We start from the raw sequence: 57,671 nt of genomic DNA, 5'->3' as shown, positions 1-57,671 counted from the left end.
TAATCAAGTGCCTGAATACAGCGCCCGGATGGCGTATAGTAACGAGAAATCGTAACTTTTAGCTGTGTTCCATAAGTCAAATCAACAGAACGCTGTACCAAACCTTTTCCAAAACTGCGGCTTCCTAAAATAACGGCACGATCTAAATCCTGTAAAGCCCCCGAAACAATTTCAGATGCCGATGCGCTTCTTCCATTCACCAAAATAGCCAGCGGAATCTGAGTGTCAATTGGTTCTTTGGTCGTTTTATACGTATTGTTGTGTTTTTCAATTCTTGATTTAGTGGTAACAATAACTTCGTTTTTCGGAACAAATAAATTACAGATATCTATTGCTTCATTCAATAATCCGCCTGGGTTTCCTCTTAAATCCAATACAATCTGCGTTGCACCGTCGGCCTTTAACTTTTCTAAAGCTTCTTTAACTTCAGCGGAAGCTTTTCGGCTAAAATGCGCCAGAACGATATAACCGGTTTTCTCATCAATTTTTCCATAAAACGGAACCGATTTAATATCGACTTCATCCAAAACCAGTTCAGTTGTAAAGGTTTTTCCCTGACGAAGGTATTTTATGGCAATTTTGGTGTTTTTGGTTCCCTTTAATAATTGCGATGCATCATCTTTAAAATCAGCAATTAAAACATCGCCAATTTGAATAATTTCGTCACCTGCTTTTAATCCGGCTTTGTCTGCAGGATAATTTTTATAAGGTTCGCGAACAATCAAACGGTCTTTTTTGCGCGCGATCATTGCACCAATTCCGGTATATTCTCCCGTATTGTTGATTTTAAAATTAACAACATCCTGTTCGTTAAAGTAAACCGTGTACGGATCTAAACTTGCCAACATGCTTTTAATGGCTTTGTCCATTAAATCACCCGGATTTGTTTCGTCTACATAATTGGTGTTTACTGCTTTAAATAATGTTGTAAAGATTTCGATTTGTTTGGCGATTTCAAAAAAGTCCTCTTTGAAACTGGTTCCAATAAATAAAAATCCTGCTGCAACAGCTGGTATGATGAATTTCTTCTTGAAATAAGGATACATGACTACGATTTTTTCTTTTAATTCTTTCTAATAAAATAGGCTAATACACAAAAGCTAAAACTACGATTTTTTTATCTAATCTGATTAATAATCTTACCTTTTGAGATTTAGGTCTTAATTTTCTTTCTCAGAATCTTGGGATTTGTTGATTTGCTGCAAAAATTTCTCAAACAACTGAATCGTTTTGGTATTGATTTCTTCGTATGATAATCTGTCTTTTGTTTGGTAAAAAAGCATAAAAGAATACGGCTGGTCGAGAGAATCTAAAAGTAAATGCTTGTTTAGTCGGTACGTTTCTCTTAAAACCCTTTTGAAATAATTTCTGTCAACTGCTTTTTTAAAATATTTCTTAGAGACCGAAACGCCAACTTTAGTATTGCCCTGATATGCAGCTTCCGCTTGACGGTAAACCAAACGAAGCGGATATTTTGAAACCGATTTTCCTTCAGAAAACAGTAATCCAATCGTTGTTTTGCTCTTTAAGCGTTCATTTTTAGGGTATGTGAAGTTCATTTAATTCAGAAAAAATTTGCAATTTCTTTGACAAAGGTACAATTAAACCATAAAAACAGTTATTGTTTTCAATTTTTATACCGCTAAAAATATATTTACTACTTTTGACCTCAAATTTTTTCAAGCATGCAAAAGATAATTTCATATCCAATCTCCGTAATTTATTATTTATGTTTTGGTTTGTGTTTGGCGGTTTTCCACCCAATACAATGGATCTGCCTTAATCTTTTTGGTTATCAGGCTCACAAAGTAAGTGTTGATTATTTAAATTTTTTCCTTTTAAGATGTACAAATCTGGTAGGAACAACGTATAAAATAGAAGGAAGGGAAACGATTCCAACAGGAGTTCCCATTATTTTTGTCTCTAATCACCAAAGTATGTACGATATCGTGGCAATGATTTGGTATTTTAGACGTTTTCATTGTAAATTTGTAAGTAAGAAAGAGTTAGGAAGCGGAATCCCAAGCGTATCTTTTAATTTACGCCACGGAGGATCTGTTTTAATTGACCGTAAAGACCCTAAACAAGCGATTCCAGTAATCAAAGGCTTGTCTGAATATATAGAAAAAAACACTAGATCTGCTGTAATTTTCCCGGAAGGAACCCGTAGTAAAACAGGAGTTCCTAAAGAATTTGCCCAAAGTGGTTTAAAAATTCTATGCAAATATGCACCATCTGCATATGTTGTTCCGGTAAGCATTAACAATTCATGGAAAATGGTTCGTTACGGAATGTTTCCTGTTGGTTTAGGAAACCGTCTGACTTTTACTGCACACAAAGCAATGGCAGTAAAAGATTATAATTTTGCCGAGTTAATGGCATTAACAGAAAAAGCGGTTGTAGAAGGAGTAAACGAGTATAAACAGGTTTAAGTTTTAGTCCGAGCTAAAATGTAAAACCCAAATTTAAAATAAGTAATGTCTATAAAAAACATTAGATTAGAAGTGATGCAGTTTTTGGAAAAAAACGTTGACAGCTTCGTTGAACAGTATTTAATTCCGGTGGAAAAAATTTGGCAGCCGTCAGATTTCCTGCCTAATTCTGAAGGAGAAAACTTCTTTGAGGAGGTAAAGGAACTGCGCGAAATTGCGAAAGAATTACCATACGATTTCTGGGTAACGCTTGTAGGTGACACCATTACCGAAGAAGCGCTTCCAACATACGAGTCCTGGTTAATGGATGTAGAAGGAGTAGATCAGGTGGAGAATGGCGGTAATGGATGGTCTAAATGGATCAGACAATGGACCGGGGAAGAAAATCGCCACGGAGATCTTTTAAATAAATACTTGTATTTGTCTGGTCGTGTTAACATGCGTGAAATCGAAATGACAACGCAGCATTTAATCAACGACGGTTTTGATATTGGAACTGGAACTGACCCATACAAAAACTTTGTATATACTAGTTTTCAGGAATTAGCAACTTATGTGTCTCACAACAGAGTAGCACAGATCGCAAAGAAATTTGGTGATAACAAGTTGTCTAAAATGTGTAAAATGATTGCTGGAGACGAAATGCGTCATCATCATGCTTACAGCGAGTTTGTAACCAGAATTTTTCAGGTTGATCCTAGCGAAATGATGTTAGCTTTTCAGTACATGATGAAACAAAAAATCGTTATGCCGGCACATTTCTTAAGAGAATCAGGGCAAAAAATCAGCACTGCTTTCGAACAGTTTTCTGATTCTGCACAACGTATAGGAGTTTACACAGCAAATGACTATGTTGATATTTTACAGAAATTAATCACCAAATGGGAAATTGATAAAATCACGAACTTAACAGATGAAGCTGAAAAAGCACGTGATTACTTAATGAAACTTCCGGCACGTATGGCTAGAATTTCTGAAAGATTAGTTATTCCAGCTGAAGGTCATATCTTTAAATGGGTTGAGCCAGCACGATTGTAGATTTTAGATCTTAGAATGTAGATTTTAGATTGATATTGTAATTGCAATTGATTTTTGATATTGACCATTTAAAACATACTGTTGATTGTTGAAGTTTCAAAGCTTTAACAATCAACATTTTTTATTTAAAATATAAGAAACTCCAGTGAAATCCGTTTAATCTGCGTTATCTGTGAGCTATTTTTATCACAAACCGACTTATACACTTATGAATAATTCTGAACTTATCATTAAAACAATCGCTTTTGTAAAAGAGAAATTAAATGATGCCGAGGGCGGACACGATTGGTTTCATATCGAGCGTGTGTATAAAAACGCACTTTTAATTGCAAAAAATACAGATTGCGATCTTACCATTGTACAATTAGGAGCTTTGCTTCATGATATTGCCGATAGTAAATTTCATAACGGAGATGAAACGATTGGTCCAAGAACAGCACGTTTGTTTTTAGAGTCAGAAAATGTTTCAGAAGACATCATAGAGCATGTAGTTAAAATCATTGAAAATATCTCATATAAAGGCGGAAATTTCGAAAAGAAGTTTACATCGGTCGAATTAGATATCGTTCAGGATGCAGATCGTTTAGACGCAATTGGGGCAATTGGAATTGCAAGAGCTTTTAATTATGGCGGATTTAAAAATAGAGCCCTGCACAATCCCGAAATTGCACCTATTACAAATATGACGAAAGAGGAGTATAAGAAAAATAACGCTCCTACAATCAATCATTTTTATGAAAAGCTTTTGCTTTTAAAAGATAAAATGAATACCGAAAAAGGAAAACAAATCGCCGCCGAAAGACATCAGTTTATGGAGCTGTTCCTGGCTCAGTTTTATGCTGAATGGGAAGGGGTTAAGTAAAGTATTCAGTGTTCAGTCTCAGTATTCAGTATTCAGTCGCAGTTTTTAGTGTTCAGTGTTTTTTGATTATCTTGAAGTTGTTTTTTCAACAAAAGCTTGTACGGTATTTTTAAACTCTTTGTTTTTTTCGTAATACAGGATATGACCTCCTTTGATAATTTTAATTTCCGGCTCTGGAAACTGAAACAAACGATAATGATCCGGGCCAACGCTGTTATCGTTTGATCCTGTAATGACTAAAACAGGAACTTTGACAGCAGGTGTATCTTTGGTAAAATCACTTAGGTAAACTGGAGTCGTAAATGCCTGTTGTGCAAACGAAGAGTTTCTTTTAAAGCTGTTATCGATATGATCCAGTTTTTCAATATTGGCTTTTTTGTCGGATAATATTTTATAGTCAAGATCTTTCTTTTTGATTAGTTTCTTGGCTTCTATAAAGGTGCTGAACAGGGATTCGTTATCTTTTGGGGTTATTTTTTCTCCAATGGTTTGACCAATAAAAGCAATTTGATAACGAAGGGAATCATTAATATCCAATGTCGAATTAAGAAGAATTAATCCTTTTACATGATCAGGAAATTTCTCGGCATATTTAGTGGCTAAGATTCCTCCAAAAGAATGCCCCATTACAAAAACTTTGGGAACATTTAGATAAATGCGGATATCTTCAATATCCTGTATCATTCTGTCTATGCTGTAATCGTTGTTTGGCGATGATGCAGAACGGCCGCATCCTCTTTGGTCATAATAACACATCGTTAGTTTGTCTTCAAGCACATTACCGCCCAATGTCTCAAATGATTTGCTCCATGCGCCCGGACCGCCATGCACAAAAATACAGACTTCTCCTTTTCCGGAAACCTTTAAAAATAAAGGAACTCCATCTGAAGTTACAATCGTACTGTCGTTTACTTTTTTAATATCAGTTTTGTTTTGGCAGAATACAATTTGCCCTAAACACAAGAATAAAAGGAAAAGAAAAGGAATTTTCTGTGTCATTTTAGAAGTTGTTTTCAATGTTTTACAATTTTTACTAGATTTTGATTAGTCTTTGTAAAATTAGAATTAAAAACAACAAATTAAAAGCAGAAGTATAGCCTAACTTGTCCTTTATGGCAGCAAAATGGGATGCTATTTTCGCAGTACAAAATAGTTAATAATAAGAGCAAATACGAATCCTAACGTAAACCACAACAACCTTGCAACTCTATTGTCTCTTATAATTTCATCTTTATCTTCTTCTGACATTTCTTTTGGATTTAAATTTTCCAAATTTAAGAATTGAAGAATTGATAACGAGGAAATAAAAGTCTTTTAAATAGCACGATAAGACATTTTTTCTTTATCATAAACTCATTAAAAAAAGAAAAGCTTCATAAAAGATTTTAATCCTTTATGAAGCTTTTCTTTAAATTAATAATCTTAGCTGCTTAGTATCTCAGAAACTCAGCAGCTACACTATGAACAGCCGCAATTGCCGTCGCCGCAGTCTTTTTTCTTTTTTGATTTCCAGAAAAACTTTCTAATCAAAAAACCAACGGCTATAAATAATATGACAAAAGCTATAATTTCTTGTATCATGACTTTTTATTTTAAAAATTGATAAGCAATAAGTGCCGAAACATAAGCCAGACCACTCATAAAGAAAAGCTGCATAACAGGCCATTTCCATGAATTGGTTTCTTTTTTAGTAATCGCTAATGTACTGGCGCACTGCATTGCAAAGGCGTAGAATAATAATAAAGATATTCCTGAAGCAAAGTTAAAGATCTTTTCTCCCGTTTCAGGATTTACTTCTTTTTGCATTTTGCTCTTAATGGTAGATTCGTTGTCGCTGTCTCCAACGCTGTAGATAGTTGCTAATGTTCCCACTAAAACCTCACGCGCAGCAAATGAACTGATAATTGCGATTCCTATTTTCCAGTCGTAACCCAAAGGAGAAATAACCGGTTCGATCGCTTTACCCATAATCCCAATGTAAGAGTTCTCTATTTTTTGAGAAGCTACTTCGTTTTCAAATTGGGTTTCATCTAATGGCGTATTTACAAATCTTTCTTTTACGATAGTTTCGGCATCGTTAAATTCTTTTCCGGGCCCAAAAGAGGCCAAAAACCATAAAATAACAGATATGGCCAAGATGATTTTACCGGCACCCAAAACAAAAGCTTTGGTTTTTTCGACAACGTTAATTCCAACATTCTTTAAAAGAGGCAGTTTGTAACTTGGCATTTCGACTACGAAATACGATTTTGAATTTAGTTTTAAAATCTTATTTAAAATATAAGCCGAGATTATAGCCGCAACAAATCCTAGTAAATACAAAAGCATCAACGTTAATCCCTGCAGATTTAAAAATCCAAGAACACGTTTATTCGGGATAACTAATGAAATCATAATAGCATAAACCGGAAGCCTTGCAGAACAAGTTGTAAACGGCGTAACCAAAATGGTAATCAAACGTTCTTTCCAGTTTTCTATATTTCTCGTGGCCATAATCGCCGGAATAGCACAAGCAGTTCCTGAAATTAAAGGGACAACACTTTTGCCCGAAAGCCCAAATTTTCGCATTACTTTATCCATTAAGAAAACCACACGGCTCATATAACCGCTTTCTTCTAAAATAGAAATAAACAAAAACAAAAACGCAATTTGTGGAATAAAGATAATAACACCGCCAATTCCCGGAATAATTCCCTGCGAAAGTAAATCGGTTAAGATACCGCTTGGTAATTCATCGGCAACCCAGCTGCTTAATGAAGCAAAAGTGCCGTCGATAAAATCCATTGGAATAGTCGACCAGCTGAAAATAGATTGGAAAATAACGAATAAAATTCCGAGGAAAATAGCGTAGCCCCAAAACTTGTGCGTTAAAACGCGATCTAGTTTAGCTCTGAAATCAGTTGCTGCTTCAGCATCGATTTTTAAACCTTCTTTTAAAACATCATTTATAAACTGATATCTTTTGATGGTTTCTTTTTGTTGTAAACGCTTTAACTCTGAATGTGATTTGGTAAAAGTGCTTCGGATTTCATTTCGGTCTAAATTAGAGAAATTAACATCCTGCGTAATTACAAGCCACAATTTATACATTAATTGATTTGGAAAAGCATGTTTTAACTTATCAAAATATTCAGGATCAATTACAGAAGCATTTAAACAAGGTTCATGCGGAATCGTTTTATAGGAAACGATCAGCTCTTTTAATTCTTCAATTCCTAAACCTTTGCGTGAACTTACTAAAGCAATTTTGGTTTTTAGATTTTCTTCTAAATACGGAATATCCAAAGTAATTCCTTTGCTTTTCATACGATCTGACATATTGATAACCAGAATTGTTGGAATTTCAAGGTCTTTTATCTGCGTATAAATCAGTAAATTTCTTTTTAGATTTTCAACATCAGTTACTACAACGGCAACATCCGGATATAATTTGTCATTTTTGTTCAGTAAAAGTTCAATTACCACACTTTCGTCCATTGAACTGGCGTTCAGACTATACGTTCCCGGTAAATCCAGAATGTTTGCTTTTATGTTTTGCGGTAATTTGCAAAAACCAATTTTTTTCTCAACCGTAATTCCGGGATAATTCCCAACTTGTTGATTTAAACCTGTTAACTGATTAAAAACAGAAGTCTTTCCTGTATTTGGATTCCCAATAAGGGCAACATTGATATTCTGTATGCTCATTATAAATTGTTTTTGATAAGTTCAACTTCAATTTCACGAGCAGTTTCAACACGAATAGCAACATGCGAACCGTTAATGTCTAGATATAGAGGATCTCCAAAAGGAGCAATTTGAAGTAGTTCGACTAAGCTGCCCGGCAAACAACCCATCTCTAATAGTTTTAAAGGAATCAAATCGATATCAAAATCTTTGATAATGGCTTTTTCGCCTTTTTTCAGGGTATGAATTGTATTCTGCAAAGCTTATTTAGATTGAATTTAGATTGCAAAAATAGGCATTAATTATTTATTTCAAGGCAATAATCGGACTTGAAAATGCTAAAACTTTCTAAAAATAAGGGCTTTTACTCTTTTGACAAGAAATCGATGTCTTCTAAAAGACGATTAATTTCTTCTTTTTTGGTTCCGTCATAAAAACCGCGAACACGTCTTTTTTGGTCTACCAAAACAAAATTCTCGGTATGAACCATATCATACAACTGATCCGGGCGGCCTAATTTTACAGCCAGATATGATTTTCTGGCCATCGTGTAAATTTCTTTTTTATCTCCGGTAACCAAATTCCATTTGCTGTCTACAACTCCATATTTTACTGCATAAGCTTTTAAAACCGAAACACTGTCGACTTCCGGGAAAACCGTATGAGAAAGCAGCATTACTTTTGGGTTGTTTAAAACTGCTTTTTGAACATCGGCCAGATTGGTTGACATTTTTGGGCAGATAGAACCACAGGTTGTAAAGAAGAAATCGGCAACATAAATCTTGCCTTCGTAATCTTTTTGAGTAATCGTATCTCCGTTCTGATTTACAAATGAAAAATCAGCAATGGTGTGGTATTTACTTTTGTATTGAACCGTACTGTCTACCAACTCCGGATTTACATCGGCAGGATTATAAATTGGAAGTGTTTTTTGAGGCTTTAATGCCGAATAAAATAAAGATATAGTGACTACAGAAAATACAATTAAGACAATGAAGAATTTGCGGTATTTATAAAGAAACGATTTCATAAAAATAATTTGGCGCAAAAATACGAAAAGAGCATTTCAAAAGCCGCAGTTATAACACTTTTTAACAGAGAAGCTGCAATGTAAAAGAGCTTTTCTACAACAGGATTGTGAAATGGCACGCGGATGATACGGATTCGCTTTGCGAAAATTACGGAATGACACAGATTTTATAGATTATGTATGTACGTTGTGAGTCTTCTCCCGAAGCCTCGGGATCGCTCAGACTGACAATAAAACTTAAAAAACTTTGCGCCTCTGCGTCTTTGCGAGATTAAAAATCCGCGTAAATCTGCGTTTTCGCAAAGCGAATCCTTATCATCCGTGGGCTATGTTCTTACTAGGATCTTAATTCTTAGGTTTTCGGATCGATTTGTTTACCATATACAAGCCAGTTAAAGTCACGGCAGAACCAATTGCAATTGCCTGCGTAAGGACTTCACCAAAAATGAAGGAACCTAAAATCATGGCAACAATTGGGTTTATGTAAACATAAATACTGCTGATTTCTGTTGGAAGATGCTGCAACGTATATATAAAAGCTATAAAAGTTAACACAGAACCCACAATTACCAAATAAATAATCGACCACCAGGATTGTGAAGGAATTTCGCTCAGCGGAATATTAACTCCCGCAGCTTCTGTAATTCCGAAAAGAAATATGCTGGAAATCAACATCTGTAATCCCAAACTAAAATACGGATTGAAACTTGCTGCTTTTTTCTTGGTTTCTAAAATTCCGAAAGCCCACGTAATAGTCGAAGCCGTCATTAAAACAATCCCGAATTGAAAATCAGGTCGTAAAAAATCACCGATATAATCAATAAAAATAACGCAGATTCCGCCAAAACTAATCAGAATTCCAAACAAAGCCATTTTAGCAATTCGCTCGCCATTAAAAAAATTGATGATAATAATCCATATAGGAAAAAGCGCACTGATGATGGCGCCCAATCCGCTTGTAATATATTTTACTCCCCAAGTACTTAGACCATTACTTAGCGCAAAATTCAAAATACTCAAAACTTAAATCGTTCTCCATTGTTTTCCTTTTGGCCACGGCTGCTTTTTCAGCATAAAATAAACAACATAAATAAGCCCGCCCACAAACTGTCGGATAGTAGCCAATTGCAAAGCCGGCATGTGTTTTACACCTTCTTTTGAAGCCAGCCAAGTTGTTCCCCAAAAAAAACTTACCCAGCATAAAGCCATAATTGGCAGACCAATGGTATCTATTTTTCCGGAAACGGCATTCTGAATTTTTGCTCTCATTTTAACTTTAGTTCGTTGAACAAATATTCCAAAAACAATTTCAATATTCCGCCAAAAACAAAAGATATATGCATGAAAAGAATTGATGATTTCTATTAAAATCGTAGTATGAGAAGCCAGATAAAGATTATTGCAAAAAAATTAACATGAAATTCCAAATATTAACAATATGTTTGCATATACACTAAAAACTTAAATATAAATGAAAAAACAACTTAGTAAACCTTTGTTTTGCGCTTTTTCTGTAATGTTTTCTTTTACAGCAATTCAGGCTCAAACCACAGCTCCAAAGGAACCAGGTATTAATGTATCCTACATGAATACCAAAATTAGCCCAAGTCAGGATTTCTTCCAGTACGTAAACGGAACTTGGTTAAACCAAACGGAGATTCCAAGCGACAGAACTTCGTGGGGAAGTTTTAATGAATTGATCAAAAAAACAGATAAAGATGTGATGGCTATTTTGAAGGAAGCTTCAAGTAATCCAAAATATAAATCAAATACAGATCAAGGCAAAGCAATAAACTTATTTGCAACAGTTTTAGATACTGTAGGCAGAAACAAAAGAGGAATTGAGCCTCTAAAACCATACTTAAAAAAAATCGATGCTATTAAAAATGTAGCAGATCTTCAAAAGTTTCTAGTTGAAATGGAACCAGAAGGAGGATCAGGATTTTTTGGAATTTATATTGGAGCAGATGAAAAAAACAGCTCTAAAAATTCAGTAAGCCTTGGTGTAAGTTCATTAGGATTGCCAGATAAGGATTATTATACATCAGACGATAAGGATTCTAAAGAAAAACGCGCAAAATACGAACTTCACGTTGCAAGGATGATGCAGTTTATTGGCGAGTCTCCGGCAAAAGCAAAACAAAGCGCTGCTGAGATCTTAGCTTTAGAAACTGAATTATCTAAACCTAGACTAAACCGTGTAGAAAGCAGAGACAGCCGTTTACAATACAATCCAATGACGATTGCTGAACTTCAAAAATTAACTCCGGCCATTAAATGGGATACTTATTTTGCTGGTCTTGGTTTAACAAAACTAGATACAGTAGTAGTAACGGAGCCTAAATACATGAAAGCATTGCAAACTGTATTTACCGAAAATAAAGTGGCACAATGGAAAGAGTATTTAAAATGGGATTTACTAAATGCAGCAGGTTCTAAATTATCTACAGATATCGAAACAGCAACTTTTGATTTTTACAGCAAAACATTAAGAGGAGCAATAAAACAATTGCCTCGTGAAGAAAAAGCTTTATTGGTTGTAAATAGAGGAATTGGTGAAGCACTTGGAAAACTATATGTAGAAAAAGTATTTCCTGCTGAAGCAAAAACCAAAGCGCTTGATATGATTCATAATGTTATTACGGCTTACCAAAACCGTATTAATAACCTAACATGGATGTCTGCAGCGACTAAAGTTAAAGCAATCGAAAAACTGAATAAGATTACCATAAAAGTAGGTTATCCTGATAAATGGAAAGATTACTCAGCACTTGAAATTAAAAGTGTTACCGAAGGCGGAAGCTATTTTGAAAATTCAAAAAATATCTCAAAATGGAATTTCAAAAAAGGAATTGAAAAGTTAAATAAACCAGTTGATAAAACAGAGTGGGGAATGTCGCCGCAAACGGTAAATGCTTATTACAACCCGTCTTATAACGAAATTGTATTTCCAGCAGCAATTTTGCAGCCGCCTTTCTACAATTACCAAGCTGACGAAGCTGTAAATTATGGTGGAATTGGTGCTGTAATTGGCCACGAAATCTCTCATGGTTTTGACGATTCAGGAGCACGTTACAATGCTGATGGAAATCTTGTTGACTGGTGGACTCCAGAAGATTTAAAACAATTTACACAACTAGGAAAAGAATTGGCAGATCAATACAGCGCTTTAGAGCCGTTACCTGGAATTCACGTTGATGGAAACTTCACACTTGGTGAAAACATTGGTGACTTAGGTGGTATTAATGCTGCTTACGATGGTTTACAATTGTATTTAAAAGCACACGGAAATCCTGGTTTAATTGACGGATTTACTCCAGAGCAGCGTTTCTTTATTTCTTGGGCTACGGTTTGGAGAACAAAATCTAGAGACGAAGCGATTAAAAACCAAGTAAAAACAGATCCGCATTCACCGGGAATGTACAGAGCTTATGTTCCAATTCAAAACGTAGATGCTTTTTATGATGCATTTGGTATTAAACAAGGAGATAAAATGTATGTAAGCCCAGAAAAACGAGTTAAAATCTGGTAATCTTATAAATACAAAACGGCGCTGATTTCAGCGCCGTTTTTTTGTTTGAATACAAATCAATTATTTTAATTGACTGTACATATAGGTTTCAATTGCTTTTAATTCCTCGTCAGACATTGCTTTTGTTATAGGTAAATTAGTCTGCATTACCGAAAACTGGCTTGGGTCTACAATTGGATCTGAATTTCCTTTTAAGAAAGCTACAAGATCAGCATTTTTGTCTTTGTAGATTTTGGCGATTTCTTTAATGCTTGGCCCAATAACTTTTTGATCCGGCTGATGACAGCTGGCACAATTTCCCGGTCCTTCAAAAATCTCTTTTCCTAAAGCTTCAGGAGTTTTGGCTTCCGCCGAATGACCTTCTGAATAGTTTTCTGTAGCATCCTGAACTGGATCTTCGGTCTTCTCTTTTTTACACGATGCAAATGCTAAAACGGCAGATAAGAATAATACTTTTTTCATGATTATTTATTTAATAGTATTGACGCTTCTTTTGCGAAGTAAGTTGAGATAATACTAGCACCTGCACGCTTAATGCAATAAAGCTGCTCTATCATGATTTTGTCATGATCCAGCCATCCTCTTTCGGCTGCGGCCTTTACCATAGCGTACTCACCAGATACTTGGTAAACCGCAACTGGCACATGAACGGCATTTTTTACCTCACGAACAATATCTAAATACGCAATTCCTGGTTTTACCATTACAATATCTGCGCCTTCTTCAACATCTAATAATGCTTCACGAATTCCTTCAATTCGGTTGGCATAATCCATTTGATAAGTCTTTTTATCCTTAGGAATATTTTGAGAATCTACCGGAGCAGAATCTAATGCATCACGAAACGGTCCGTAAAATGCCGAAGCATACTTGGCACTGTAACTCATGATTCCCACATTATGATGTCCGTTTTCTTCTAATGCTTTTCTAATTGCTAAAACACGTCCGTCCATCATATCACTTGGCGCAACAAAATCGGCTCCGGCTTCAGCATGGCTTAAACTCATTCTCGTTAAAGCATCAACAGTTGGGTCGTTTAATAACTGGCCGTTTTCAATAATTCCGTCATGACCGTAAATAGAATACGGATCAAGCGCTACATCAGGCATTACAATCATTTCCGGAACAGCATCTTTTATTGCACGAATAGTTTGCTGCATTAAACCGTCTTTGTTCCAGGCTTCAGTTCCTTTATTGTCTTTTAGGTTGTCGCTTACTTTTACATAGATGTTTACCGCTTTGATTCCTAAGTTCCAGGCTTCTTTTACTTCTTTAATTGTATTATCCAATGAATGACGGTAGATTCCCGGCATAGAAGGAATAGCAGATTTTATATCTTTTCCTTCGGCAACAAACATTGGAAGCATAAAATCCTGTGGACTTAAACTGGTTTCACGAACTAAAGAACGAATAGATTCATTGGTTCTCAAACGACGATTTCTTTGTAATGGGAACATATAGTTTTAGATTTTTAGATTTTAGATTTCAGATTTTAACCTTAATTTCTTTGAAAGCAGATTGATTAATCCTTGTTCTAAAAACTGGAGTTGTTTTTTATTTTTTTTTGAAGATTTTTTTACTTTTTGAGAAGCAGTGCAAAGTTAAAGAAAAATCAACAGAATAAGGCATTTAGCAATAGTAGAATCCGTTAATATTATCTAAAAATTTAGAGTTTTGGACTATTTAATTTTAAGAAATTTACTGAGCTTTGGTTTTTCAAATATTTTCGGTCTAAATTTGTCTAATGAAGAAATTTCTCGCTTTCTGCTGCTGTTTGCTCTTAACAAGTTGTTTTGAAATAACAGAAAGAATCAAACATCACGACGACCAAAGTGGTGAATATACTTTGATGATTGACTTTTCGAAGTCATGGTTCAAAACAAAATCCGCAATTTTCCTCGAAGAAGTCGATGGCGTAAAAATTCCAAACGAACAGGAAATCTCCCAAAAGCTGGAAGACTTTAAAACGAAAGCATTAAAAATTGACGGGATTTCCGGCGTAACCACCAAAGCTGATTTTGATAATTATGTGTTTATCATCAAACTTAATTATGCCAATTTAAAAGCACTCAACGCGGTTGTGAATACGATAAACAATCAGCGCGATCAGATTCACTTTAGCGGAAGCGTAAAAAACTTTGAAAGAATTGCCTCTTATCCCGTTCCTGAAAAAGTAGTAAACGATCCGAAAAAGAAGAAAGACCTTGAAGAGGCCAGCATTATCGCCATTTATAGTTTTGATAAAGATGTTCAGTCTGTAGAGAATGTCAATAGCAAGATTTCGAAAAACAAAAAAACGGTCTTTTTAAAACAAAGCATGTACAGTGTTTTAAAAAAATCGACTTTAATGAATAACAGAATCCAATTAACGCCTTGATTTATGAAGCAATTTTATACTTTACTTTTATTACTTGCCACGTATTTGACTTTTGGTCAGATCAATAAAAACGAATACGATTATTTTGTACAATTTAACGGAAGCCAGCTTTCTAAAAAAGTGAGTGTGCCCGAAATTTTGAATCATCCAATCGTAACCCAATACAGTGCTAAAAAACCAGATTTAGATTTTACTAAGTATACTTCGCTTATTCAGTTAGATCAAAAAATAACCATTCACGGAAAATTCTCAGACAGTATTCCATATTATCAGGTTACGATTCCTGTAAAAAGCAGAGAAGCGGTTAAACAATTTATATTAAAAGAATTTGGTAATGGAGCAGAAAACTTAGAAATTAAGGATTTGGGTAAATATGCTGTTTTTAATCCGAAAGGGAAAAACAAAACATTAGCGTGGAACGATAACTATTTAGTTATTTTGGAATTAACCCAAAGACTTCCTTCAAGTTTTTATACTAGCGAAAGCCAGCCCGTTTTACAAGATTCTATTGCTATTGATGAGGTTTACGAAGAAACGAAATCAGATGAAAATTCAATTATGATTGAAGCTCCTGCAAACGATGCTACAATTGCTGTTGAAGAAGCTCCGGTAGAATATACTCCAAATGCCGAATATACGATTCAGGAAGCGACTTTTAATTTGGAACAAACTGAAAAGTTGAATCAGATTATAAAATTGTTATTCGAAAATGGATTTACAGCACCAATTTCAGAAAAGATAAATGCGAATGCTGATATTTCGTCGTGGATCAATTACAGTTCTGCCATGACAAGTTTATATTCTGCATACAATTATCCAATGGCGATTTTTGGCGGTTATGATAAGTTTTTGCCGATGCAGAAAAACTTCGGGAATTTTATAAAAGGCATTAATCTTGATTTTTATTTTGATAACAATAATGCACGTGTAGAAGAAGTTGTCGAGTATTCACCGCAGCTTGCTGAGGTTGTGAGTAAAATCACGAACAGAAAAATAAATAAGAATGTGTTTAATTATTTCCCTGCGCAAAAGCCTTTGGGTTATATATCTTATCATCTAAATACAAAAGCGGCGCTGGAAAATTTTCCAAGCTTAATGACAGATATATTTCAAAGTCCAAAACTGCTAAAAGAAGATATTGCCGTTATTACTGATTTAGTTTCGACAATTGTTGACGAAGAAGCCACCGCTACACTTTTTGATGGTGATTTAAGCGCATTTCTATACGGTTTCAAAGAAGTTGAGGTTATGACCAAATCATACGAATACGATGAAAACTACGAAGAAAAAATAACCGATAAGAAGACTAAAAAATCAGTTCCTTTATTCTCTGTGATTTTTACTTCAACGCATCCTACTTTTGCTGATAAATTGATTCAGTTAGGTGTTCGTAAAAAAGTGCTGGTACAAAAAGACAATTGTTATGTTGTTACCGGAACCAAAGAATACGGAGATATCTTCATCAAAAAAGACAAAGATGTTATTGTAATAGCCAATACCCTGGATTATTTTAGTGCCGGAAACGGCACATTCTCTGGCGAAGCCAAAAAAGATTTAAAGAAAAATTATATGTTCGGAAAACTGAATATCGCTGAACTAATAAATGCATTTGGTAAATCAGGTGAGGTTAAGCCTTCGGAATTAGGGAAATTCAGTAAATTTTCGGAACAATTTTCAGACATCACATTTGAATCTCCTAAAAAGATAATCAAAAATAAAGTGGTTTTCGGGTTTAAGCTAAACTCTTTGAAATCAGATAAAAATATCATTCTGCAAACTTTAGATTTAGCACAGGAATTAACTTCTAAATAATTTTAAAGCTATAAAATACAAATCCCCGAAAATTGAAACTTTCGGGGATTTTTTTATGCAATAAACCTGATTCGGTTATGTAATCGATGCTTTATAAATGGCTGTAATTGTTGTACCAAGTACAGTGTTGAAATCATCATCAGACTGGCCTGCGGTAAGTCCTTCAGATAATGCTCTTGAGAAACTGGCGATTAATCCGTGGTTTTGAGACAATTTATCATTGGCTTCTTCTCTTGAATAACCACCTGATAAAGCCACAACACGTACCACATGAGGGTCTGACATTAGTTCTTTGTAAAAATCATTTACAGTTGGAATAGACAATTTCAGCATTACTTTTACCTCTTTGTCTAAAACTTTAAGCTGTTTTAAGATTTCTTCTTTTAATATTTCCTCTGATTTCTCTTTGTCGGCACTGTAAATATCAACTTCTGGTTCAATAATCGGCACAAGTCCTTTTTCAAAGATTTGTTTACCTACTTCAAACTGCTGTTCAACAACTTTGCGAATACCTGCTGCATTAGCTTCTTTAATTACAGAACGCATTTTGGTTCCAAAAATATTTCGTTCTACAGCCCGAGTTAGTAATTCATCTAAATTAGAAATGGGTTTCATCAGCTGTACACCATTTGCAAGATCAGCAAGTCCTTTGTCAACTTTTAAAAAAGGCACGATGTTTTTCTTTTCCCATAAAAAATCGGCTGTCCATTGTCCGTCAATTTTGCGGTCCATCGTATTCTCAAACAAAATAGCGCCAAGGATATATTCGCTGTCAAACGCAGGACTTTTAATAATTCGGGTTCTCATTTCATGCACAAGCGTGTACATTTCTTCATCATTGGAGAAACTGCTTTCCTGAACGCCATATTGCGATAATGCCTTTGGAGTACTGCCGCCACTTTGATCTAATGCTGCAATAAAACCTTTTCCGGTCTGCATGCGATTTAATTGTTCTTTATTCACATTTGCCATACTATTTTATTTTAGATTTTAGCCCTGATCCCGAAATTTCGGGACGGGATAGATTTTAGATTTATTACAAACCTATTTTCTGATTTACTTTATCATAAACTTCTTTTACTTTTTTTGGCGGATCAAATCTATAACCGGCAGAAAGTTTTAAAGTGGCAATATTATCATTCAATCGCGGATTGACTTTATCGTCCTGAGCAAAACTTACGGTATTGATACTTGCGAAAGCAAAGAAACGGTCATTATTATAGGCCAGTTTTAAATTAAAATCGGCTTGATATAGAGCCGATGAATCTCCGTCAATATCATTAATTCCTACTCCTAAAGCAAGTCCGGCACCAATTAAAACCCTATCGCTGATTACACAGTTATAGAAATAGGAGGGAGCTAAAGTAAATACATAAATATCTCCAGGTGTTGCACCAGGAGTGTTTAAATCTATATTGGTATAGTAAAATGAGAAAGTGGGAATAAAACTTCCGGAACTTTTGGTCTGCCATTCGTTTTGGCTTACCAATGTTTTAAAAGAGAATTTATCATTAAAAACGTAAGCTGTAGATCCGCCAATTTTCGTGGTGCGCATATCTGGCAATTGTGCCGTTATATTATCATCACTGATATAAAATCCCTTTTGATTGATGAAAGTAAAGGACTGCATCCATTTTTTATAGTAAAAACGGGTATTGAAATTAAAATGCTTGGAATGGGAATCGCCTTTATTTTGGCTCAGAAATTTTGGCGCAAAACCAACAGAAACATCAATGATTTTATAATTCAGATTAAAACCAATTTGTTCTCTTCTATTCGGAATAAGATTAAGAAATGTTTCCGAATCCTGAGGCCCCGAAGCAATCTGAAAACTATTGGAAGTGTCTAAATAATAAACACTGCCTGTAATTTTATCGTTATAGGATTTAAAATAGGGATTCTGCAGTGAATCATTTTGGGCAAAACACCCAAAAATGCTGATAAAAAGGAATATGTAAATCAGTTTTAGATTCATCTATAATTTGTTTAACACATAGAAACATAAGTTTTTAAAACTGTCTCTAAATTACAATTAAAATCTATGATTTTATGTGTTAAATAAATATATTAAACCCAATCAATAGGATTTTCTAAAACCTTTATCAATTTTTCTTCTTCACTTCCGGTTTCTGGATGATGATCGTAAACCCATTGCACATGCGGAGGTAAACTCATTAGGATACTCTCGATTCTTCCGTTGGTTTTTAAACCGAATAATGTTCCTTTGTCATGAACTAGATTAAACTCAACATAACGGCCACGGCGGATTTCCTGCCAGGTTCTGTTTTCTGGATTATATTCAAGGTTTTTTCTTCTTTCTACAATCGGAACGTAAGCTTCAAGGAAACTATTGCCGACTTCGGTTACGAAATCATACCAGTTTTCCATCGACATTGATTCATTTGCTTTGCAATAATCAAAGAATAAACCGCCCAGACCACGCGCTTCATTTCGGTGTGCATTCCAGAAATAAGAATCACATTGTTTTTTGTATTTTGGATAAAACTCGGGATTATGTTTGTCACAGGCTGTTTTACAAGTTTGGTGAAAGTGTTTTGCATCTTCTTCAAACAAATAATAAGGCGTTAAATCTTGTCCGCCGCCAAACCACTGTTCGATTACTTTTCCAGATTCGTCATACATTTCAAAATATCGCCAATTAGCGTGGACAGTAGGAACCATTGGGTTTTTCGGGTGAATAACCAGACTTAATCCACAGGCAAAGAAATCAGCTTCGCCAACGCCAAACATCTTTTGCATGGCTTCAGGAAGTTTTCCATGAACAGCCGAAATGTTTACACCGCCTTTTTCAAAAACAGCACCATTTTCAATAACGCGGGTTCTTCCGCCGCCGCCTTCAGGACGTTTCCATAAGTCTTCGCGGAATTTTGTAGTTCCGTCAACAGCTTCTAATCCGGCACAAATTTGGTCTTGTAACTTTTGTATGTATGCGTAGAATTTATCTTTCATCGTAATTATTTTTGGCTTTCGCCGAAGCAATTTTGGTGTTTATTCCAAACGAAAAAACCTTGCTTTCCTGCTGAATATATTGGTAAATCGCTAAAGCTTTTCCTAAAAAATCAAATTGGTTTTCTTGAGATAATCCAACTAAAATATCGGCAAACTGCTCTTGCTGATTCCAGTCTAAATGACATCGCTGTAAAAGAAGAATAAGTTCTTCTTCAGGAATTTCAATGGTTCTTTCTAAACTTAAACCAAAGCTTTTCAATTGTTCATCTATTAAGCTGGTATCTTCTACATTCCAGAACTTCGGAACAAAAATTAAGGCATGCAAAGTTCTTAGCGTATTTTCTATTCTGATACTTTCTTCGTCTCTTAAACCTTTGTTTAGCATGTTTTTTTTAGTTTAAAGTTATCAGTCGCAGTTTACAGTCTCAGAGTAAAACTGAATACTGCGACTGAAAACTGAACACCTAATTCCCGTATTCCTTAACAGCGTCGATAAATGCTTTAGCGTGATCTACCGGGATATTTGGTAAAATTCCGTGACCTAAATTTACGATATATTTATCTTTTCCGAATTCGTCGATCATTTCATGTACCATTTTCTTGATTGTTGGAATTGGAGAAAGCAATCTTGACGGATCAAAATTTCCTTGTAAAGTAATGTTACCGCCAGACAAATAACGAGCATTTCTAGCGGAACAAGTCCAGTCTACACCAAGTGCAGATGCGCGGCTTTTTCCCATTTCACCAAGAGCGAACCAGCATCCTTTTCCAAAAACAATAACCGGAGTAACATCTGCCAAAGCTTCAACGATTTGGTTGATGTATTTCCACGAAAATTCTTGATAATCAACAGGAGAAAGCATTCCTCCCCAAGAATCAAAAATCTGAACGGCATTAACTCCCGCTTTTACTTTTTCTTTTAAGTATAAAATTGTAGTGTCGGTAATTTTTTGAAGCAATGTATGTGCTGCAGCCGGATTAGAAAAACAAAATCCTTTTGCCATATCAAAACTTTTAGATCCTCTTCCTTCAACTGCATAACATAAAATAGTCCAAGGCGAACCAGCGAAACCAATTAAAGGCACTTCGTCATCAAGCATTTCTTTAGTCAATTTAATGGCATCCATTACATAACCAAGACTTTCCTGAATATCCGGAACGTAAACTCTATGAACATCTGCCATAGAACGAATAGGATTTGGAACAAACGGTCCTATATTTTCTTTCATTAAAACTTCGATTCCCATTGCCTGCGGTATAACTAAAATATCCGAGAATAAAATAGCCGCATCTGGAGCAATTCTGCGAATTGGCTGCACCGTGATTTCGGCAGCTAATTCCGGAGTTTGACAACGTGTGAAGAAATCGTATTTATCACGCAAAGCGATAAATTCTGGTAAATATCTTCCAGCTTGGCGCATCATCCATACCGGCGGGCGCTGAACAGTTTCTCCTTTTAATGCTTTTAAAAATAGGTCGTTTTTTAACATTTTTTTCTTGCTTTAGGCTTTAAGCTTTAGGCTTTAAGCGTTATTTATTTTTATTTTTTAGCTTACGGCTTATAGCTTAAAGCCTACAGCGTAATTAATTGCTTAAGGCTTACTGCCTAAAGCTTATTGATTTAATTTATTTATACTCTTGAATTACATCTTCAATAACGTCTTCAACCGTTGGCTGATCTGCGATGATGATGTTTTTTGTAATTTTATGCAAAGCTTCGGCAGTGGTTTCTCCAATACAGAAACAGGTTTCTTTTTTGATTGTATTTTCTTTTAAATAGCTCTCAACTCCAGACGGACTAAAAAATAATAAGGCATCAACGGCTGTTTTTATTTTCTGCGGCTGTAATGAAGTGTCATAAACCTGAATTTCGTTTAGTTTTATTCCGGCTTCATTTAAAGCGTTTGGAAGTGTATCTCTTCTAAGATTGCCGCTAAAAAAAGTATAGCTTTCATTGCGGTAAATTAGAGTTATAATTTCGGCTAAATCAGATGCATAGCCAGTATAGGCAACAACATTAAATCCGTTTTCAGATAAAAGGATTTTTGTTTTTAAGCCAACGCAGTACACGTTTTTATTTTTAAGTTCTTCCGATTTTGGATTTGATAAAACACTGTGAACGGCATTTTGACTGGTAAAAATCAAACTTTCGTTGAGGTTTTTAAGTTCGAAAGGTTTGTTTTCGGTTTTAATGAAATCGGCTTCGATTAGTTCGATGCCAGCTTTTGTCAACTCTTGTTTTTGAAGAGGAGATAATATTTTAGTAGATAATATCTGAATTGGTTTACTCATTTAATATGTTTTTAAATTCTTCAGATGTTGGCAGCTTTCCTTCTAACTCTTTTGGTAATTCTTTACTCAAAATGTATTCTGAAACCCCAATAGGTTTGTGTACACTTCTTAAAGTATATTCTACTTCTAAATGATTTTTTTCAGGAACTAATAATATACCAATTGAAGGTTTGTCATCTTCTTGTTTAAGTTGATCATCTATTAATTGAAGATAAAAATCTAATTTTCCAACAAATTCAGGCTCAAATTCAACTACTTTTAATTCGACAGCTACTAAACATTTTAAAATTCGGTGATAAAAAAGCAAATCTATATAATAATCTTTGTTTCCTAATGAAAGTCTATATTGATTTCCTATAAAGCAGAAACCATACCCAAGTTCCAATATTAGTCGTTTAACCTTTTCTACCATAGAATTCTCTAACTCTCTTTCGGTAACTGGTTTATTAATGTCTAGAAAGTCTAATGTATAAACACTTTTTATGCTTTCTTGTGCCTGTTCTAATAAATTAGTGGTTAATGTATTTTTAAAGTTATGCTGAGTCGGATTTTGTAAATACTTCTCATAAGCGTTCGCTTTTATTTGATGCAGTAAAACAGATCGGCTGTATTTGTTTTTGATAGTATTTTTTATATAAAAAATCCTGGCGTTTAGATCTTTAACTTTCTGGATAATTAGAATATTGTGCTGCCAAGGAATATTCGAAACTAATTCTTTTATAGTTTTTAATTCTGAATCAAGCTGATTCAGTTTTAGATATTCTGAATCAGCTTGATTCAGAATTGAATATTCGCTTACTAATTGTCTCATAAACCACAAATTACGTGGCGACCAGCTTATTCCTTGTCCTATTAAATGAGTTAAATCTTTACTTAAAACTTCAACAATAGATTTGCCCCAACCAAATTCTGTTTGTTTTTTTATAATTAATTCTCCAATATTCCAATATAAATGGTTTGAAATAAATTGAACAGATTGCACAGCTTGAATTCGGTGATTTTGCACCAAATCAGTTACTTCAACTAAAAATTGTTGATATTGCTGAGGAATAATTTGTTCGTTATGTTTCATTAAAAATATAGGATATTATTTTTTCAGGGATTCTTTAATCTTTTGCATTAATTCTGTTCCGCCATTATTCAAAATCTCCTGAGCTGAATGAAAACCTAATTTTTTCCATTCTGAAATATCAACGGTTTTGTCTATTTCTAATTTTTGTTTTCCGTCAATAGAAAGTAAAACACCTTGAAAGTGCAGCGTGTCTTCTTCTTCATTATACGTTACCAAAGCTCCAATTGGGGCAGTACAACCGCCTTCAAGCGTTCTTAAAAACTGACGTTCGATATAAGTACAGATTTCTGTTTCGATATCATTTAACTGCGAAAGTGCATCAAGTGTATAATTGTCATTTTCCATTGCTACAACTAGCATTGCTCCTTGAGCGGGCGCAGGAATCATCCAATCTAAATTAATATAATTTTCAGGCTTTAAGTTAATTCGCTCTAAACCTGCAGCAGCAAAAACAGCCCCATCCCAATCATTGTCTTTTAGTTTTTGCATGCGCGTATTTACGTTTCCGCGTAAATCAACTACAGTATGATTTGGGTATTTATTAAACCATTGTGCCTGGCGACGTAAACTTCCTGTCGCAATAGTACTTGGGTTTGTAAAATCAGGATTTCCTTTATGAACGAGAATATCAAAGACATTGGCTCTTGGCAAAACGGCTGCCTGAACAATTCCTTTAGGCAAAGCGGTTGGAACATCTTTCATGGAATGCACCGCGATATCAATATCACCATTGATCATGGCAATGTCCAGCGTTTTGGTAAAAATTCCTGTAATTCCCAGTTCGTAAAGTGGTTTGTCCAGAATAATATCACCTTGAGATTTAACCGCAACAATTGAGGTTTTATAACCTAAGTCGTTTAGTTTTTTCTCGACAGTATGTGCCTGCCAAAGTGCTAATTCGCTGTCACGAGTTCCAATTCTGATTGTTTTTTCAGCCATGTTTTGTTTCTTGAACCATATAAGTTATATAAGTAAATTTAAGCAGTTTGGGTAAAACACAGTTTTTAAATGAACTTATATAACTTATATGGTTTAAAATTTGATTTTATTTAAGATGCTTTTATTTTGAAGACTTTTTCGATCCATTCGATGCTTTCATCCACCATGGTGTCGTCGTCTTTTAAATGATTTGCGAAATGTGTAGTAATTTTTTGGATGATTCTATTGCTAATGATTTCAGCTTGAGCTTCATTGAAATCTGCAATTTTTCTGCTTTGAAAATCTAATTCCGAAACCTTAATTTCATTTAGTTTCTCTTTTAAAGCATTTATGGTAGGTGCAAATTTGCGCCCTTTTGTCCAGGTAACAAATTCTTCTTTAATTTCTTCAATGATTGCTTCAGCTGCTGGAATGTGTAATTTTCTGTTTTCCAAAGTTTCATCTGTCAGTTGAGACAAATAATCCATGTGAATTAAAGTTACGCCTTCTAAATCCTCAACGTTTTCATGAACGTTTTTCGGAATAGACAAATCCAGAATCAATAAAGGTTTTTTTAGATTCAAAATTGCTTTGTCAACCGTTGGGTTTTGTGCGCCTGTTGCAACAACGACAACATCGGCCTTTTGAAGTTCTAAGTGTAATTCAGAATAATCTTTAACAATGAGATTTAATTTTCCAGCCAATTTCTCAGCCTTGTCTTTCGTTCTGTTGATTAAAGTAATATGTTCGTTTTTAGTATGTTTTACTAAATTCTCGCACGTATTTCTACCAATTTTTCCAGTTCCAAAAAGTAAAATATTTTTGTTGCCGATATCTTCAACGTTTTTAAGAATGTATTGTACAGATGCAAAAGAAACTGAAGTAGCACCAGAGCTGATCTCCGTTTCATTTTTAATTCTTTTACTCGCCTGAATTACCGCATTTACCAATCTCTCCATAAAGTTATTGGTTAAACCCATTGATTTTGAGTGGGCAAAACTGGTTTTAATTTGAGATATAATTTCAAAATCGCCCAGAATCTGACTATCTAAACCAGTTCCTACGCGAAACATATGATTAATTGCTTCTTGATTTTTATATACAAAGCCAACTTTTTGAAAAGCATCAACAGAACCGTTGCTGTTATCACAAATAAGTTTGATTAATTGAAAAGGATGTTCTGCAAAACCATAGATCTCGGTTCTGTTGCAGGTTGAAGTAACTAGTAAACTTTCTATTCCGTCATTTTTAGCTTGTTCCAGTAAACGAGTTTTCGCAACGGCATCCAAACTAAATTGACCTCTGACCTCAGCATCAGCTTTTTTATAACTCAGACCAACTGAGTAAAAATAAAGGTGTTTCGGTACGTTATTGTTTTCCATAAATTCACTTTCATAAAAGTGCAACAAAATTATCACTATACTGTTTATAAAAGTAACGCTAAAAGTACTTTTTGTATCGCTGCATGTTTTTTTGATTCTAATCGTCTGTTTTTATGCAAAAAGGAGTACTTTTGTAGCAAAATCAAGTCGTTAGAAATGATTTGTTTAGAGTCATTCTAAATAACATTTTGCAATTGCTCTGATTTTTGTTTCAAAAAAATATCGCTATGAGTTCTCAGGAAATTATAAAAATTGAAGACGACTTTACGCTGATCCGTTTTCAAAACGACAGTTTGGAACCTTTTTTCGGACAGCATGAAGTTGGTAGTGGTCTGATACAGTTTCACTTCGGGATAAAAGGCAATGCCAAATTCTTGTTCAATCAGGGCACTTACGCTTTAGATTTAAAAGAAGAAAAATCGCTGCTTTTGTACAATCCGCAGAAAGAATTGCCATTAAATTTAGAACTGGCTCCAAATTCTTGGGTGATTTCGGTAATTGTCTCCATTAAAAAATTTCACGCGTTGTTTTCTGCCGAAGCAGATTATATTACTTTTTTAAGTCCTGATAATAAGGACAAAAAGTATTATAACGAAGGAAATATCAGTCCTTCTATGGCTATTGTGCTGAGTCAGCTGTTTCATTACAACCTGCATCCATCTATAAAAAACCTTTATTATAAAGGAAAAGGATACGAATTGCTGAGTTTGTATTTTAACAGAACCGAAGATCCAAATGCAGAACAATGTCCGTTTTTAATTGATGAAGATAACGTTCTGAAAATCCGAAAAGCCAAAGAAATCATCATCGCCAATATGGCTGAACCGCCGGGACTGCAAGAACTGGCAGATGAAATTGGTCTGAATTTGAAAAAACTGAAAATGGGTTTCAAACAAATTTACGGCGACACGGTTTACGGTTTTCTATTTGATTACAAAATGGATTTCGCCCGAAAACTTCTTGACAGTGGCTCTTATAATGTAAACGAAGTAGGACTCAAAATTGGTTACAGCACCGGAAGTCATTTTATAGCGGCATTCAAGAAAAAGTTTGCCACAACTCCAAAAAAATATTTAATGTCGATTAATGCGAATGTTTAGATTTTGTTCGCCACTCCCGATAGCTATCGGGATCACGAATAAACACGAATTAAAATCTGTTGAATCTGCGAAATCTGTGGGCCAATAAAAGACAATCAATTTTCGATATTCTACAATAATTAAAAAGTAATAATTATCATATTTCTAAAAAGCAGCAAATTCTACTTTTGACGAAATTTTTAAAAACAAATAAAAAGCTTAAAGCCCAGAGCTTAAAGCCTAAAGCAAAAATATAATGAAAGGCGTATTATTAGTAAACTTAGGATCTCCAGAAAGTCCAACAACAAAAGATGTAAAACCATATTTAGACGAATTTTTAATGGATAAATACGTAATCGACGTTCCGTATTTATTGAGAGCATTATTAGTTCGCGGTATTATTTTAAGAAAAAGACCGGAAGAATCTGCGCACGCTTACGCAAAAATTTGGTGGGAAGAAGGTTCTCCTTTAGTGGTTCTTTCAGAAAGAATGCAGAAAAAAGTACAGCCTCTTGTAAATGTTCCTGTTTCGCTGGCAATGCGTTACGGAAGCATGACGATTGAAAAAGGCCTTCAGGAATTAAGTGATAAAGGAGTTACAGATGTAATGCTTTTTCCTTTATATCCGCAATATGCAATGGCTTCGACTTTGACTATTTTAGTAAAGGCAGAAGAAATTCGCAAGAAGAAATTTCCTCACATGACTTTTACAGATGTTCCGGCATTTTACAATAAACCGGATTACATCAAAAATTTAGCCGATTCAATCCAAAAACATTTGGTTGGGTTTGATTACGATCATTTATTGTTTTCGTATCACGGAATTCCAGAACGCCATATTCGCAAAACCGATATCACTAAATCGCATTGTAAAATCGACGGATCTTGCTGCAACACACCATCTCCAGCACACGATTTCTGTTACCGTCACCAATGTTACGAAACTACAAGACAAGTTGTAAAATTATTAGGACTTCCTGCAGATAAATATAGTTTAACATTTCAATCGCGTTTAGCAGGAGATAAATGGTTAGAACCTTATACCGATGTTGAAATTGATAATATGCCGGCAAAAGGAATCAAGAAATTAGCGGTTGTAACACCAGCTTTCGTATCTGATTGTTTAGAAACTTTAGAGGAAATCGCAATGCGTGCCAAAGAAGATTTTGAAGCAAACGGAGGCGAGGAATTCCTTGCGATTCCATGTTTAAACGATGACGACGAATGGTGTCAAACAGTTAGTAACTGGATTAATGATTGGGCAAAATAATAATAAGTTGTATAAATGAATAAAGTAAAAAATTTTTCGGTTTTGTTTCTTGCTCTGATTGTTTTAATTGGATGCAAAAAAAGAGACACTTTTGTAAATAACAGTTTTTTTGATAAAACATTCAACTGGGCCATTGCAATTCCGGATGATTATGAAAAAAAGGAAATAAAAGAAGAAATTAATCAAGATCCGGATTCAGCTAATAAGAAACATTCTATTGTTGCTTTTAAAAGAGATAAGGCCAATTATTTTGAAGCCAACTACGAAGATTATGCGGCAGATGCTCGATCAGCAGGTTTAAGTATGAGGTTAAAAGATTTTCTTTTTTTGAAAGATATAGGCCAGATTTATCCAAAAGGACAAATGGGAGATTACTCTGTAACTAATGAAAGTGTTTCTGGTTTAGAATTTAGAAAATCCAAAACGGTATTAACTGAAAATGGAAAACCTGTTGTGACGATAGTAATTTTCTCAAGAACATTTAAGGAAAAACTCTTTATCGCTAAAATAGTGTATGAAAATGAAGCGTATGGTAACGCTATGATTGATCTGTTTAAAAAATCTACATTTAAAGAATAAGGATAAATGGAATATTACAACTATTTAAAATCACTGCATCTTATTTTTGTGATTACTTGGTTTGCAGGGTTGTTTTATATTGTGCGTTTGTTTGTTTATCAAATAGAAGCCAATGAAAAACTATCTCCAGAAAAAGAAATTTTACAGGCGCAATACAAAATTATGGCCTACCGTTTGTGGTACATCATCACATGGCCGTCGGCAGTTTTGGCAAGTATTTTTGCTTTTTGGATGTTGTTTTTTACAGACGCAGGAAGTGTATGGTTGAAAATGCCCTGGATGCACGTAAAATTGTTTTTCGTTTTTCTGTTATATTTATATCACGGAAAATGTCATCAGATTTTTAAACAACTACAAAACGATGAGGTAAAATATACCAATAATTTTATGCGCTTATGGAATGAAGGCGCAACGATTATATTATTTGCTGTTGTTTTTTTAGTAGTTTTAAAAAGTGCCATTAACTGGATCTACGGCGTAATCGGAATTATTTTATTCTCCGTTTTAATTATGCTGGGATTCCGTTTTTATAAAAGAATACGCGAAAGAAAATAGTTGTAAATTGTTAATTATGAATTGTTAATGGTGAATTTAAGACATGAACCAATAATTCATAATTAACAATTTATAATTTATAATTAAAAAAACTATGCTAGACTTCAAAATGACAATGCTATCCCTTCGTACCAGGATTTTCCTGTCGATGATTGTATTGATTGTTGTAGCATCTTTTTTATTGGCTTCCATTTCCATTATTCAGTTTAAAACTGAGGCCAAAGAATATCATCAGGAACGATTAGAACGCAAAGAAAATGCGGTAAAAGAACATATCAATTATGTTCTTTCTACTACAACTTATCCGCTGAAAACAGGGAATTTAGATTTAATTTTTAAAGATAAAATCCACGAATTAGCGCAGATTCACAAAATCGAAATCAACATTTACAGTCTGGACGGAAAACTGCTCAAATCTTCAAAAGAGTCTTTTGCCGTTGATAAAGCGCCGCCACCAATCCCTGAATATATTCTGAAACTGGTTCGATCTTCTATCGAAAAACGCTTTGTAGACATTAAAACCATCGATGGAGTTAAAAACAGATCATCATACAGTTTAATTAAAGATGAAAAATTCAAACCACTCGGAATTTTAAATCTTCCATATTTAGAAGACGACGGTTATTACGATAACGAATTAAATACATTCCTGATCCGTTTAAGTCAGGTATATTCTTTTATGCTTATTGTAGCTTTTGCTTTGGCGTATTTCCTTTCAACTTATATTACAAAATCACTAAAAACGATTTCCGACAGGCTGGAAGAAACTAATCTGGATCAGAAAAATGAGAAAATTGTTTTAGAAGCCAACAGCAAAGAAGTCAATTTCCTTATAAAGGCTTATAACGGAATGGTTGATAAACTGGAAACCAGTGCGATTAAATTAGCGCAAAGCGAGCGTGAAGAAGCTTGGCGCGAAATGGCAAAACAAGTAGCGCACGAGATTAAAAATCCGCTTACGCCGATGCGATTGACGGTGCAGAGTTTCCAGCGAAAGTTCGACCCGAATGATCCTGATGTAAAACAGAAGATGAATGATTATTCTGAAACCTTAATTCAACAGATTGATACGATGACAGCGGTGGCTTCGGCATTTTCGAACTTTGCTTCGATGCCGGCCCAGCAAAACGAGACTTTAAATGTAGTCGAGGTTGTAGAATTGGCTTTGGATATTTTCAACGAAGATTATATTGTTTTTGAAAGTGAAGAAGGGGAAATCATCTCAAAAATGGACCGTACACAATTAATTCGTATTATTACCAATCTGGTCAAAAACGCAACGCAGGCAATTCCGGAAAATCAGTTTCAAAAATCGATTGTGGTTACTGTTAAAAGACGAAATAACAATGTTGAAATTGCGGTAAAAGACAACGGAATTGGAATCCAGAAACAAGATACAGGCCGAATCTTCGAACCAAAATTTACCACTAAAACCAGTGGTATGGGACTTGGACTCGGAATTATCAAAAACATTATAGAAAATTACAAAGGAACAATTACCTTTGAATCAACATACGGTAAAGGAACTACATTTAGAGTTTCCCTGCCTATTACAAACTCTTAAATTCAGCGTCATGAACTACGAAAATATCTTAATTTCTATTGAGGACAAAGTTGCTACAATAACGATAAACAGACCTACAAAACTGAATGCATTAAACAAATCGACAATAAGCGATTTGAGTAATGCCATTAAGCTATTGGGTAAAAGTGACGATGTTCGCGTTATCATTTTAACCGGAAGCGGTGAAAAAGCTTTTGTAGCTGGAGCTGATATTTCAGAATTTGCAAATTATACTGTTATCGAAGGTGCACAATTAGCAGCCGAAGGTCAGGAATCATTATTTGATTTTATCGAAAATCTTAAAAAACCAGTTATTGCAGCCGTTAATGGTTTTGCATTAGGCGGCGGATTAGAATTAGCAATGGCATGTCATTTTAGAGTGGCTTCAGACAATGCAAAAATGGGATTGCCGGAAGTAACTTTAGGATTGATTCCAGGTTACGGAGGAACACAGCGTTTACCACAATTAGTTGGAAAAGGCCGTGCAATGGAAATGATTATGACTGCAGCAATGATTTCTGCCGAAGAAGCAAAACAATACGGATTAGTAAATCATGTAGTGCCGCAATCTGAACTTTTATCGTTTACAAATGTAATCGCTCAAAAAATCATTAAAAATGCTCCTTTTGCAATTAGTAAAGCGATAAAAGCAATCAACGCAAACTTTACTGATGGTAAAAACGGATTTGATACTGAAATAAAATCTTTCGGAAAATGTTTCGGAACTCAGGATTTTAAAGAAGGAACAACAGCTTTCTTAGAAAAACGTAAAGCTGAATTTACAGGAAAATAATTTTTTCTTAATCGCAATCCCGATAGCTATCGGGAGCAAAGATTTACGCAAGGTTCGCAAAGTTTTAAATTTCCTTGTGTTCTTTGCGAAAAAACTTTGCGACATTTGCGGTTAAAATAATAGACAAAGGTTTTAAAAACTTAGAACCTCAGTATCTCAGAACCTTAGAATCTTAAAAAAAATGTACGAACCAATATTTGCCCTTTTTTGTGAACGAGTTAAAGAAAGCATCCAGGCTGGAACTTTTGCAAAATTAACTTTGGCAAAAACAATGGGGGATACCGAGATTAAGAATATCTATTTTCGTTTAGTTTTAAATGAAGATAATACATTCTCTATTTCATTAACGACTCGTTATAAAACAGAAGAAATTGAAAGCATTCATACTTTGGATGAAGCTTTATTGGTTTTAGGTTCTTATATCAAAAAACCGTTTCTGACTGCGCTTTTGTTTACGACAGACAACGATGTTACTTTCAAAGTAAATAAAAAAAATGCCGGAAGTATTGTCGAGCAGCCGCCAACATTTAAAAATGCTTCGCCGGTTATGCTGGAAATGATTGAGAAAGGAATTGTTTAAAAGCTAACTATGGAGGAACTTAAGGGAATATTATGGAGACAATTCGGAGCTGTAATAGACATGCTCGAAAGTTCAATATTGGTTTGTCCTAAAAGTTTTTGGGATCAAAAAGATTTTTGGTATTCTGTTTATCACACTATTTTTTGGCTGGATTATTATTCCTCTACAGAACCTGATACATTTTCTCCGCCTAAACCATTTTCTTTTTCCGAATTTGATCCAAAGGGAATCTTACCGGAAAGAATCTACCTAAAAGAAGAATTACTTGAATATCTTGAGTATTCGCGTAAAAAGGTTTTCTATTTAATTGAAGGATTAAACGAAGAAACTTCAAAAGAAAGATTCATTACACAAAAGAAAAATTACAATCGAATAGAGATGATTTTATACAATATGAGGCATGTGCAGCATCATGTTGGCCAGTTAAATATATTGTTGAGGCAAAATGTAGATACCGCAGGAAAATGGGTTTCGCAAACAGATAAAAGATATTGATATTATGAATATGTTCCGTTCCTACGGAACTTCCGTATATTGTAAATATTTGACCAACGGATTGAAATCCGTTGCTACAATTCGTTTCGTTCCTTCGGAACTTTTTCCAAAGCTTTTCAAAAATATTTAGAATAAAAAAGAGCCATTGGCTCGATCTATTTTGTAGGGACGGATTTTAATCCGTCTAAAATTAATTTGCGTTATATAAAAAACCGTAGGTTCGGCCCATAATATTCTAAACGTCTTCTTCACGTATTGCTGCGAAACACCCCTCTAAACGAGCTTTACAAACAAATTAGAGGCAATTTTATTTGAAATAGACAATTCCCTTCCATCAACCTTAATTTTGACCGATAAATCGAATGATTCTTTAGAAAGAAATTCAATTTTAGAACCCAAGGCGATTCCCTGCTTATCCAAGTATTTTAAAAACTCAGATGAGGTGTCTTTTACGCCCACACAAACACCGGATTGATTGTCTAACAACTCCGAAAGAAGCTGTTTCTCGATTTTAATAATTCGGCCGTTCGCATCCGGAATTGGATCACCGTGCGGGTCTTCAGTAGGGTTCCCAAGAAAATCATCCAAACGATTAATTAACTGTTCGGATTTGATGTGTTCCAACTGCTCGGCAATATCGTGAACTTCATCCCAGCTGAAATTTAGTTTCTCCACCAGAAAAACTTCCCATAAACGATGTTTTCTAACAATCATTTTAGCAGCTAGTTTTCCGTTTTCAGTTAACGAAACACCTTGGTATTTTTTATAATTGACTAAATCTTTATCGGCCAGTTTTTTAAGCATGTCAGTTACAGAAGAAGCTTTGGTCTCCATTATTTCTGCAATGGCGTTAGTGCTGACTTCAGTTTCTAAAGCCGCTGTTAAATGGTATATAGATTTTAGATAATTTTCTTCTGAGAAAGTCATTTTTTTGAGGTTCTAAGGTTCTGAGTTGCTAAGGTTCTAAGTTAAAAGCCTCGAAAGAAAAACCTCAGAAACTTAGCAACTCAGAACCTCAGCAACTATTTTTTAACAATCAACAAAGGTATTGAAATTTTATGTCTCAATTTATCTACTGTGGTGCCAAAAAGAATATCTTTCAATCCAGTGTGGCCGTGGGTTCCCATAACGAGGATGTCAAAATTTCCTTCGTTTATGATTTTCGAAATTACTTTGTTTGGTTTTCCAAAACCAAGTTCAGTTTCGATTTTGAATCCCTTCTGCGAAAGCATATCTTTATATTCCAGCAATAATTTTTCGTCTATTGTAGTTTCATGATCGTGAACGTGAACGCCATACATTAAGGCGCCGACAGTTTCGACTATATGAATCAAAGTATATTGCGTGTCGATGCCGCCCAATTCAAAGGCTCTGTTCAGCGCTGCTTCATCTGCATTTGAAAAATCTACCGAAATGGCAATGTGTTTAAGACTTTGACTTTCTTTTGGCGAAAACTGTAATTTTAAATTATGCGGAGAATGATTGGCGATATTCGATTTGGCTTTTGCGATAAAAGGTTTAAAAACGATATAAAGTAATAATGCCGAAAATGCAAATGCAAGCGGTACAACCGTAAGCCATAAAACTATTGGGTGATTTGATTTTTCGAGCCACGATGAGATTTCATCATAAACCAATTTCGCATTTAGCGAAACTATGATCAAAGCGATAATCCAGGAAATAACCTGAGTTGTTTTAGAAATATGAAAACCATTCATTTTTGATTTATCGCTTACAAAATGAATCAGCGGAATAATAGCAAATCCCAATTGTAAACTCAATATAACCTGACTTAAAATCAAAAGTTTTCCTGTTACACTTTCGCCATAAATCCAAATCACGATTAAAGCCGGAACAATGGCAATTAAACGCGTTATGATTCGGCGTACCCAAGGCTGAATGCGTAAGTGTAAGTAACCTTCCATAACGATTTGTCCTGCAAGCGTTCCCGTCACGGTCGAACTTTGTCCTGCGGCGATTAAAGCCACAGCAAATAATATGGGTGCCCATTTTGTTCCTAATAAAGGTTCCAGAAATTGATGTGCATCCTGAATCTCGGCAACTTCAAACATTCCGTTTTTATGGAAAGTGGCGGCAGCTAAAATTAAAATGGCGGCATTTACAAAGAAGGCCAGATTCAATGCGATGGTTGAATCGATTAAATTATATTTTAAAGCTTGTTTGATCCCGGCTGGACTTCGGTCGAATTTTCTGGTCTGAACCAAAGATGAGTGTAAGTAAAGGTTGTGAGGCATTACAGTCGCTCCAATAATTCCGATTGCAATGTATAAAGCGGCTGAATTTGGAATAGAAGGAACAAGTCCTGCAATTATTTTAGAAACTTCCGGTTCTGCAAAAATCATTTCAAAAATGAAAGAAAAACCAATAATTGCTACCAAAGCAATAATAAAGGCTTCCATTTTGCGAATTCCCTTATTGATTAAGAATAATAAAATAAAAGTATCTAAAACGGTAATCAGAACGCCTTCAAAAAGCGGAATTCCGAATAACAAATTGATACCAATCGCCATTCCGAGAACTTCGGCTAAATCGCAGGCCGCAATGGCAATTTCGGCCAGAAAGTATAAAATGTAATTAATGTATTTGGAATACGTTTCTCTTGAAGCCTGTGCCAGATCTCGCTGTGTCACAATTCCGAGTCTTGCGCTTAAGCTCTGCAAAAGCAAAGCCATTAAGTTACTCATTAGTAAAACCCAGACTAAAGTGTAGCCAAACTGGCTTCCGCCGGCAATATCCGTGGCCCAGTTTCCGGGATCCATGTATCCAACGCTTACTAAATATGCCGGACCTAAAAAGGCTAATATTTTTCTGAAACCTGTTTTTTTATGTTCTGTAGCAACCGATTGGTTTACCTCTTCTAAAGATTTGGTCATTTTAAAAGTATTGTTTTAACAAATATATGTAAAAATTATATTCGCAGAACAATTTTTTTAGGCGAGTCTAAAACTTAAATGTTAGAATTCAAACATTTTGGGCATAAACCTGATAAGGTAAAATTTATCTCGTTTACTTTATAATTATGAGGCATAATATAACTTGGCTTTACCGTTTCCAGACAAGTAATCTCGTGACAGTTTTCACAACTAAAATGAGCATGATTATGTATGTGTACTTTTTGATGGGAATGATTGCATTTTGCATATTTAACAGTGCCGTCAAGATTCGAAATTTTGTGAATGATATCGTCGTTAACAAGACGATCTAAAATTCTATATATGGTAACGCGATCGCAGACATCGTTCAATTGTTTTTGAATTTCGGTATGAGACAGTGCGGTTTTAGATTTCTCAAAAACCTCTAAAACGGCCGTCTTTGCTGTGGTGTTACGTGTAGTTTTCATTTTATTTTGAATTAAAAATATTTAACGCAACAATGTTGCAATTGAATTTAATGTGTATATTTGCAACAAAATTGCATTAAGCAAAAGTACAAGAAATGAAGAAAACGACCTCATCCTTTTACGATATTTTAGGAATTTCAAGTGCGACGATCTGCCTGGTTCATTGTTTGATTTTTCCACTTTTAACAATACTTCCTTTGGGCATAAGTCACAATCCAATTATCGATTTAGTATTTGCTTCGATAGGTTTATTTGCAATCTTCAAAATTACGAAAAAATCAAGTCTTTTGGTTTCCTCAATTTTGATTGTTTCCATGAGCTTAATTTGGATCAGTATTTTGACTGATTTGTTTTTAGAGATTCATTTGGATCTGATTTATTTTGGAGGAACAGGAATGATCATTGGGCATTTAATTAATTATAAAAACCACAAAAAACAAAATCATTAAAAGACATTATTATGGAACAGAAGAATTTTGACGTGATTATCATTGGCGGAAGCTACAGCGGATTATCGGCGGCAATGAGTTTAGGGCGTGCGCTCCGTCAAGTTTTGGTTATTGACAGTGGTTTGCCTTGTAACCGACAAACGCCGCATTCACATAATTTTATTACGCAGGATGGTGAAAAGCCTGCCGCGATTTCGGCGAAAGCCAAATTACAAGTCGATCTTTATAAAACAGTTCATTTTTATAACGGACTTGCCATAAAAGCTGTAAAAAATGAAAACGGATTTGAAGTTTCAACTGAATCTGGTGAAACTTTCAATTCAAGAAAAATTCTGTTTGCAACGGGAGTTAAAGATCTGCTTCCTGAGATTAAAGGTTTTGCAGACTGTTGGGGAATTTCGGTTTTGCATTGTCCGTATTGTCATGGTTATGAAGTTAAAAACGAAAAAACAGCTATTATCTCTAACGGCGAAATTGCATTTGACTTTGCTAAACTGATTTCGAATTGGACAAAAGATTTGAGATTATGCACCAATGGAAAATCGACATTGACTTTGGAACAAACGGAAATACTCAAACAACATGGCGTTCAAATTTTTGAAGAAGAAATAGATTCTCTCGAGCACAAAGAAGGATACATCCAAAACATCATCTTTAAAAACAAGGAAAAAGTTGAGGTTAAAGCGATTTATGCAAGACCGCCTTTTGAACAGCATTGTTCATTGCCGACAGTTTTAGGCTGTGAGAATAACGAACAAGGTCTGATAAAAGTCGATACTATGCAAAAAACAAACATCAACGGTGTTTATGCAAGCGGCGATTGTACCACTCAAATGCGATCTGTAGCGATTGCAGTTTCTACGGGATCTTTTGCCGGGGCTGTAATTAATAAAGAACTTATTGACGAAGATTTTTGATTTTAAAAAATGGTCGAGTTTTGTTAGGTTTTTTGAATAGCCCCTAGCTTGAGCTAGGGGAATTAAATTTGAATCGAAAGGGCTTTAGCCAAATTGTAACGGTTTGGCTAAAGCCTTTTTTGGTTTCGTTCATTTTTCATCCAGCTAAAGCTGGACGCTATTCATTTTTGTTTACAACATCAGAAATTAGAAATATAACATATTGACATAATAAAAGTTATAAAATTCTAAATTTAAAGTTATTGTTTGTCAAATTTAATTTTTAGCTTTGTCTAAATTTAATTTTACCACGATGAAAAATTCAATTTGGATATTGATACTATTTAATTTACACTTTTCCTTTGCGCAAGAAACAAGCAAAATCTCCGGTTTTATATCTGGAAATGGAAGAAAATTACAAGCCGCGAATGTTCAATTATTAGGAACCGACCTAAAAACAGTTTCAGATAGTGTAGGCTATTACACTTTTGAAAATGTTAGTATTGAAAACGGAAGAATTCAGGTAACCTCGACTGGATTCAAACCCGTAACCCAAAGATTTTTGGTTATAAAAGGACAAAATCTAAATCTCGATTTTGATTTAGAAGACAACGAAAACCAACTTAATGAAGTAGTGGTTTCAGGAACTTTAAAACCTGTGAAACGTTTAGAAAGTGCTGTTCCGGTTGAGGTTTACTCTCCAACTTTCTTCAAAAAGAATCCAACGGCCAGTATTTACGATGCGCTTCAAAACATAAACGGCGTTCGGCCTCAGCTTAATTGCGGCGTTTGTAATACGGGCGACATTCATATAAATGGTCTCGAAGGCCCGTATACTTTGGTTTTGATTGACGGAATGCCCATTGTAAGCAGTCTTTCTACAGTTTATGGTTTATCCGGAATTCCGAATTCTTTGGTAGAACGAATAGAGATTGTAAAAGGTCCGGCTTCTTCTCTTTACGGAAGTGAAGCGGTTGGTGGTTTAATCAACATTATCACCAAAAACCCAACGAATGCCCCGGTTTTTTCTGCCGATTATTTTACAACAACCTATTTTGAAAGTAATCTCGATTTGGGAATGAAATTTAATGTTGGAAAAAAAGCAACTTCTCTTGTAGGGATCAACTACTTTAACTACGATCAGGTAATTGATAAAGACAAAGACAATTTTACCGATGTCACGCTTTCTGAAAGGATTTCATTATTTAATAAATGGAGTTTTCATCGAAACAATAATCGCCTTTTTACGATTGCAGCGCGCGGTATGTACGAAGATCGCTGGGGCGGAGACGTTCGCTGGGAAAAAAAGTACCGAGGCGGCGACGAAATTTATGGTGAAAGTATTTATACCAAAAGAGGAGAATTAATTGGAAGTTACCAATTGCCATTTGAAGAAAAATTAATGCTTTCTTTCTCCGGAAATGTACATTATCAGGACAGCCGCTACGGAACGACATCGTATATCGCGAATCAAAAAATAGGTTTCCTGCAATTAACCTGGGATAAAAAAATAGGCCGAAATGATTTCCTTGCCGGAATTGCAAATCGATATTCGTATTATGACGATAATACCCCGGCAACAAAGGATGCCGAAAGTACTTGGTTACCGGGAGCTTTTGTTCAGGACGAGATTACGTTTTCACCAAAGAGTCAGGTTTTGCTGGGAGCGCGTTATGATTATAACTCGATTCATGGTTCTATTTTTACGCCAAGATTTGCCTATCGTTTCAAAGCAAATGATAATACGATTTTTAGGTTAAACGCCGGAACCGGATTTCGGGTTGTGAATTTATTTACCGAAGATCATGCTGCGCTCACAGGTTCGAGAGATGTTGTGATTAAAAGTGATTTAAAACCGGAGAAATCGGTTAACGTAAATTTGAATTATATTCAGAAAATAAATCTTGACAACGGCACTTTTATTGGGATTGAAACCACAGCTTTTTATACTCGTTTCAGCAATAAAATCATTTCAGATTATGAAACTGATCCTAATAAAATCATTTATGATAATATCGATGGTTATGCTATCAGTCAGGGGATCAGTACCAATGTTGATGTTAATTTTACTAATGGTTTAAAGTTTATTCTGGGTGCAACGGTTTTAGACAATAAAAATGTTCAGGACGGAATTTCACAAAGACCTTTTTTAACCGAAAAATTTACCGGAACCTGGAGCATATCATATAAAATTGAGCCTTGGCATTTATTACTGGATTATACCGGAAATGTTTACAGTCCGATGAAATTGCCTTTGTTAAACGAATACGATCCGAGAGATCCAAATTCGCCTTGGTACAGCATTCAAAACATTCAATTTACTTATACAGGCTGGAAGAATTTCGAAGTTTACGGGGGCATTAAGAATTTGCTGAACTTTACTCCAAAACGAAATAATCCGTTTTTGATTTCGAGAACGAATGATCCTTTCGATAAAAATGTGCAATACGATTCGGCTGGAAAAGTTATGGTTACACCAGATAATCCATACGGATTGACTTTTGACACGACTTATGTTTATGGACAAAACCAGACGATTCGTGGTTTTTTCGGATTGCGATATAATTTTAGGTAAATTTATTGAACGTAGAGTTTTTAAAATGGCACTCAGATTTTACAGATTGAACGGGTTTTATTTGTTCTCTATAAACTTATAACTATCGTTGTCACCCTGAGCGAAGTCGAAGGGCTTTTTAACTAGACTTGGGCTTCGACTTCGCTCAGCCTGACAATCAGTTTAAAATATAAAAAAGATTAAATAAAAACCCGTTTAATCTGTAAAATCGGTGGGCCAAAAACAACAACAATAATGAAAAAGCTTTTTATACTATTCTTTTTCTTCGGAATAACTTCAACAGTATTCTGCCAGCTGAAAGCCAGAACTTTTGAAGAAGTAGACAGCTTGCAGCAAATTCAAAAACGGAAAATTATTGTTTTCATTCATACCAATTGGTGTCAGTATTGCCAGCGGATGAAAACGACGACTTTCAAGAATCAGGAAATTATAGAGAAACTAAACTCCAATTTCTATTTCATTGATTTTAATGCCGAAGAAAAACGAGATATTGCATTTAATAATCAGATATTCAGATACAAACCTTCGGGAAATAATGTAGGCGTTAACGAACTGGCTTTACAACTCGGAACAATTAACAATCAAATTGTATATCCGGTTTTGTGTGTTTTAAATGAGAAGAATGAAATTATAGTGCAGTATAGTAATTATTTAAGCCCAAAGGATTTTAAACTTTTTTTAGAAAAGCTGGAAGAATAATTGTTTATTTAATAACGTGTAAGAGTATTTATATAAAAAAAAGTTTTTTTCGTTTCTTTACCGGTCAAAATAAACTAATTAAAATATAAAGATGAAAAAAACAATACTCGCATTATTTATGGTTGCTGGAGTTAATTCTTTCGCACAAACGAATGTTTTTAGTGATGCAACGAATGAAGGAGGTAATGTAATTTTAGAAAATCCACTAAAAACAGGTGCTGATTCATATCGTTGGACCTTATACAATATGACAGGCGCATATGGTAATTCTCTGCAATTCTGGAATTATAATCAAGACTGGACTCATTACGGGGCAAAATTAATAATATCAGACAATGGAAATGTTGAAATAGGAAGTAGAAGAAATCCACCTGCAAAATTAACATTAGATATGTCTGCAGCGGATAGTAATGGAGGGATTAAAATGTATGGATACACTTATCCATCTGATATAAGTTATTGGTCAGAGAATCAACTTGCAATGCAGTATAACGGTGTGTTTAAAAATGTAATAAGCAGTATTGGGGATAGTTATTTTAATGGAGGAAACGTTGGAATTGGAAACCCAACGCCAAAGTATAAACTAGATGTAAATGGAACGCTAAGATGGGGTGGAATAACAAATTTTATCTATACAGGACAAGATAATGCAGGAACTTATTTTGAACAATACAGTAAAGTAGCTAATCAGGATAAATTACGCTTTCAGACTTCTAAAAACGGAGATGAAACAAATTACGCTCAGTTATATATAGACCCAATAAATGGTTTTTCTTTTAATACAATAGGAAGTGCAAATGGTAATGTTGGAATTGGTGTTCTTAAGCCTACGGATAAACTCTCTGTAAACGGAAACATTCGTTCAAAAGAAGTTAAGGTAGAAATTACAGATTGGCCCGATTATGTTTTTGAAGAAGATTATAAAATTAAATCATTAGACAATTTAGAGAAATATATAAAAGAAAATAAACATCTTCCTGAAGTTCCAAGTGCTAAAGAAGTTAGTGATAATGGATTGGAATTGGGAGAAATGAATAAAGTTTTGATGAAAAAAATCGAAGAACTTACTTTGTATTTAATTGATCAGAACAAAACTTTGATGGATCAAAAAAATCAAATTCTTAATCAGCAAAAACTACTGGAAAAGCAACAGCAAGATATTGATATGCTGAAGAAAAGCAAATAATAAAGGAATTAACCTATAAATCCTTTGGCAGCGAGATTTTTATCTTCTCCAAAGGATTTTAGGCTTTTTTTAAGAAAAGTTGAAGAATAAATTTTCTTATTTTTGAAAATGAACTCCTCACAAATTAAACACTTCGATTACATTTTTACCGGAACAGGCCTTGCGTCTTTAATGACAATTTATAAAATGGTTTTGTCAGGAAAATTTGCTGGCAAGTCTATCTTATTGCTGGATCAGGATTTGAAGAAAGCCAATGACAGAACCTGGTGTTTTTGGGAAAAAGAAGATTCAATTTGGAATCCCATTATTTCTAAAAAATGGGATTTGGCTTTGTTTGCGAATGAGGATTTTAAACGAGATCTTGAATTAAAACCTTATACGTATAATAAAATCAACGGATTAGATTTTTACAATTTCGTTTTCGAGGCCATTTCAATTCAGCTAAATATTACTTTTTTAAACGAAAAAGTAACCGATATCAACGAACTCGAAACCCATGTTTTTGTGGGTACAGAAGAAAACAGGTATACCTGCAATTATTTATTCAACAGCATTTATACAAAGGCTTTCGCCGAAGGGCAAAAAAAGTATCCTGTTTTGCAACAGCATTTTGCGGGCTGGTTTATAAAATCAGAATCAGAAGTTTTCAATCCAGATCAAGTCACTTTCATGGATTTTTCGGTAGAACAAAAAGAGAACACACGATTTATGTATGTTTTACCCACTTCTAAAACTGAAGCTTTGGTCGAATATACTTTGTTTTCAGAAAAACTGCTTCCTTTGGCAGAATATGAGAATGAGATTCAAATCTATTTGCAAAAACTCGGAATTCAACAATTTGAAATTACAGAAAAGGAGCAGGGAAGCATCCCGATGACGTGTTATCCTTTTTGGAAGAAAAACACAAAACGTGTTTTAAACATAGGAACTGCCGGCGGCTGGACAAAAGCCAGTACAGGATATACTTTTAAAAATTCGGATAAAAAATCTTCAGAGTTGGTTGAATTTATTACGCATAAAAGTGCTTCTCCCGAAACCTCGGCATCGTTGAGCATGAAAGAAGAATCGATGAACATGACCACTTTTTATAAAAAAAGAAGATTTTGGTTTTATGATTTATTGCTTCTGGATATTCTGTATCGCCATAACGAATTGGGAAGTTCGATTTTTTCTTCTTTATTTAAAAAAGGAAATCCACAATTGATTTTTAAGTTTTTAGATGAAGAAACTACTTTTTTAGAAGATGTTAAAGTTATTTTAAAGTGCCCAAAACTTTCATTTATTAAAGCTTTATTTAGGGCGATTTTTCTCTCAAACAAATCATAACGCTAAAATTTAAACTATTGAAAAAAATTACGCTGGGTTTCTGTTTTTTTATCTCCATTTTTTCTTTCGGACAAGTATCGACTAATAAAGCTCATGATGCTATTGTCGAAGAATTTTTAACCAATTGCGCTGAAAATCATAATTATATCATTGCAATGAGCGAATGGCAGGCTTGCTTGGATCAAGGTTTGCAAAAAGACAGCACGGTGGCTTATTTATGGCAGCAGAAAGCAATGCCGTATTTCAAATGTAAAAAGTATGAGGTTGGAATGCCATTTTTAAATAAAGCCGTTTTTTATGATAAAGAACGATGGCTTTCGTATCGAGCTTTTATGAAATGCATTTTTTCACGCGATTACAAAGACGCTATTATTGATTTTGATGAAGCCATTAAACTGTACGGAAATAGTTATGTTATGGATCATTCTTTCAATTTTTATAAAGCACTCTGCTATCTTCAGTTAAACGAATACGAAAAAGCAGAGAAACTTTTGGACGATTATGTGAATGATATTTATAAAAACAGACAGCAATTAGAACATCCAACGGCTTATTTTTATCAAGGAATTGCTAAGTATGAACTTAAAAAATGGGAGGAAGCCATTGTAATTTTCGATAAAGCTTTAAAAATCTATCCTGAATTTTCGGATGCAAAATTCTATAAAGCAATTTGCTGGCTCAAACAAGGAAAACCAAAAGAAGAAATTACGGCTTTAATTGGTTCGGCTAGAGAAGATGCAAAAAAAGGTTTTTCGATTAATGAAGATAATACGATTTACGAAACCTACCCGTATCAAATGAAGTTAAGCAGATAAGCACCTTTAGTTTTATGATTTCATAATTCCCGACCAGTTTTCGGGACGTTTTTTTATATTTTATCCAAATCAAGACAGGCATTATCGTTATTCTGCGATTGACCAGCATTTTAAAATAAAAATGCCTTATTTTCTTGTTTTAATATTTTATTGGGGTCTTTTAAAAAACAGCTTGCAGCTAGTTTTGCCAATTAGAAATAATAACCTTTTAAATAATTCAGGGCTATTATAATCGATTATTTACGATAATGAATTAATTGGCACTTATGGCAATCAGGCATTTAAAATTTGATATAGAAACAGAAGCAATTGGAAAAATTTGTAAAGCATTGGGGCATTCCACCCGAATTCAGATTATGACGCTTCTGTGGAAAAGAAACAATAGAACTTGCGGCGAAATTGTAGAATTGATTCCGCTGGCGCAATCCACAATATCCAAACATTTATTAGAATTAAAAAAAGCAGATCTGGTTAATGTAAAATATGAAGGAAAAAAAACAATCTATTCTATTGAAGTTGATAATATAGAAATACTTAAAAAGTTTTTTGCCAATTATCTTTCAACGATTGAAATTTCCGAAGAAGATAAGTCAACCGTTTTAACCACAAAGCATAAATTAAGAGGCAGAAACAGACATTTGAAAATACACAATTATGAGTTTCCTCATAAAAAAATGAAACAAGAGGCAGTTTAATTTCAGATTGGATTTAAAAATTAATATCGAACTATAACAAAACTTTATACTTCAAATTAACTAGTTGCGAGTAAACTTCGTAACTTTGCAGATCAAAAGTAAAATTTAAAGAATAAAAATATGTATCCAGAAGAAATGGTAAAACCAATGCAGGCTGAACTTACAGCTGCTGGGTTTCAAGATTTACATAGTGCCGAAGCTGTAGAGAATGCTATCAAAGCTGAAGGTACCACTTTAGTTGTTGTAAACTCTGTTTGCGGATGCGCTGCAAGAAACGCACGTCCGGGAGCAAAAATGAGTTTAGAAGGAGCTAAAAAACCAGATCACCTTATTACGGTTTTTGCTGGTGTTGACAAAGAAGCGGTTGATGCTGCAAGACAACATATGTTTCCTTTTCCTCCATCATCGCCATCTATGGCTTTGTTCAAAAACGGAGAATTGGTTCACATGTTAGAGCGTCACCATATCGAAGGTCGTCCAGCTGAAATGATCGCTGAAAACCTGCAAGATGCTTTTAACGAATTTTGTTAATTCTTAAGATGCTGAGGTTCTGAGATACTAAGATTCTAAGGTTTTAGGTTCAAAGAAGCAAAGGTACAGAGGTACAAAGATTAAAAGGGTCTGTTTCAATTTTGAAACAGACCCTTTTTTAATTTTATATATTTTCTCTGTTGTAAAATAAAATGCCAAGAAACCTTTGAACCTTTGCTTCTCTGTACCTTTGAACCTTAAAAAAAATCAATTCCATCCCCCGCCCAGAGCTTTATACAACTGAACCATTGAAGTTAATTGTTTTTGAGTTAGCTGCGAAAGGCTTAATTGTGCTTCAAACAAAGATCTTTGTGCATCCAGAACTTCAAGATAAGAAACATAGCCATTGTAATATCTTGCATTCGAAAGATCATAGTTTTTTTGAGCCGCTACAACTTGTCGGTTTCGGGCAGTCCATTCTTCTTTGAACATGGCAACATTTTGAAGCGAATTTTCGACTTCAGAAATGGCCGTTAAATATGTTTTCTGGAAATTGAATTTGTTTTCCTCTGCAATTTGTCGGTTTACATCCACACGACGTTTGTTTTTTCCGAAGTTGAATATCGGGCCGGTAACTCCCGCACCAACATTCTGCAAATACGAACCATCATTAAATAAATCGCCAACCATTACACTAGTAAAACCTGCAATCGCTGCAATGTTAAATGACGGATAACGCAAAGCCTGTGCCACACCAATTCTTTCAAAAGACGCTTTGTATAAATATTCCTGGCGTTTTACATCGGGTCTGTTTTCTAATAAAGCCGATGGAACCGATGTTGGAAAAGTCGTTAAAATTAACAATTCGTTATTGGTTTTACCACGCTGAATAGGCTGGGGAACTTGTCCGACTAAAATTGAAATTGAATTTTCTAAAGCAGTAATCTGTCTTTTGATTAACGGAATATTCGCTTCGGCAATGGCAACCTGCTGTTCAATTTGCACTTTATCCAATTCGGCAACATAACCTCTCATGAAACGTTCGTTGATAATATCATACGCTTTTTGTCTGGTTTCTAATGTATGAATGGTTATTTCCAATTGATTATCAAAATCACGCAATTCAAAATAAGAAATCGCAATATTGCTCACAATATTCGACAGAATGACTTTTCGGGCTTCATCTGTTGCTAAAAGCTCATTTTGCAAGGCTTTATTCTGATGACGGTATTTTCCCCAAAAATCCAATTCCCAAGACATATTAGCCAACGCCGATGAAGGCTGCATAAACGTTTCGGCACTATTTACTTGTCCGGAATATTGAAAAGCTGGATATAGGTCGGCTTTTGCAATTCCGAGATTGGCTCTCGCTTGTTCCAAACGCGCCAATGCAATTTTAAGATCGTAGTTGTTTTGAATTCCTTTCTCGATAAGGCCAATTAAGACATCATCGTTAAATATCGATGACCATTTTATAGTGGTTACTGATTTTGTGGTATCTGTAGTTTGATCACCATAACGAAAAGTATCTGCCTGAAGCTGTTCTGGTTTGGCATATTTTGGACCTACCATACATCCGTAAGGAAAAACAGCTATCAAAAATAACGCTAAAAGTATTTTTAGATTTTTCATTTTTCTTCCTCTTTAGGTTCATCAATTTCCTCAGTAGGTTTTTTTCCGAATGTTTCAATAAATACAAACAACACCGGAATCAGGCATACACCCAAAATGGTGGCGACAAGCATACCGCTAAAAACGGTCATTCCCATTACTTTTCTGGCCTGCGCTCCAGCTCCGCTTGCGGTTAACAACGGAACAACTCCTAAGATGAAAGCAAAAGCCGTCATTAAAATTGGTCGGAAACGTAATTTAGCGGCGTACAATGCGGCTTCTTTAGCCGGCATTCCTTTTTCATATTCTTCTTTGGCAAATTCTACAATCAAGATGGCATTTTTGGCGGCGAGACCAATAAGCATTACAAGACCAATTTGCGCAAAAACGTTATTTACATAATCAGGGCTTAATAATCGGCAGAGATATAATCCAAGAAAGGCACCGAAAACGGCAAATGGAGTTCCGAGTAAAACGCTGAAAGGCAGTTTCCAGCTTTCGTATTGTGCGGCCAGAATTAGAAACACGAAAAATAATGCCATAATAAAAACCGTATTTCCTTTTCCTTCGGCTTGTTTTTCCTGAAAACTCATATTGGCCCATTCGTAACCCATTCCTGCGGGTAATGTTTTTGCAGCGGTTTCTTCTAAAGCTTTCATGGCTTCCGCCGATGTAAATCCGGGAGCCGGAGTTCCGCCAATTTCGGCAGCGCGATATAAATTGAAACGCGTTGTAAACTCGGGACCACTTACTTTTTTGATTGTTGCAATACTCGAAATCGGAATCATTTTATTATCCCTGCTTCGGACAAAAATCTTATTAATGTCTTCCGGATTTACTGTAAAACTCGGATCAGCTTGAAGCAGCACAATGTACTGTCGCCCGAATTTGTTGAATTCATTAATGTACTGTCCTCCCAAACTGGCCCCAATCGCCAGATTCACATCTGATAAGGAAAGATTTAGTTCCGATACTTTTTCCCGGTCAATATCCAGACTAATCTGTGGTACATTAGGGTTAAAGGTCGTTCGGATGGTTCCTATTTCTGGTCGTTTTTTAGCAGCAGCCATAAATTGCTGGGCATTTTGAAAAAGATATTCTGGTGTATTTCCTTCTTTATCCTGAAGCATCATCGAGAATCCGGCGGCATTACCAATCCCGGTAATCGGCGGAGGTCCAAAAGCAAAAACAGTCGCTTCGGGAATTCCAAATACCACTTTTCCATTTACTTCTTTTAAAATCTGAAAAACATCTTGTTCGCGTTCTTTCCATTCTTTTAAGGCTACAAAGAAAAATCCGTTGTTGGTGGCGACTGAGTTTTTGATCAAACTGAAACCAGCAACAGAAGTGTAATATTCAACTCCTTGGTTTTTAGATAAAATATGTTCTACTTTTTCGATGACTTTGCTGGTTCTTTCTAAAGAAGAAGCGCCGGGAAGTTCAATATTTACAAACATATAGCCTTGATCCTCTTCGGGAACGAATCCGCCTGGAATTCTTCCTCCCAAAAGAATAATAGCTCCAACCACAATTCCGATAAAGATTAAACTTCGGGCTGTTTTCTTGATTAAAAATCCTGAAAAACCAGTATATCTATTCGTAAAAGCCCCAAACCTATGATTGAACCATGTAAAGAATTTTCCGAGCCAGCCTTTTGCTTCCTGATTCGGTTTTAATAAAAGCGAACATAAAGCCGGACTTAAAGTTAAGGCACTTAAAGCGGAGAAAATCACCGAAATAGCAATCGTAATGGCAAACTGCTGATACAACCTTCCGGTAATTCCGGGAGTCAAAGCAACCGGAATAAAAACAGCTGTTAACACAATGGCAATTGCAATTACAGGACCCGAAACTTCGCGCATGGCTTGATTTGTGGCTTCTCGCGGAGACATTCCCTGCTCAATGTGATGCATAACGGCTTCTACAACCACAATGGCATCATCAACTACAATACCTATGGCGAGGACTAATCCTAAAAGAGAAAGGACATTGATGGAAAATCCGAGTAAAGGAAACAGCATAAAAACTCCGACAAGGGAAACAGGAACGGTTAATAACGGAATTAAAGTGGCGCGCCAGTTTTGCAGAAATATAAAAACGACCAGAATTACCAGAATTATGGCTTCGACCAAAGTATGCATGATCTCGTTGATTCCTTCTGAAATGGCTAAAGTGGTGTCTAATGAAACGCTGTATTTTAAATCCTGCGGAAATCTTTTGCTTAATTGTGCGATGGTATTTTTTACATTTTCGGCTACTTCAAGAGCATTGGAACCAGGCATTTGCTTGATTCCGATGGTTCCTGAAGGATTTCCGTTTAGTTTTGCGACTGATGCATAACTTTCTGTTCCCAGGGTAACCCTTCCAACATCTTTTAAACGAACCTGTTGATTATTAATATTTGATTTTAAAATGATGTTTTCAAAGTCTTCCGGATTTACCAAACGATCTTTCAGCATTACGTTATAGGTGAATTCGTTGTTTTCGGTCGCTGGAGGTGCACCAAATTTTCCTCCGGGCGCAATGGCGTTTTGTTCCTGAATCGATCGTATAATATCGGGAACGGTCAGGTTGTATTTGGCCATAATATCGGGCTTGACCCAAATTCGCATCGCATAATTACTTCCTCCGTAAAGGGTAACTTCGCCGACTCCTTTTATACGTGCCAAAGCATCTACAATATTGATATTGGCATAATTAGTCAGAAAGTTATTGTCGAAAGTTTTATTGGGAGAATACAATGATAAAATAAGCAAAGGCATCGAAAGGGACTTTTTGGTCGTAACTCCGGTCGTTTTAACATCGTTTGGAAGTTTATTGGTGGCTTCGTTAACTCGGTTTTGAGTTAACATCGTGGCATTGTCCAAATCTGTTCCCATATCAAAAGTAATAGAAAGCGTCATACTTCCGTCGCCCGTATTGGTCGATTGCATATAGAGCATGCTTTCAACTCCATTTACTTTTTGCTCAATGGGTGTTGCAACTGCTTGTTCTACATTTAAGGCATTTGCACCTCGATAACTGGTAGAAACCTGAACGAGAGGCGGCGCAATTTCAGGATATTGTGCAATTGGTGTTGACAAGATCGAAAGCCCTCCAATAAGAACTATAAATATGGAAAGTACGATTGCAACAATCGGTCGTCTTACAAAGAAATTATCCATAGCCTAATTGTTTAGAGATGATGCAATCTGCTTTTTATCTTTGTCGGCTACGTAGGGAATTGGAACGACTGTTGATCCAGGCTGAATAAACTGATTGCCTATTATGGCGACTTTTTCGTTGACTTTTAGTCCTTTGGTAATAATCCAATCGACTCCAATTTTCTGACCCACTTCGACCATTCGGGTTTGAATGGTGTTTTTAGCATCTATGATCGAAACCTGAAATAGTCCTTGAATTTCGGTTACAGCTTTCTGCGGTACGACTATCGCATCCTTTTGAGTTCGAAGTAAAACACGGACTTTAGCAAATTGTCCGGATCTTAGAGTTCCGTCCGGATTTGGAAATTGAGCTTCAATGGTTACAGTTCCGGTTGTGGGATCGATTTTGGTATCGGAGAAATTGAGGCTTCCTTTGTACGGATGTGTGCTTCCGTCTGAAAGTATTAGAGCAAGATCGGTGATTCGTTCTCCGTCTTTCACTTGTTTTTGGTATTGCAGATAATTAGATTCGCTGACGGTGAATTGTACTCTGACTTTTTCTAGTTTCGAAACGGTATTTAATTTTGCGTCGGCGCCTATTCTGGTAATATAATCTCCTAATCTGGCATTCGATAGTCCTATTACGCCGTCAATTGGAGCTCTGACATCGCAGTAACTTCTTTCAATCTGCTGGTTTTTTAGACTTGCCTGCATGCTCGAATAGTTGGAACGTGCCGCTTTTTCTTTGGCTACAGCCGCATCCAATTCTCGTTTACTTACCGCATTTATATCTGCGAGAGGCCGAATTCGTTTTAATTCTTCATCGGCATTGGCAAGTGCGCTTTGAGATGCTGCAACTTGTCCGCGAACTTGTTCTATTTTGGTGTCATATTCAAGCGGGTCAATAGTATAGAGTAATTGTCCTTTTTTAACACGCTGCCCTTCTTTAAAGTGAATTCCAGTTAAAATTCCGTCAACCCGGGCGATTAATTCAATGTCTAAATCTCCAAAAGTCTGTCCGGCAAAATCTTTGTAAATGGGGACGTCTTCACTCTTGACTGTTACAAAAGGAGCCTGCATGGGAGGCGGGGCTTTTGGTTGTTCTTTTTTACAAGAGATGGTGATGAAGGTTAGGAATAAAAGAAATGGGAGGGTGGTTTTGGGTAGTTTTAAAGCATTCATAATCATAAATGTTAAAATTGTACCACATAAATATAGTGAAATAATTGTAACGTGTTGGTAAACAGTACTTGTTTTTTATTAATACAACAAAGTTGCTAATGCAATATTTCAGGATTACTATGCTAAAGAAAATAATGAATGAACTTATATGACTTATATGTTTCAAAATGAGGATTCGTTAATTGCTTTTTTTAATTGAAAAGAAAAACTTACCTTTGCGCCCGAATTCACTCAGAAAAATAGAATTCAATATATATTCTTAACTTAAAACTGTTTATAGCATGCAACTGTATAACACTTTGAGCGCAGAAGAAAGAGCCATCATGATCGATGATGCAGGTAAACAACGACTAACGTTGTCTTTCTATGCGTATGCCAAAATTGAAGATCCCAAAAAATTTCGCGATGATTTATTTCTTGCCTGGAACGCACTTGATGCTTTAGGCCGAATTTACGTTGCCAACGAAGGAATAAATGCTCAAATGAGTATTCCTGAAGAAAATTTGGAGGCTTTTAGAGCAACTCTTGAAGTTTATGATTTCATGAAAGGCATTCGTTTAAATGAAGCTGTAGAACATGATGATCATTCATTTTTAAAATTAACCATTAAAGTTCGTCATAAAATCGTTGCCGATGGTTTGAACGATGATACTTTTGATGTAACCAATATTGGCGTTCACTTGAAAGCCAAAGAATTCAATGAAATTTTAGATGACCCAAACACTATTGTAGTTGATTTTAGAAATCACTATGAAAGTGAGGTAGGGCATTTTAAAAACGCAATTACTCCAGATGTTGAAACGTTTAGAGAAAGTCTGCCAATTATCAACGAACAACTTCAAAACCATAAAGAAGACAAAAATCTGGTGATGTATTGTACCGGAGGAATTCGCTGCGAAAAAGCAAGTGCTTATTTTAAACACCAAGGTTTTAAAAATGTATTTCAATTAGAAGGAGGTATCATCAACTATGCTAAACAACTTAAAGAAGAAGGTTTAGAAAGTAAATTCATTGGAAAAAACTTTGTATTTGATAATCGTCTTGGCGAAAGAATTACAGATGATATTGTTTCGCAATGCCATCAATGCGGCAAACCTTGCGATAATCACACGAATTGCGAAAATGACGGTTGTCATTTGTTGTTTATTCAATGTGATGATTGTAAAGCTGCAATGGAAAACTGCTGTTCTACAGAATGTTTAGAAATTATTCACATGCCTTTGGTTGACCAGGTTCGTTTAAGAACAGGAAAACAAGTTGGAAACAAAGTGTTTAGAAAAGGAAAATCAGAGAATCTAAAATTCAAACATTCAGGCGAACTGCCAAACACTGCACTGGCGGAAGCTCAAAAAACAGCTGATATTCGTCAAAAAGTAAAAGTAAAAAAAGTACTTCTTGGAAAAGCAGAACATTATTATGTAAAAGCACAAGTTGGGCAGTTTACTATTGATAATCACGAATTAAACATTGGCGATAAAATCCTTATTTCTGGACCCACAACTGGTGAACAGGAATTAGTTTTAAACAAATTTATTGTTGATGGAGTAGAAACTCAATCTGCTAAAGTTGGTGATAAAGTTACTTTTGAGGTTCCTTTTCGTATTCGTTTGTCAGATAAAATATATAAGATTTTAGAATAGTTTATCATGACACTTACTAACAAAATTGAACTCATGGCTCCCGCTGGGAACTTTGAGTCGCTTCAGGCTGCCTTAGATAATGGCTGCGATTCTGTTTATTTTGGAGTTGAACAGCTTAATATGCGTGCACGGTCAACGGTGAATTTTACTATTGATGATTTAAAAGAAATTGCAAATCGATGTGAGGCAAAAAATGTTCGAAGCTATCTTACTTTAAACACCATTATTTACGATCACGATTTATCTGTTGTAAAAACATTATTGAACAAAGCCAAAGAAGCCAATATCACGGCCGTAATTGCATCTGATCAGGCTGTAATTGCTATGGCACGATCAATAGGGATGGAAGTTCATATTTCAACTCAGCTGAATGTTACCAATATCGAAACCATAAAATTCTACAGTTTATTTGCAGATACAATGGTTTTGAGCCGAGAATTAAGCTTACGCCAAGTAAAGAATATTACAGATCAAATTGAAAAAGAACAGATAAAAGGTCCAAACGGAAATTTAGTAGAAATTGAAATTTTTGGCCACGGAGCCTTGTGTATGGCGGTTTCAGGGAAATGTTATTTGAGTCTGCATTCAAATAATTCATCTGCAAATCGCGGGGCGTGCAAACAAAACTGCCGAAAAAAATATACCGTTATCGATCAGGAAACCGGTTTTGAAATCGAACTCGATAACGAATACATGATGTCGCCAAAAGATTTGTGTACGATTGATTTCCTGGATCAGGTCATAGATTCCGGCATTCAGGTTTTAAAAATCGAAGGACGAGGCCGTGCACCGGAATATGTGGCAACCGTAATTAAAACCTATCGTGAAGCGATTGATGCATATTATGAGGGAACTTTCTCAAAAGAGAAAACAGCAGACTGGATGCAGGCTTTAGAAACCGTTTACAATCGTGGTTTCTGGTCAGGATATTATCTGGGGCAGGAATTAGGAGAGTGGAGCGATATTCCAGGATCTGCAGCAACACAAAAGAAGGTTTATGTTGGGAAAGGAACACATTATTTTCCAAAAGCCAATGTAGGCCAATTCAAAATTGAAGCTTATGATATTAAAATTGGAGATAAAATTCTGGTAACAGGGCCAAGTACAGGAGCTCAGGAAATGATCATCGATGAAATGTTTGTAAACGATCTTGAAGCCGAAAAAGCAACAAAAGGAGACGATTGTACTTTTAAACTTCCGTTTAGGATTAGAATATCGGACAAATTGTATAAAATTGTTGAAGCATAATGGTTATCGTTACATTACAAAGAGATAAATGCATTGGCTGTAATTACTGTGTTGAAATGGACCCCGTACATTTTCAGATGTCCAAAAAAGACGGAAAGTCAGTTTTAATTCATTCAAAAGATGCAAAAGGGTTTTTTACATTGAAATCTTCCAATCATGTTCTTGTAGAAGGATTTGAATTAGCAGCAAAGGCCTGTCCGGTTAAGATTATAACGGTTAAGGAAACTTAATAGTGCTAAAATATAAAGCCTACTCTAAAATTAAGAATGGGCTTTATATTTTGTACAAGAAACTAAATGCAGCTTGTTAATATCGCACTGGACTTTGCGTACAAGGACAGTTGCTAATGTTGCGAAGAAAATCAAGTCCAATTGTAATAACGTGAGTTCCTGAATTATATGCTCCAATCTGGTTTAATGAGGCTTGATACGAATAACCAAAGTAGAAATTATTCTTTTTAAACCCCGCCATTGGCCCCATCATTAAAGGCTCTAAAACCTGATCATTTAGGAAACGGTAAGAAACGCCAATCCAAAAATAATCCTCATATTTATTATATTGTCGATATTTAAAATTTAAGTCGGTACTGGAACGTTTGTCACTTGCAAACATTTGATAATAAACAGAAGGTTCAAGTTCAACTCTATTATTTGAGCCTTTAAAAGTATATCCTGTATACACTTGGTAATTTCGAAGTAAACTAGGTTCTATCCCTCTAAATTGATCTATTTTTTTATTTAATACATTGCTAATATTTAAACTCAAAAAATAACCTTTATTTCTATATAGTGCTCCAATATCAAAATTGTTGTTGCCTACATATCGGTCATTTGTAATGCCGGGATCTAATGTTGGATTTTCGTAAGTAGGTTTGAACTCATTAATATCTATTTTAAAGCTGTTAAAGTTATAAGAAATTCCAAATGACAGGTATTGCTTCGAATAATAATCCAAAATTAAATGATGGGCAAATGATATCTTGCCACCCATTTGTTTTGTATAGCCATTACTGTCGTTGTAAAGTGAAATTCCTACTCCCGAACGGTCTAGTGCCCTAAAGTCTGCATATATAGATTGATTGTCTGGAGCATCTTTTATTCCAACCCATTGCGTTAAACCATTTGCACGTATTCTTAAATTATCACCAATACCGGCATAAGTTGGGGAGACAACAAATGGATTATCTGCCAAGTATTGCGTAAAAACCGGTAAATTTAACTCCTGACCGTAACTGAAGGTTACGGTCATAAGCAATATTGTTATTATAAATTTTTTCATTGTACTGTAAGTTTTAGATAACATATCATTTCGTTATTAGTTATCTGTAAAGGGTGAAATGTCCAACAAACTCTCTATTGTCTTTGTTGTCGTTTAGTTTTAATACATACCAATAATCTCCAGAAGACAATTCTGTGCCATTGTATTTTCCATCCCATGTTTGACCATATTTATAATTTCCGATAATACGGCCGTATCTATCAAAAACTGTAAACGTTAAGTTTTTATATTGTGTGGTGCATCCAGGTCCCCATTCATCATTTATACCGTCTCCATTTGGAGTAAAGTGATTTGGAATACAGACATCGATATATTCAAAATATTTTGAAGTCGTTGTTGTACAGCCATTTTGATCCGTTACAGTAACGGTATAATCACCAGATTTATAAATAATGAATTTGTTAGTGGTACTGAAAGCTTCATTATTAAATGAATATCTGTACTGCCCATTACCGCCCGCAGTGGTTGCAAGGATTTCATTTAATTCACCATGATCAACTGTTAATGTCAAAGGATCAATGTAATCAATAATAAAATCTTTAGTCGATTGTATGCATCCGTTGGTATGTCTCACTTTTATCGACTGCTTTCCTGCAGGTACATTTACAAATGTGTTATCTGATTGATAAATTATTCCGTCTAAAGAGTAATCTAAATCACCAAGATTTGTAATACTAGAATCTACTGTAATCGTAACTGAATTTACAGGAAGATCATTCAAACAAGAATAGCTAACGTTTGCAACAGGATTAATTGTTATTCCGTTTGGTATATAAACTTCAAGTTCTGCCGTGCAATCTAATGCGTCTTTTATGTAGACATTATGTCTGCCTCCTGAAAGATCTATGAAAGTATATTCATTGCTATTGATTGGAGTATATGTGCCGTTTTTGCGATCTAGACTTACACTATAAGGCATCATTCCTCCTGTGATTTCAATTTTAAATGATCCATCGTTATCTCCAGAACAGAATTCTGGAATTAGGCTACCTTCAGCAATAGAAGCATCTAGCAATTGTGCTACGTTTAATTTCAATATCCTATCAGCAGTGCATCCATCATTTTCTTTTGTGAAAGTTCCCGAAGCTGAATAGGTTTTTCCATCGACATCCCATACAAAAGATTCTCCAAAACAGATATTTTCTGTTGTGGTTATAGTTTGCGGTTTATCGCCGACTGTTAAAATTAATTCCTGATCAGCGTTGCATCCGTCATTTTCTTTGGTGAAAGTTCCCGAAACGCTGTATGTTTTTCCATCAGCATCCCATACAAAAGATTCCCCGAAACAGATGTCTTTTGTTGTGGTTATGGTTTGTGGTTTATCGCCTACGGTTAATTTCAATACCTGATCAGCGGTGCATCCGTTATTGTTTTGGGAGTAAGTTCCCGAAGTTGAATACACTTTCCCGTCAACATCCCATACAAAAGATTCTCCAAAACAGATATCTTTTGTTGTGCTTATAGTTTGCGGTTTAGCACCGACAGTCAGTTTTAGTACCTGATCAGCGGTGCATCCGTCATTTTCTTTGTTGAAAGTTCCAGATGTTGAATACGTTTTCCCATCAACATCCCATACAAAAGATTCCCCAAAACAGATTTCTTCTGTTGTGCTTATGGTTTGTGGTTTATCGCCGACAGTCAGTTTTAGTACCTGATCAGCGGTGCATCCGTTATTAAGTTTATTGTATGTTCCAGATACGGTATAAGTATTCCCATCAACATCCCAAACAAAAGATTCTCCAAAACAGATGTTTTCCGTTGTAGTTATGGTTTGAGGTTTTTCACCAACCGTTAATTTCAATTCCTGATCAGCAGTGCATCCATTATTGTTTTGGGTGTAAGTTCCAGATGCTGTATAAGTTTTCCCGTCAATATCCCATACAAAAGATTCCCCAAAACAGATTTCTTCTGTTGTGGTTATAGTTTGCGGTTTATCGCCGACAGTTAAAATTAATTCCTGATCAGCGGTGCATCCATCGTTTTCTTTGGTGAAAGTTCCCGTAGCTGAATACGTTTTTCCATCAGCATCCCATACAAAAGATTCTTCAAAACAGATGTTTTCCGTTGTAGTTATGGTTTGCGGTTTAGTGCCTACGGTCAGTTTCAATTCCTGATCAGCGGTGCATCCGTCATTTTCTTTGGTGAAGGTTCCCGAAGCTGAATACATTTTTCCGTCAACATCCCATACAAAAGATTCTCCAAAACAGATGTTTTCCGTTGTAGTTATGGTTTGCGGTTTAGTACCTACAGTTAAAATTAATTCCTGATCAGCGGTGCATCCGTTATTGTTTTGGGTGAAAGTTCCCGATGCTGAATACGTTTTTCCGTCAACATCCCACACAAAAGATTCTCCAAAACAGATGTTTTTTGTTGTGGTTATGGTTTGTGGTTTATCGCCGACAGTTAAAATTAATTCCTGATCAGCGTTGCATCCGTCATTTTCTTTGGTGAAAGTTCCCGCAGCTGAATACGTTTTCCCGTCAACATCCCATACAAAAGATTCTCCAAAACAGATGTCTTTTGTTGTAGTAACGGTTTGCGGTTTAGTTCCCACGGTTAGTTTTAATTCCTGATCTGCAGTGCATCCATCGGTTTCCTTGGTGAAAGTTCCCGAAACGCTGTAGGTTTTTCCATCAGCATCCCATACAAAAGATTCCCCAAAACAGATTTCTTCTGTTGTGGTTATGGTTTGTGGTTTATCGCCGACAGTCAGTTTTAATACCTGATCAGCGGTGCATCCGTCATTTTCTTTGGTGAAAGTTCCCGTAGCTGAATACGTTTTTCCATCAGCATCCCAT

Annotated in this window: 53 protein-coding genes and 1 pseudogene (1 of these 54 running past the window's edge); 26 read left to right on the top strand and 28 right to left on the bottom strand. The window is 35.3% G+C overall.

The annotated features are described in order from the left end of the window. Together AC1RRQ_RS14660 and rnpA are read right to left on the bottom strand one after the other, a co-directional pair. Positions 1 to 1,046, bottom strand: the 5' portion of a protein-coding gene (locus AC1RRQ_RS14660; RefSeq protein ID WP_493023777.1) for a S41 family peptidase. The gene continues 592 nt to the left of window position 1, outside the view; the window shows 1,046 of its 1,638 coding nt (coding positions 1-1,046); the start codon lies at positions 1,044 to 1,046; the stop codon falls past the left edge of the window. A gap of 114 nt (positions 1,047 to 1,160) precedes the next feature. Further along, on the bottom strand, positions 1,161 to 1,559 hold the full coding sequence (rnpA, locus tag AC1RRQ_RS14655; RefSeq protein WP_493023776.1) for a ribonuclease P protein component: 399 nt from the start codon (positions 1,557 to 1,559) through the stop codon (positions 1,161 to 1,163). Between the two features lie 126 nt (positions 1,560 to 1,685). Between rnpA and AC1RRQ_RS14650 the strand changes: the two genes are divergently transcribed. The 3 genes from AC1RRQ_RS14650 (at position 1,686) to AC1RRQ_RS14640 (ending at position 4,332) form a co-directional block, all read left to right on the top strand. Further along, positions 1,686 to 2,432 (top strand): lysophospholipid acyltransferase family protein, encoded by a 747-nt coding sequence (locus tag AC1RRQ_RS14650; protein WP_493023775.1) that lies wholly within the window; start codon positions 1,686 to 1,688, stop codon positions 2,430 to 2,432. A gap of 45 nt (positions 2,433 to 2,477) precedes the next feature. Continuing rightward, entirely contained in the window at positions 2,478 to 3,470 is a 993-nt protein-coding gene (locus AC1RRQ_RS14645) for an acyl-ACP desaturase (protein WP_493023774.1), read from the top strand. 208 nt (positions 3,471 to 3,678) lie between these two features. After that, a complete protein-coding gene (locus tag AC1RRQ_RS14640) occupies positions 3,679 to 4,332 on the top strand; it encodes an HD domain-containing protein (RefSeq protein ID WP_493023773.1) in 654 nt (217 codons plus the stop codon). Between the two features lie 66 nt (positions 4,333 to 4,398). Here AC1RRQ_RS14640 and AC1RRQ_RS14635 read toward each other — a convergent pair whose 3' ends face one another. The 7 genes and pseudogenes from AC1RRQ_RS14635 to AC1RRQ_RS14605 all read right to left on the bottom strand — a co-directional run. Next, positions 4,399 to 5,331 carry an alpha/beta fold hydrolase gene (locus AC1RRQ_RS14635; RefSeq protein ID WP_493023772.1) on the bottom strand — a complete coding sequence of 311 codons (933 nt, stop codon included), beginning with the start codon at positions 5,329 to 5,331 and terminating at the stop codon, positions 4,399 to 4,401. Between the two features lie 459 nt (positions 5,332 to 5,790). After that, complete coding sequence (locus AC1RRQ_RS14630) at positions 5,791 to 5,913, bottom strand: FeoB-associated Cys-rich membrane protein (RefSeq protein ID WP_073486019.1); 123 nt, start codon at positions 5,911 to 5,913, stop codon at positions 5,791 to 5,793. A gap of 6 nt (positions 5,914 to 5,919) precedes the next feature. Beyond that, positions 5,920 to 8,019 (bottom strand): ferrous iron transport protein B, encoded by a 2,100-nt coding sequence (gene feoB, locus AC1RRQ_RS14625; protein ID WP_493023771.1) that lies wholly within the window; start codon positions 8,017 to 8,019, stop codon positions 5,920 to 5,922. Then, positions 8,019 to 8,258, bottom strand: coding sequence for a FeoA family protein (locus tag AC1RRQ_RS14620; protein ID WP_025572482.1), 240 nt, complete (start codon positions 8,256 to 8,258; stop codon positions 8,019 to 8,021). Before AC1RRQ_RS14620 ends, feoB begins: the two co-directional genes overlap by 1 nt. Positions 8,259 to 8,362: 104 nt before the next feature. Continuing rightward, on the bottom strand, positions 8,363 to 9,028 hold the full coding sequence (locus tag AC1RRQ_RS14615; RefSeq protein ID WP_493023770.1) for an SCO family protein: 666 nt from the start codon (positions 9,026 to 9,028) through the stop codon (positions 8,363 to 8,365). Positions 9,029 to 9,373: 345 nt separating this feature from the next. Continuing rightward, complete coding sequence (locus AC1RRQ_RS14610) at positions 9,374 to 9,805, bottom strand: DMT family transporter (RefSeq protein ID WP_493024123.1); 432 nt, start codon at positions 9,803 to 9,805, stop codon at positions 9,374 to 9,376. Positions 9,806 to 9,862: 57 nt separating this feature from the next. After that, positions 9,863 to 10,237 (bottom strand): annotated as a pseudogene (locus AC1RRQ_RS14605) (DMT family transporter); the annotation flags it as partial. A gap of 262 nt (positions 10,238 to 10,499) precedes the next feature. Here AC1RRQ_RS14605 and AC1RRQ_RS14600 point away from each other — a divergent pair. After that, the gene (locus AC1RRQ_RS14600; protein ID WP_493023769.1) at positions 10,500 to 12,560 is read left to right on the top strand and encodes a M13 family metallopeptidase; all 2,061 of its coding nucleotides are present in this window, start codon (positions 10,500 to 10,502) and stop codon (positions 12,558 to 12,560) included. Between the two features lie 60 nt (positions 12,561 to 12,620). Here AC1RRQ_RS14600 and AC1RRQ_RS14595 read toward each other — a convergent pair whose 3' ends face one another. Continuing rightward, complete coding sequence (locus AC1RRQ_RS14595) at positions 12,621 to 13,022, bottom strand: c-type cytochrome (RefSeq protein WP_493023768.1); 402 nt, start codon at positions 13,020 to 13,022, stop codon at positions 12,621 to 12,623. A 2-nt stretch (positions 13,023 to 13,024) separates the two neighbouring features. Beyond that, on the bottom strand, positions 13,025 to 14,017 hold the full coding sequence (hemB, locus tag AC1RRQ_RS14590; protein ID WP_493023767.1) for a porphobilinogen synthase: 993 nt from the start codon (positions 14,015 to 14,017) through the stop codon (positions 13,025 to 13,027). Between the two features lie 287 nt (positions 14,018 to 14,304). Here hemB and AC1RRQ_RS14585 point away from each other — a divergent pair, with 287 nt between their 5' ends. Together AC1RRQ_RS14585 and AC1RRQ_RS14580 are read left to right on the top strand one after the other, a co-directional pair. Then, the gene (locus tag AC1RRQ_RS14585; RefSeq protein ID WP_493023766.1) at positions 14,305 to 14,937 is read left to right on the top strand and encodes a hypothetical protein; all 633 of its coding nucleotides are present in this window, start codon (positions 14,305 to 14,307) and stop codon (positions 14,935 to 14,937) included. A gap of 3 nt (positions 14,938 to 14,940) precedes the next feature. Further along, a complete protein-coding gene (locus tag AC1RRQ_RS14580) occupies positions 14,941 to 16,749 on the top strand; it encodes a hypothetical protein (protein ID WP_493023765.1) in 1,809 nt (602 codons plus the stop codon). Between the two features lie 75 nt (positions 16,750 to 16,824). On the opposite strand, the gene AC1RRQ_RS14575 is transcribed toward AC1RRQ_RS14580, so the two are convergent. From AC1RRQ_RS14575 to hemA, 9 genes are all read right to left on the bottom strand, one after another. Continuing rightward, positions 16,825 to 17,712 carry a fructose bisphosphate aldolase gene (locus AC1RRQ_RS14575; RefSeq protein WP_493024122.1) on the bottom strand — a complete coding sequence of 296 codons (888 nt, stop codon included), beginning with the start codon at positions 17,710 to 17,712 and terminating at the stop codon, positions 16,825 to 16,827. Positions 17,713 to 17,785: 73 nt separating this feature from the next. Beyond that, complete coding sequence (locus AC1RRQ_RS14570) at positions 17,786 to 18,724, bottom strand: DUF4421 family protein (RefSeq protein WP_493023764.1); 939 nt, start codon at positions 18,722 to 18,724, stop codon at positions 17,786 to 17,788. Positions 18,725 to 18,816: 92 nt separating this feature from the next. Then, complete coding sequence (gene hemF, locus AC1RRQ_RS14565) at positions 18,817 to 19,719, bottom strand: oxygen-dependent coproporphyrinogen oxidase (protein ID WP_493023763.1); 903 nt, start codon at positions 19,717 to 19,719, stop codon at positions 18,817 to 18,819. Beyond that, a complete protein-coding gene (locus tag AC1RRQ_RS14560) occupies positions 19,709 to 20,104 on the bottom strand; it encodes a hypothetical protein (protein WP_493023762.1) in 396 nt (131 codons plus the stop codon). Before AC1RRQ_RS14560 ends, hemF begins: the two co-directional genes overlap by 11 nt. Positions 20,105 to 20,183: 79 nt before the next feature. Next, positions 20,184 to 21,209 (bottom strand): uroporphyrinogen decarboxylase, encoded by a 1,026-nt coding sequence (hemE, locus tag AC1RRQ_RS14555; protein ID WP_493023761.1) that lies wholly within the window; start codon positions 21,207 to 21,209, stop codon positions 20,184 to 20,186. 136 nt (positions 21,210 to 21,345) lie between these two features. Next, positions 21,346 to 22,011, bottom strand: coding sequence for a uroporphyrinogen-III synthase (locus AC1RRQ_RS14550; RefSeq protein WP_493023760.1), 666 nt, complete (start codon positions 22,009 to 22,011; stop codon positions 21,346 to 21,348). Next, entirely contained in the window at positions 22,004 to 23,083 is a 1,080-nt protein-coding gene (locus AC1RRQ_RS14545; protein WP_493023759.1) for a PDDEXK nuclease domain-containing protein, read from the bottom strand. Before AC1RRQ_RS14545 ends, AC1RRQ_RS14550 begins: the two co-directional genes overlap by 8 nt. Before the next feature lie 15 nt (positions 23,084 to 23,098). Further along, the gene (gene hemC / locus AC1RRQ_RS14540; protein WP_493023758.1) at positions 23,099 to 24,022 is read right to left on the bottom strand and encodes a hydroxymethylbilane synthase; all 924 of its coding nucleotides are present in this window, start codon (positions 24,020 to 24,022) and stop codon (positions 23,099 to 23,101) included. Positions 24,023 to 24,132: 110 nt separating this feature from the next. Continuing rightward, positions 24,133 to 25,383 carry a glutamyl-tRNA reductase gene (gene hemA / locus AC1RRQ_RS14535; protein ID WP_493023757.1) on the bottom strand — a complete coding sequence of 417 codons (1,251 nt, stop codon included), beginning with the start codon at positions 25,381 to 25,383 and terminating at the stop codon, positions 24,133 to 24,135. 227 nt (positions 25,384 to 25,610) lie between these two features. Here hemA and AC1RRQ_RS14530 point away from each other — a divergent pair, with 227 nt between their 5' ends. From AC1RRQ_RS14530 to AC1RRQ_RS14495, 8 genes are all read left to right on the top strand, one after another. Then, positions 25,611 to 26,483 (top strand): helix-turn-helix domain-containing protein, encoded by an 873-nt coding sequence (locus AC1RRQ_RS14530; protein WP_493023756.1) that lies wholly within the window; start codon positions 25,611 to 25,613, stop codon positions 26,481 to 26,483. A 235-nt stretch (positions 26,484 to 26,718) separates the two neighbouring features. Beyond that, a complete protein-coding gene (gene hemH / locus AC1RRQ_RS14525) occupies positions 26,719 to 27,732 on the top strand; it encodes a ferrochelatase (protein ID WP_493023755.1) in 1,014 nt (337 codons plus the stop codon). A gap of 15 nt (positions 27,733 to 27,747) precedes the next feature. Beyond that, on the top strand, positions 27,748 to 28,311 hold the full coding sequence (locus AC1RRQ_RS14520; protein WP_493023754.1) for a hypothetical protein: 564 nt from the start codon (positions 27,748 to 27,750) through the stop codon (positions 28,309 to 28,311). Between the two features lie 6 nt (positions 28,312 to 28,317). After that, entirely contained in the window at positions 28,318 to 28,866 is a 549-nt protein-coding gene (locus AC1RRQ_RS14515; protein ID WP_493023753.1) for a CopD family protein, read from the top strand. A gap of 148 nt (positions 28,867 to 29,014) precedes the next feature. Continuing rightward, a complete protein-coding gene (locus AC1RRQ_RS14510; protein WP_493024121.1) occupies positions 29,015 to 30,430 on the top strand; it encodes an ATP-binding protein in 1,416 nt (471 codons plus the stop codon). A gap of 10 nt (positions 30,431 to 30,440) precedes the next feature. Continuing rightward, a complete protein-coding gene (locus AC1RRQ_RS14505) occupies positions 30,441 to 31,223 on the top strand; it encodes an enoyl-CoA hydratase/isomerase family protein (protein WP_493023752.1) in 783 nt (260 codons plus the stop codon). Positions 31,224 to 31,404: 181 nt separating this feature from the next. Then, complete coding sequence (locus tag AC1RRQ_RS14500) at positions 31,405 to 31,803, top strand: hypothetical protein (RefSeq protein ID WP_493023751.1); 399 nt, start codon at positions 31,405 to 31,407, stop codon at positions 31,801 to 31,803. A gap of 9 nt (positions 31,804 to 31,812) precedes the next feature. Further along, positions 31,813 to 32,298, top strand: coding sequence for a DinB family protein (locus AC1RRQ_RS14495; RefSeq protein WP_493023750.1), 486 nt, complete (start codon positions 31,813 to 31,815; stop codon positions 32,296 to 32,298). Positions 32,299 to 32,571: 273 nt separating this feature from the next. On the opposite strand, the gene AC1RRQ_RS14490 is transcribed toward AC1RRQ_RS14495, so the two are convergent. The 3 genes from AC1RRQ_RS14490 to AC1RRQ_RS14480 all read right to left on the bottom strand — a co-directional run bounded on the left by AC1RRQ_RS14490 (position 32,572) and on the right by AC1RRQ_RS14480 (position 35,659). Further along, positions 32,572 to 33,225: a metal-dependent transcriptional regulator gene (locus AC1RRQ_RS14490; RefSeq protein ID WP_493023749.1), complete on the bottom strand. Its 654-nt coding sequence runs from the start codon at positions 33,223 to 33,225 to the stop codon at positions 32,572 to 32,574. 95 nt (positions 33,226 to 33,320) lie between these two features. Continuing rightward, positions 33,321 to 35,192, bottom strand: a complete 1,872-nt coding sequence (locus tag AC1RRQ_RS14485) for an Nramp family divalent metal transporter (RefSeq protein WP_493023748.1) — start codon at positions 35,190 to 35,192, stop codon at positions 33,321 to 33,323. A 74-nt stretch (positions 35,193 to 35,266) separates the two neighbouring features. Continuing rightward, entirely contained in the window at positions 35,267 to 35,659 is a 393-nt protein-coding gene (locus AC1RRQ_RS14480; RefSeq protein ID WP_493023747.1) for a Fur family transcriptional regulator, read from the bottom strand. A gap of 95 nt (positions 35,660 to 35,754) precedes the next feature. Between AC1RRQ_RS14480 and AC1RRQ_RS14475 the strand changes: the two genes are divergently transcribed. The 9 genes from AC1RRQ_RS14475 (at position 35,755) to AC1RRQ_RS14435 (ending at position 44,831) form a co-directional block, all read left to right on the top strand. After that, a complete protein-coding gene (locus AC1RRQ_RS14475; RefSeq protein ID WP_493023746.1) occupies positions 35,755 to 36,108 on the top strand; it encodes a MerC domain-containing protein in 354 nt (117 codons plus the stop codon). 11 nt (positions 36,109 to 36,119) lie between these two features. Then, positions 36,120 to 37,025, top strand: coding sequence for an NAD(P)/FAD-dependent oxidoreductase (locus AC1RRQ_RS14470; protein WP_493023745.1), 906 nt, complete (start codon positions 36,120 to 36,122; stop codon positions 37,023 to 37,025). Between the two features lie 292 nt (positions 37,026 to 37,317). After that, complete coding sequence (locus tag AC1RRQ_RS14465; RefSeq protein ID WP_493023744.1) at positions 37,318 to 39,579, top strand: TonB-dependent receptor; 2,262 nt, start codon at positions 37,318 to 37,320, stop codon at positions 39,577 to 39,579. Positions 39,580 to 39,813: 234 nt separating this feature from the next. Next, positions 39,814 to 40,278, top strand: a complete 465-nt coding sequence (locus AC1RRQ_RS14460; RefSeq protein ID WP_493023743.1) for a thioredoxin family protein — start codon at positions 39,814 to 39,816, stop codon at positions 40,276 to 40,278. A gap of 91 nt (positions 40,279 to 40,369) precedes the next feature. Continuing rightward, positions 40,370 to 41,464, top strand: a complete 1,095-nt coding sequence (locus tag AC1RRQ_RS14455; RefSeq protein ID WP_493023742.1) for a hypothetical protein — start codon at positions 40,370 to 40,372, stop codon at positions 41,462 to 41,464. A 108-nt stretch (positions 41,465 to 41,572) separates the two neighbouring features. Further along, positions 41,573 to 42,790: a lycopene cyclase family protein gene (locus tag AC1RRQ_RS14450; RefSeq protein WP_493023741.1), complete on the top strand. Its 1,218-nt coding sequence runs from the start codon at positions 41,573 to 41,575 to the stop codon at positions 42,788 to 42,790. A 17-nt stretch (positions 42,791 to 42,807) separates the two neighbouring features. Continuing rightward, positions 42,808 to 43,605, top strand: a complete 798-nt coding sequence (locus AC1RRQ_RS14445) for a tetratricopeptide repeat protein (protein ID WP_493023740.1) — start codon at positions 42,808 to 42,810, stop codon at positions 43,603 to 43,605. Between the two features lie 266 nt (positions 43,606 to 43,871). Continuing rightward, positions 43,872 to 44,300 (top strand): ArsR/SmtB family transcription factor, encoded by a 429-nt coding sequence (locus AC1RRQ_RS14440; protein WP_493023739.1) that lies wholly within the window; start codon positions 43,872 to 43,874, stop codon positions 44,298 to 44,300. Between the two features lie 120 nt (positions 44,301 to 44,420). Continuing rightward, complete coding sequence (locus AC1RRQ_RS14435; RefSeq protein WP_053473127.1) at positions 44,421 to 44,831, top strand: BrxA/BrxB family bacilliredoxin; 411 nt, start codon at positions 44,421 to 44,423, stop codon at positions 44,829 to 44,831. A gap of 207 nt (positions 44,832 to 45,038) precedes the next feature. Here the strand turns inward: AC1RRQ_RS14435 and AC1RRQ_RS14430 are convergent, their stop codons facing one another. The 3 genes from AC1RRQ_RS14430 to AC1RRQ_RS14420 are packed head-to-tail and all read right to left on the bottom strand — an operon-like array spanning position 45,039 to position 50,707. Further along, positions 45,039 to 46,403: an efflux transporter outer membrane subunit gene (locus AC1RRQ_RS14430; RefSeq protein ID WP_493023738.1), complete on the bottom strand. Its 1,365-nt coding sequence runs from the start codon at positions 46,401 to 46,403 to the stop codon at positions 45,039 to 45,041. Further along, on the bottom strand, positions 46,400 to 49,546 hold the full coding sequence (locus AC1RRQ_RS14425) for an efflux RND transporter permease subunit (RefSeq protein ID WP_493023737.1): 3,147 nt from the start codon (positions 49,544 to 49,546) through the stop codon (positions 46,400 to 46,402). Before AC1RRQ_RS14425 ends, AC1RRQ_RS14430 begins: the two co-directional genes overlap by 4 nt. Positions 49,547 to 49,549: 3 nt before the next feature. Beyond that, a complete protein-coding gene (locus AC1RRQ_RS14420) occupies positions 49,550 to 50,707 on the bottom strand; it encodes an efflux RND transporter periplasmic adaptor subunit (RefSeq protein ID WP_493023736.1) in 1,158 nt (385 codons plus the stop codon). A 281-nt stretch (positions 50,708 to 50,988) separates the two neighbouring features. Here AC1RRQ_RS14420 and trhO point away from each other — a divergent pair, with 281 nt between their 5' ends. The 3 genes from trhO to AC1RRQ_RS14405 are packed head-to-tail and all read left to right on the top strand — an operon-like array spanning position 50,989 to position 53,825. Next, on the top strand, positions 50,989 to 52,347 hold the full coding sequence (gene trhO / locus AC1RRQ_RS14415) for an oxygen-dependent tRNA uridine(34) hydroxylase TrhO (protein ID WP_493023735.1): 1,359 nt from the start codon (positions 50,989 to 50,991) through the stop codon (positions 52,345 to 52,347). A gap of 6 nt (positions 52,348 to 52,353) precedes the next feature. Further along, positions 52,354 to 53,595 (top strand): peptidase U32 family protein, encoded by a 1,242-nt coding sequence (locus tag AC1RRQ_RS14410; RefSeq protein WP_493023734.1) that lies wholly within the window; start codon positions 52,354 to 52,356, stop codon positions 53,593 to 53,595. Further along, positions 53,595 to 53,825 (top strand): ferredoxin, encoded by a 231-nt coding sequence (locus AC1RRQ_RS14405; RefSeq protein ID WP_493023733.1) that lies wholly within the window; start codon positions 53,595 to 53,597, stop codon positions 53,823 to 53,825. Before AC1RRQ_RS14410 ends, AC1RRQ_RS14405 begins: the two co-directional genes overlap by 1 nt. Positions 53,826 to 53,901: 76 nt before the next feature. Here AC1RRQ_RS14405 and AC1RRQ_RS14400 read toward each other — a convergent pair whose 3' ends face one another. After that, positions 53,902 to 54,873 carry a PorP/SprF family type IX secretion system membrane protein gene (locus AC1RRQ_RS14400; protein ID WP_493023732.1) on the bottom strand — a complete coding sequence of 324 codons (972 nt, stop codon included), beginning with the start codon at positions 54,871 to 54,873 and terminating at the stop codon, positions 53,902 to 53,904. Positions 54,874 to 54,913: 40 nt separating this feature from the next. Beyond that, on the bottom strand, positions 54,914 to 57,671 hold a 2,758-nt coding region (locus tag AC1RRQ_RS14395), incomplete at its 5' end, for a T9SS type B sorting domain-containing protein (RefSeq protein WP_493023731.1).

It is taken from the genome of Flavobacterium sp. GW821-FHT12A05 (assembly GCF_058807735.1).
Note: the sequence above shows the minus strand (reverse complement) of the source record. Positions and strands in the feature narration are given on the sequence as shown.

Coding starts and splice junctions, on each gene's coding strand:
- rnpA (WP_493023776.1), bottom strand. CDS start 1,559: ATGAACTTCACATACCCTAAAAATGAACGCTTAAAGAGCAAAACAACG.
- AC1RRQ_RS14650 (WP_493023775.1), top strand. CDS start 1,686: ATGCAAAAGATAATTTCATATCCAATCTCCGTAATTTATTATTTATGT.
- AC1RRQ_RS14645 (WP_493023774.1), top strand. CDS start 2,478: ATGTCTATAAAAAACATTAGATTAGAAGTGATGCAGTTTTTGGAAAAA.
- AC1RRQ_RS14640 (WP_493023773.1), top strand. CDS start 3,679: ATGAATAATTCTGAACTTATCATTAAAACAATCGCTTTTGTAAAAGAG.
- AC1RRQ_RS14635 (WP_493023772.1), bottom strand. CDS start 5,331: ATGACACAGAAAATTCCTTTTCTTTTCCTTTTATTCTTGTGTTTAGGG.
- AC1RRQ_RS14630 (WP_073486019.1), bottom strand. CDS start 5,913: ATGATACAAGAAATTATAGCTTTTGTCATATTATTTATAGCCGTTGGT.
- feoB (WP_493023771.1), bottom strand. CDS start 8,019: ATGAGCATACAGAATATCAATGTTGCCCTTATTGGGAATCCAAATACA.
- AC1RRQ_RS14615 (WP_493023770.1), bottom strand. CDS start 9,028: ATGAAATCGTTTCTTTATAAATACCGCAAATTCTTCATTGTCTTAATT.
- AC1RRQ_RS14600 (WP_493023769.1), top strand. CDS start 10,500: ATGAAAAAACAACTTAGTAAACCTTTGTTTTGCGCTTTTTCTGTAATG.
- AC1RRQ_RS14595 (WP_493023768.1), bottom strand. CDS start 13,022: ATGAAAAAAGTATTATTCTTATCTGCCGTTTTAGCATTTGCATCGTGT.
- hemB (WP_493023767.1), bottom strand. CDS start 14,017: ATGTTCCCATTACAAAGAAATCGTCGTTTGAGAACCAATGAATCTATT.
- AC1RRQ_RS14585 (WP_493023766.1), top strand. CDS start 14,305: ATGAAGAAATTTCTCGCTTTCTGCTGCTGTTTGCTCTTAACAAGTTGT.
- AC1RRQ_RS14580 (WP_493023765.1), top strand. CDS start 14,941: ATGAAGCAATTTTATACTTTACTTTTATTACTTGCCACGTATTTGACT.
- AC1RRQ_RS14570 (WP_493023764.1), bottom strand. CDS start 18,724: ATGAATCTAAAACTGATTTACATATTCCTTTTTATCAGCATTTTTGGG.
- hemF (WP_493023763.1), bottom strand. CDS start 19,719: ATGAAAGATAAATTCTACGCATACATACAAAAGTTACAAGACCAAATT.
- AC1RRQ_RS14560 (WP_493023762.1), bottom strand. CDS start 20,104: ATGCTAAACAAAGGTTTAAGAGACGAAGAAAGTATCAGAATAGAAAAT.
- hemE (WP_493023761.1), bottom strand. CDS start 21,209: ATGTTAAAAAACGACCTATTTTTAAAAGCATTAAAAGGAGAAACTGTT.
- AC1RRQ_RS14550 (WP_493023760.1), bottom strand. CDS start 22,011: ATGAGTAAACCAATTCAGATATTATCTACTAAAATATTATCTCCTCTT.
- AC1RRQ_RS14545 (WP_493023759.1), bottom strand. CDS start 23,083: ATGAAACATAACGAACAAATTATTCCTCAGCAATATCAACAATTTTTA.
- hemC (WP_493023758.1), bottom strand. CDS start 24,022: ATGGCTGAAAAAACAATCAGAATTGGAACTCGTGACAGCGAATTAGCA.
- hemA (WP_493023757.1), bottom strand. CDS start 25,383: ATGGAAAACAATAACGTACCGAAACACCTTTATTTTTACTCAGTTGGT.
- AC1RRQ_RS14530 (WP_493023756.1), top strand. CDS start 25,611: ATGAGTTCTCAGGAAATTATAAAAATTGAAGACGACTTTACGCTGATC.
- hemH (WP_493023755.1), top strand. CDS start 26,719: ATGAAAGGCGTATTATTAGTAAACTTAGGATCTCCAGAAAGTCCAACA.
- AC1RRQ_RS14520 (WP_493023754.1), top strand. CDS start 27,748: ATGAATAAAGTAAAAAATTTTTCGGTTTTGTTTCTTGCTCTGATTGTT.
- AC1RRQ_RS14515 (WP_493023753.1), top strand. CDS start 28,318: ATGGAATATTACAACTATTTAAAATCACTGCATCTTATTTTTGTGATT.
- AC1RRQ_RS14510 (WP_493024121.1), top strand. CDS start 29,015: ATGATTGTATTGATTGTTGTAGCATCTTTTTTATTGGCTTCCATTTCC.
- AC1RRQ_RS14505 (WP_493023752.1), top strand. CDS start 30,441: ATGAACTACGAAAATATCTTAATTTCTATTGAGGACAAAGTTGCTACA.
- AC1RRQ_RS14500 (WP_493023751.1), top strand. CDS start 31,405: ATGTACGAACCAATATTTGCCCTTTTTTGTGAACGAGTTAAAGAAAGC.
- AC1RRQ_RS14495 (WP_493023750.1), top strand. CDS start 31,813: ATGGAGGAACTTAAGGGAATATTATGGAGACAATTCGGAGCTGTAATA.
- AC1RRQ_RS14490 (WP_493023749.1), bottom strand. CDS start 33,225: ATGACTTTCTCAGAAGAAAATTATCTAAAATCTATATACCATTTAACA.
- AC1RRQ_RS14485 (WP_493023748.1), bottom strand. CDS start 35,192: ATGACCAAATCTTTAGAAGAGGTAAACCAATCGGTTGCTACAGAACAT.
- AC1RRQ_RS14480 (WP_493023747.1), bottom strand. CDS start 35,659: ATGAAAACTACACGTAACACCACAGCAAAGACGGCCGTTTTAGAGGTT.
- AC1RRQ_RS14475 (WP_493023746.1), top strand. CDS start 35,755: ATGAAGAAAACGACCTCATCCTTTTACGATATTTTAGGAATTTCAAGT.
- AC1RRQ_RS14470 (WP_493023745.1), top strand. CDS start 36,120: ATGGAACAGAAGAATTTTGACGTGATTATCATTGGCGGAAGCTACAGC.
- AC1RRQ_RS14465 (WP_493023744.1), top strand. CDS start 37,318: ATGAAAAATTCAATTTGGATATTGATACTATTTAATTTACACTTTTCC.
- AC1RRQ_RS14460 (WP_493023743.1), top strand. CDS start 39,814: ATGAAAAAGCTTTTTATACTATTCTTTTTCTTCGGAATAACTTCAACA.
- AC1RRQ_RS14455 (WP_493023742.1), top strand. CDS start 40,370: ATGAAAAAAACAATACTCGCATTATTTATGGTTGCTGGAGTTAATTCT.
- AC1RRQ_RS14450 (WP_493023741.1), top strand. CDS start 41,573: ATGAACTCCTCACAAATTAAACACTTCGATTACATTTTTACCGGAACA.
- AC1RRQ_RS14440 (WP_493023739.1), top strand. CDS start 43,872: ATGGCAATCAGGCATTTAAAATTTGATATAGAAACAGAAGCAATTGGA.
- AC1RRQ_RS14435 (WP_053473127.1), top strand. CDS start 44,421: ATGTATCCAGAAGAAATGGTAAAACCAATGCAGGCTGAACTTACAGCT.
- AC1RRQ_RS14430 (WP_493023738.1), bottom strand. CDS start 46,403: ATGAAAAATCTAAAAATACTTTTAGCGTTATTTTTGATAGCTGTTTTT.
- AC1RRQ_RS14425 (WP_493023737.1), bottom strand. CDS start 49,546: ATGGATAATTTCTTTGTAAGACGACCGATTGTTGCAATCGTACTTTCC.
- AC1RRQ_RS14420 (WP_493023736.1), bottom strand. CDS start 50,707: ATGAATGCTTTAAAACTACCCAAAACCACCCTCCCATTTCTTTTATTC.
- trhO (WP_493023735.1), top strand. CDS start 50,989: ATGCAACTGTATAACACTTTGAGCGCAGAAGAAAGAGCCATCATGATC.
- AC1RRQ_RS14410 (WP_493023734.1), top strand. CDS start 52,354: ATGACACTTACTAACAAAATTGAACTCATGGCTCCCGCTGGGAACTTT.
- AC1RRQ_RS14405 (WP_493023733.1), top strand. CDS start 53,595: ATGGTTATCGTTACATTACAAAGAGATAAATGCATTGGCTGTAATTAC.
- AC1RRQ_RS14400 (WP_493023732.1), bottom strand. CDS start 54,873: ATGAAAAAATTTATAATAACAATATTGCTTATGACCGTAACCTTCAGT.